This window comes from Promicromonospora sp. NPDC052451 (assembly GCF_044547525.1).
In the GTDB taxonomy this organism is placed as follows: Bacteria; Actinomycetota; Actinomycetes; order Actinomycetales; family Cellulomonadaceae; genus Promicromonospora.
The window spans coordinates 283228-339750 of sequence record NZ_JBIUAP010000007.1 but is presented as its reverse complement, the minus strand read 5'-3'; the positions used below and the strand labels follow the sequence as shown (position 1 = coordinate 339750).

The 56523-nt window shown below is 73.1% G+C and carries 50 protein-coding genes (1 of these 50 only partly in view); 27 read left to right on the top strand and 23 right to left on the bottom strand.

Going from position 1 to position 56523, the window contains the following annotated elements:
- The first annotated feature begins 37 nt into the window (after positions 1 to 37).
- Positions 38 to 340, top strand: a complete 303-nt coding sequence (locus tag ACIG47_RS15140; RefSeq protein ID WP_397431753.1) for a hypothetical protein — start codon at positions 38 to 40, stop codon at positions 338 to 340.
- 53 nt (positions 341 to 393) lie between these two features.
- On the opposite strand, the gene ACIG47_RS15135 is transcribed toward ACIG47_RS15140, so the two are convergent.
- Positions 394 to 876 (bottom strand): glutathione peroxidase, encoded by a 483-nt coding sequence (locus ACIG47_RS15135; protein ID WP_397410329.1) that lies wholly within the window; start codon positions 874 to 876, stop codon positions 394 to 396.
- A gap of 79 nt (positions 877 to 955) precedes the next feature.
- Here ACIG47_RS15135 and ACIG47_RS15130 point away from each other — a divergent pair, with 79 nt between their 5' ends.
- From ACIG47_RS15130 to ACIG47_RS15105, 6 genes are all read left to right on the top strand, one after another.
- A complete protein-coding gene (locus ACIG47_RS15130; protein ID WP_397431752.1) occupies positions 956 to 1978 on the top strand; it encodes a pseudouridine synthase in 1023 nt (340 codons plus the stop codon).
- A gap of 47 nt (positions 1979 to 2025) precedes the next feature.
- The gene (alr, locus tag ACIG47_RS15125; RefSeq protein ID WP_397410333.1) at positions 2026 to 3267 is read left to right on the top strand and encodes an alanine racemase; all 1242 of its coding nucleotides are present in this window, start codon (positions 2026 to 2028) and stop codon (positions 3265 to 3267) included.
- Positions 3260 to 3808, top strand: a complete 549-nt coding sequence (gene tsaE / locus ACIG47_RS15120) for a tRNA (adenosine(37)-N6)-threonylcarbamoyltransferase complex ATPase subunit type 1 TsaE (RefSeq protein ID WP_397410335.1) — start codon at positions 3260 to 3262, stop codon at positions 3806 to 3808. Before alr ends, tsaE begins: the two co-directional genes overlap by 8 nt.
- A gap of 122 nt (positions 3809 to 3930) precedes the next feature.
- A complete protein-coding gene (gene tsaB / locus ACIG47_RS15115; protein ID WP_397410337.1) occupies positions 3931 to 4683 on the top strand; it encodes a tRNA (adenosine(37)-N6)-threonylcarbamoyltransferase complex dimerization subunit type 1 TsaB in 753 nt (250 codons plus the stop codon).
- Entirely contained in the window at positions 4680 to 5231 is a 552-nt protein-coding gene (gene rimI, locus ACIG47_RS15110) for a ribosomal protein S18-alanine N-acetyltransferase (protein WP_397431750.1), read from the top strand. Before tsaB ends, rimI begins: the two co-directional genes overlap by 4 nt.
- Entirely contained in the window at positions 5228 to 6145 is a 918-nt protein-coding gene (locus ACIG47_RS15105; protein WP_397431749.1) for a sulfurtransferase, read from the top strand. The genes rimI and ACIG47_RS15105 overlap by 4 nt, the downstream gene beginning before the upstream one ends.
- Before the next feature lie 19 nt (positions 6146 to 6164).
- On the opposite strand, the gene ACIG47_RS15100 is transcribed toward ACIG47_RS15105, so the two are convergent.
- Positions 6165 to 6887 carry a hypothetical protein gene (locus ACIG47_RS15100; RefSeq protein WP_397431748.1) on the bottom strand — a complete coding sequence of 241 codons (723 nt, stop codon included), beginning with the start codon at positions 6885 to 6887 and terminating at the stop codon, positions 6165 to 6167.
- A 45-nt stretch (positions 6888 to 6932) separates the two neighbouring features.
- Complete coding sequence (gene tsaD, locus ACIG47_RS15095) at positions 6933 to 7976, bottom strand: tRNA (adenosine(37)-N6)-threonylcarbamoyltransferase complex transferase subunit TsaD (RefSeq protein WP_397410344.1); 1044 nt, start codon at positions 7974 to 7976, stop codon at positions 6933 to 6935.
- Between the two features lie 111 nt (positions 7977 to 8087).
- Here tsaD and ACIG47_RS15090 point away from each other — a divergent pair, with 111 nt between their 5' ends.
- A complete protein-coding gene (locus ACIG47_RS15090) occupies positions 8088 to 8702 on the top strand; it encodes a malonic semialdehyde reductase (protein WP_397410346.1) in 615 nt (204 codons plus the stop codon).
- Here the strand turns inward: ACIG47_RS15090 and ACIG47_RS15085 are convergent.
- On the bottom strand, positions 8695 to 9873 hold the full coding sequence (locus ACIG47_RS15085) for a glutamate--cysteine ligase (RefSeq protein WP_397431746.1): 1179 nt from the start codon (positions 9871 to 9873) through the stop codon (positions 8695 to 8697). The genes ACIG47_RS15090 and ACIG47_RS15085 overlap by 8 nt on opposite strands.
- Entirely contained in the window at positions 9870 to 11135 is a 1266-nt protein-coding gene (locus ACIG47_RS15080; RefSeq protein ID WP_397431745.1) for an SAM-dependent methyltransferase, read from the bottom strand. The genes ACIG47_RS15085 and ACIG47_RS15080 overlap by 4 nt, the downstream gene beginning before the upstream one ends.
- Before the next feature lie 333 nt (positions 11136 to 11468).
- On the opposite strand from ACIG47_RS15080, the gene groES reads away from it, so the two are divergent.
- On the top strand, positions 11469 to 11765 hold the full coding sequence (gene groES, locus ACIG47_RS15075; protein WP_397431743.1) for a co-chaperone GroES: 297 nt from the start codon (positions 11469 to 11471) through the stop codon (positions 11763 to 11765).
- Positions 11766 to 11943: 178 nt separating this feature from the next.
- On the opposite strand, the gene ACIG47_RS15070 is transcribed toward groES, so the two are convergent.
- On the bottom strand, positions 11944 to 12231 hold the full coding sequence (locus ACIG47_RS15070; protein ID WP_020016179.1) for a WhiB family transcriptional regulator: 288 nt from the start codon (positions 12229 to 12231) through the stop codon (positions 11944 to 11946).
- A gap of 191 nt (positions 12232 to 12422) precedes the next feature.
- Between ACIG47_RS15070 and ACIG47_RS15065 the strand changes: the two genes are divergently transcribed.
- Together ACIG47_RS15065 and guaB are read left to right on the top strand one after the other, a co-directional pair.
- Positions 12423 to 13661 carry a MerR family transcriptional regulator gene (locus tag ACIG47_RS15065; RefSeq protein WP_397431741.1) on the top strand — a complete coding sequence of 413 codons (1239 nt, stop codon included), beginning with the start codon at positions 12423 to 12425 and terminating at the stop codon, positions 13659 to 13661.
- 67 nt (positions 13662 to 13728) lie between these two features.
- Positions 13729 to 15243, top strand: a complete 1515-nt coding sequence (gene guaB / locus ACIG47_RS15060) for an IMP dehydrogenase (protein ID WP_397410354.1) — start codon at positions 13729 to 13731, stop codon at positions 15241 to 15243.
- 466 nt (positions 15244 to 15709) lie between these two features.
- On the opposite strand, the gene ACIG47_RS15055 is transcribed toward guaB, so the two are convergent.
- Positions 15710 to 17323, bottom strand: a complete 1614-nt coding sequence (locus ACIG47_RS15055) for an FAD-dependent oxidoreductase (protein ID WP_397431739.1) — start codon at positions 17321 to 17323, stop codon at positions 15710 to 15712.
- A 351-nt stretch (positions 17324 to 17674) separates the two neighbouring features.
- Here ACIG47_RS15055 and ACIG47_RS15050 point away from each other — a divergent pair, with 351 nt between their 5' ends.
- Complete coding sequence (locus ACIG47_RS15050; RefSeq protein ID WP_397410357.1) at positions 17675 to 18313, top strand: Rid family hydrolase; 639 nt, start codon at positions 17675 to 17677, stop codon at positions 18311 to 18313.
- Between the two features lie 31 nt (positions 18314 to 18344).
- Here the strand turns inward: ACIG47_RS15050 and ACIG47_RS15045 are convergent, their stop codons facing one another.
- Positions 18345 to 19067, bottom strand: coding sequence for an exonuclease domain-containing protein (locus ACIG47_RS15045; protein ID WP_397410359.1), 723 nt, complete (start codon positions 19065 to 19067; stop codon positions 18345 to 18347).
- Between the two features lie 173 nt (positions 19068 to 19240).
- Between ACIG47_RS15045 and ACIG47_RS15040 the strand changes: the two genes are divergently transcribed.
- The 4 genes from ACIG47_RS15040 to ACIG47_RS15025 all read left to right on the top strand — a co-directional run bounded on the left by ACIG47_RS15040 (position 19241) and on the right by ACIG47_RS15025 (position 23103).
- Positions 19241 to 20365: a GuaB3 family IMP dehydrogenase-related protein gene (locus ACIG47_RS15040; RefSeq protein WP_397410361.1), complete on the top strand. Its 1125-nt coding sequence runs from the start codon at positions 19241 to 19243 to the stop codon at positions 20363 to 20365.
- A complete protein-coding gene (locus tag ACIG47_RS15035; RefSeq protein ID WP_397410363.1) occupies positions 20362 to 20841 on the top strand; it encodes a GNAT family acetyltransferase in 480 nt (159 codons plus the stop codon). The genes ACIG47_RS15040 and ACIG47_RS15035 overlap by 4 nt, the downstream gene beginning before the upstream one ends.
- Positions 20842 to 20954: 113 nt before the next feature.
- Positions 20955 to 22589, top strand: coding sequence for a succinic semialdehyde dehydrogenase (locus ACIG47_RS15030; protein ID WP_397431737.1), 1635 nt, complete (start codon positions 20955 to 20957; stop codon positions 22587 to 22589).
- A 31-nt stretch (positions 22590 to 22620) separates the two neighbouring features.
- A complete protein-coding gene (locus tag ACIG47_RS15025; RefSeq protein WP_397431735.1) occupies positions 22621 to 23103 on the top strand; it encodes a hotdog fold domain-containing protein in 483 nt (160 codons plus the stop codon).
- Between the two features lie 4 nt (positions 23104 to 23107).
- Here ACIG47_RS15025 and ACIG47_RS15020 read toward each other — a convergent pair whose 3' ends face one another.
- The 5 genes from ACIG47_RS15020 to ACIG47_RS15000 all read right to left on the bottom strand — a co-directional run bounded on the left by ACIG47_RS15020 (position 23108) and on the right by ACIG47_RS15000 (position 30723).
- Positions 23108 to 23731 (bottom strand): vancomycin high temperature exclusion protein, encoded by a 624-nt coding sequence (locus tag ACIG47_RS15020; RefSeq protein ID WP_397431734.1) that lies wholly within the window; start codon positions 23729 to 23731, stop codon positions 23108 to 23110.
- A gap of 118 nt (positions 23732 to 23849) precedes the next feature.
- Positions 23850 to 24821, bottom strand: coding sequence for a DUF4031 domain-containing protein (locus tag ACIG47_RS15015; protein ID WP_397431732.1), 972 nt, complete (start codon positions 24819 to 24821; stop codon positions 23850 to 23852).
- Between the two features lie 46 nt (positions 24822 to 24867).
- Positions 24868 to 26106 (bottom strand): acetate/propionate family kinase, encoded by a 1239-nt coding sequence (locus ACIG47_RS15010; protein WP_397431731.1) that lies wholly within the window; start codon positions 26104 to 26106, stop codon positions 24868 to 24870.
- Positions 26103 to 28202 carry a phosphate acetyltransferase gene (pta, locus tag ACIG47_RS15005; protein WP_397431729.1) on the bottom strand — a complete coding sequence of 700 codons (2100 nt, stop codon included), beginning with the start codon at positions 28200 to 28202 and terminating at the stop codon, positions 26103 to 26105. Before pta ends, ACIG47_RS15010 begins: the two co-directional genes overlap by 4 nt.
- Before the next feature lie 34 nt (positions 28203 to 28236).
- Entirely contained in the window at positions 28237 to 30723 is a 2487-nt protein-coding gene (locus ACIG47_RS15000) for a phosphoketolase (protein WP_397431727.1), read from the bottom strand.
- A 186-nt stretch (positions 30724 to 30909) separates the two neighbouring features.
- On the opposite strand from ACIG47_RS15000, the gene ACIG47_RS14995 reads away from it, so the two are divergent.
- Positions 30910 to 31812: an SURF1 family protein gene (locus ACIG47_RS14995; protein WP_397431726.1), complete on the top strand. Its 903-nt coding sequence runs from the start codon at positions 30910 to 30912 to the stop codon at positions 31810 to 31812.
- Between the two features lie 12 nt (positions 31813 to 31824).
- Here the strand turns inward: ACIG47_RS14995 and ACIG47_RS14990 are convergent, their stop codons facing one another.
- Positions 31825 to 32991 carry a MalY/PatB family protein gene (locus tag ACIG47_RS14990; RefSeq protein ID WP_397431724.1) on the bottom strand — a complete coding sequence of 389 codons (1167 nt, stop codon included), beginning with the start codon at positions 32989 to 32991 and terminating at the stop codon, positions 31825 to 31827.
- A 49-nt stretch (positions 32992 to 33040) separates the two neighbouring features.
- Positions 33041 to 33448, bottom strand: coding sequence for a DUF3817 domain-containing protein (locus ACIG47_RS14985; protein WP_397410382.1), 408 nt, complete (start codon positions 33446 to 33448; stop codon positions 33041 to 33043).
- A 93-nt stretch (positions 33449 to 33541) separates the two neighbouring features.
- Here ACIG47_RS14985 and ACIG47_RS14980 point away from each other — a divergent pair, with 93 nt between their 5' ends.
- Positions 33542 to 35395, top strand: coding sequence for an ABC transporter ATP-binding protein (locus tag ACIG47_RS14980; protein ID WP_397431722.1), 1854 nt, complete (start codon positions 33542 to 33544; stop codon positions 35393 to 35395).
- A complete protein-coding gene (locus ACIG47_RS14975; protein WP_397431720.1) occupies positions 35392 to 37137 on the top strand; it encodes an ABC transporter ATP-binding protein in 1746 nt (581 codons plus the stop codon). The genes ACIG47_RS14980 and ACIG47_RS14975 overlap by 4 nt, the downstream gene beginning before the upstream one ends.
- A gap of 59 nt (positions 37138 to 37196) precedes the next feature.
- Here ACIG47_RS14975 and ACIG47_RS14970 read toward each other — a convergent pair whose 3' ends face one another.
- The gene (locus ACIG47_RS14970) at positions 37197 to 38093 is read right to left on the bottom strand and encodes an IclR family transcriptional regulator (RefSeq protein ID WP_397431718.1); all 897 of its coding nucleotides are present in this window, start codon (positions 38091 to 38093) and stop codon (positions 37197 to 37199) included.
- A gap of 68 nt (positions 38094 to 38161) precedes the next feature.
- Here ACIG47_RS14970 and ACIG47_RS14965 point away from each other — a divergent pair, with 68 nt between their 5' ends.
- The 4 genes from ACIG47_RS14965 (at position 38162) to guaA (ending at position 42755) form a co-directional block, all read left to right on the top strand.
- A complete protein-coding gene (locus ACIG47_RS14965; RefSeq protein WP_397431716.1) occupies positions 38162 to 39250 on the top strand; it encodes a 2-dehydro-3-deoxygalactonokinase in 1089 nt (362 codons plus the stop codon).
- Positions 39247 to 39858: a 2-dehydro-3-deoxy-6-phosphogalactonate aldolase gene (locus ACIG47_RS14960; RefSeq protein WP_397431715.1), complete on the top strand. Its 612-nt coding sequence runs from the start codon at positions 39247 to 39249 to the stop codon at positions 39856 to 39858. The genes ACIG47_RS14965 and ACIG47_RS14960 overlap by 4 nt, the downstream gene beginning before the upstream one ends.
- Before the next feature lie 76 nt (positions 39859 to 39934).
- Positions 39935 to 41083 carry a galactonate dehydratase gene (gene dgoD / locus ACIG47_RS14955; protein WP_397431713.1) on the top strand — a complete coding sequence of 383 codons (1149 nt, stop codon included), beginning with the start codon at positions 39935 to 39937 and terminating at the stop codon, positions 41081 to 41083.
- A gap of 73 nt (positions 41084 to 41156) precedes the next feature.
- Complete coding sequence (gene guaA / locus ACIG47_RS14950) at positions 41157 to 42755, top strand: glutamine-hydrolyzing GMP synthase (protein ID WP_397410396.1); 1599 nt, start codon at positions 41157 to 41159, stop codon at positions 42753 to 42755.
- Between the two features lie 67 nt (positions 42756 to 42822).
- On the opposite strand, the gene ACIG47_RS14945 is transcribed toward guaA, so the two are convergent.
- The 4 genes from ACIG47_RS14945 to ACIG47_RS14930 all read right to left on the bottom strand — a co-directional run bounded on the left by ACIG47_RS14945 (position 42823) and on the right by ACIG47_RS14930 (position 47402).
- Positions 42823 to 43449, bottom strand: a complete 627-nt coding sequence (locus tag ACIG47_RS14945) for a prepilin peptidase (RefSeq protein WP_397431712.1) — start codon at positions 43447 to 43449, stop codon at positions 42823 to 42825.
- A 253-nt stretch (positions 43450 to 43702) separates the two neighbouring features.
- Positions 43703 to 44857: a glycosyltransferase family 4 protein gene (locus ACIG47_RS14940; protein ID WP_397431709.1), complete on the bottom strand. Its 1155-nt coding sequence runs from the start codon at positions 44855 to 44857 to the stop codon at positions 43703 to 43705.
- A 41-nt stretch (positions 44858 to 44898) separates the two neighbouring features.
- Entirely contained in the window at positions 44899 to 45735 is an 837-nt protein-coding gene (locus ACIG47_RS14935) for a hypothetical protein (protein WP_397431708.1), read from the bottom strand.
- The gene (locus tag ACIG47_RS14930; protein WP_397431706.1) at positions 45732 to 47402 is read right to left on the bottom strand and encodes a PspC domain-containing protein; all 1671 of its coding nucleotides are present in this window, start codon (positions 47400 to 47402) and stop codon (positions 45732 to 45734) included. The genes ACIG47_RS14935 and ACIG47_RS14930 overlap by 4 nt, the downstream gene beginning before the upstream one ends.
- A gap of 137 nt (positions 47403 to 47539) precedes the next feature.
- Between ACIG47_RS14930 and ACIG47_RS14925 the strand changes: the two genes are divergently transcribed.
- The 3 genes from ACIG47_RS14925 (at position 47540) to ACIG47_RS14915 (ending at position 50870) form a co-directional block, all read left to right on the top strand.
- Entirely contained in the window at positions 47540 to 48952 is a 1413-nt protein-coding gene (locus ACIG47_RS14925; RefSeq protein ID WP_397431705.1) for a PspC domain-containing protein, read from the top strand.
- Entirely contained in the window at positions 48949 to 49650 is a 702-nt protein-coding gene (locus ACIG47_RS14920) for a LuxR C-terminal-related transcriptional regulator (protein ID WP_397410408.1), read from the top strand. The genes ACIG47_RS14925 and ACIG47_RS14920 overlap by 4 nt, the downstream gene beginning before the upstream one ends.
- A 290-nt stretch (positions 49651 to 49940) precedes the next feature.
- Entirely contained in the window at positions 49941 to 50870 is a 930-nt protein-coding gene (locus ACIG47_RS14915) for a hypothetical protein (protein ID WP_397431704.1), read from the top strand.
- Positions 50871 to 50922: 52 nt separating this feature from the next.
- Here ACIG47_RS14915 and cobA read toward each other — a convergent pair whose 3' ends face one another.
- The 3 genes from cobA to ACIG47_RS14900 are packed head-to-tail and all read right to left on the bottom strand — an operon-like array spanning position 50923 to position 54852.
- Positions 50923 to 52278: a uroporphyrinogen-III C-methyltransferase gene (cobA, locus tag ACIG47_RS14910; RefSeq protein ID WP_397431702.1), complete on the bottom strand. Its 1356-nt coding sequence runs from the start codon at positions 52276 to 52278 to the stop codon at positions 50923 to 50925.
- A complete protein-coding gene (locus ACIG47_RS14905; RefSeq protein WP_397431701.1) occupies positions 52271 to 53137 on the bottom strand; it encodes a phosphoadenylyl-sulfate reductase in 867 nt (288 codons plus the stop codon). The genes cobA and ACIG47_RS14905 overlap by 8 nt, the downstream gene beginning before the upstream one ends.
- A complete protein-coding gene (locus ACIG47_RS14900; RefSeq protein WP_397431699.1) occupies positions 53134 to 54852 on the bottom strand; it encodes a nitrite/sulfite reductase in 1719 nt (572 codons plus the stop codon). The genes ACIG47_RS14905 and ACIG47_RS14900 overlap by 4 nt, the downstream gene beginning before the upstream one ends.
- 707 nt (positions 54853 to 55559) lie before the next feature.
- On the opposite strand from ACIG47_RS14900, the gene ACIG47_RS14895 reads away from it, so the two are divergent.
- A protein-coding gene (locus ACIG47_RS14895) for a LamG domain-containing protein (protein WP_397431698.1) crosses the window boundary here: on the top strand, positions 55560 to 56523 show its beginning. The gene runs 2747 nt beyond the window's last position; the window shows 964 of its 3711 coding nt (coding positions 1-964); the start codon lies at positions 55560 to 55562; its stop codon lies off the right edge, out of view.

The window sequence follows — 56523 nt, the reverse complement described above, 5'->3', positions numbered from 1 at the left end:
TGCTGTGACCTGTGGCCGCCTCGAGCGTCAAGGCTGCATGACAGAGACAGCATTCAGCGCGGTGATGTCCCGCCTGTCGGCGCTCGACACGCTCTCGCTCAGGGTGAGTCAGGACTGGCTCGCGTTCGGCCTGGACCGGGTCGACGTGCTGGTCATCGACGTTCTCACGGTCAGCCAGCGCACGTCAGAACAGCTCGTGCGCAGGTACCGGCTGGCCGCCCAGGAGGCCGACCCGGGCCAGGGGCTGGGCCTGACCAGGGTGTGGGTCGGCTGGCTCGGCGACGCGTCCGACGTGGCGCCCGTCGCGCTGCGGCTCACGCTCGCACGGGGCGACGGCTGAGCACGCAGCCCGCCGGGGCACGAGGGCCGTCGCCGGGGCGACGGCCCCGGGCCTCAGCGCGGCAGGTGCGCCTCGATCTCGCTGATGATCGCCGGGTCGTCCGGCAGGGTCCTCGGCGCGTACCGGCGCACGTCCCCACCGGGCAGGACGAGGAACTTCTCGAAGTTCCAGCGGATCTTGCCCGAGTGCCCGGTCGCGTCCTCGGTCTTCTTCAGCTCGACGTAGAGCGGGTGCGCGTTGCGCCCGTTCAGCCGGATCTTGTCGAGCACGGGGAACGTGACGCCGTAGGTCATGGAGCAGAACTCGGCGATCTTCTCGTTGGAGCTCAGCTCCTGCAGGAACTGGTTGCTGGGGAAGCCGAGCACGGTGAAGCCACGGTCCTGGTACGTCTTCTGCAGCTTCTCGAGGGTCTCGTACTGCGGTGCCAGGCCGCACCGCGAGGCCACGTTCACCACCAGCACGACGTCGTCCCGGTGGTCTGCCAGAGAGATCTCGGTACCGTCCATCGTGCGGAACGGGATGTCGTAGAGGGTCACCCGCTCATCCTCCCCCCGTCGCGCGGCCCGCGGAACCCTCCCGGCACACCCGGCCGCCCACCGGGGTTACCGTGACCGGGTGACCCGCACCCCCGGCCCGGCCCGGCACCGCCCGCCGCTGCCCGTGCGCGACGGGCTGAACCCCACGCGGATCGTGCTGCCGCACGACACCGCGACGGTCGTCCGCTTCCCGTACGCGCTCGACTACCTCCTGGACCGCTTCGCCGACGACGCGGACCGCCTGCGCGAGAAGGTCGCCCTGGGCGAGGTCGTCACGGGCCACGGGGAACCGGTCGGGCCCACCACACCGTACGAGCCGCGGGGATTTCTCTACCTGTACCGCGACCCGCCGGCCCACGAGACGCCGATCCCGTTCGAACCCGAGGTGCTCCACCGCGACGACGACCTGCTGGTCGTCGACAAGCCCCACTTCCTCGCCACCATGCCGCGCGGGCGCTGGGTGCGCGAGACCGTCCTGGTCCGGCTCCGGACCGCGCTCGACCTGCCCGAGCTGTCGCCCGCCCACCGGCTCGACCGCGGTACGGCGGGCGTGCTCGTCCTCACCGTGCGGCCCGAGGTGCGCGGCGCCTACCAGGAGGCGTTCGCCCGCCGTGCGGTGCACAAGGTCTACGAGGCGGTCGCCCCGCTCCCGGCCGGCGGCGACGTGGCTCCCGGCCGGCCCCGCACCGTGCGCAGCCGCATCGTCAAGCGGCGCGGTGTCACCCGTGCCGAGGAGGTCCCCGGCGAGCCCAACGCCGAGTCCGTGGTGACCCTCGTCGCGGCCGACGAGGCTCGTGGCCTGGGTCTCTACCGCCTCGAACCCCACACCGGCAAGACCCACCAGCTCCGGCTGCACATGGCGTCGCTCGGCCTGCCCATCCTGCACGACCCGTTCTGGCCCGAGCTGCGCGCCACCGACCCCGACGACTTCGACCGGCCCCTGCAGCTCCTCGCCCGGTCCCTGGAGCTCACCGACCCGCTGACCGGCCGGGTCCGTCGCTTCGAGTCCCGCAGGACCCTGACCGGATGGACCGGGCGGACTCCGCCGACGGGCCGGAACGTGCCACACCCGTCGGACGACCAGGTCACCCGGGCGACCTGAGAGCCTGACACGGACAGGGGGATCTGACAGGTGCGAGAATCGTCGGGATGAGCACCACCCCCACCTACCCCGCCCGCGCGGTCGTCGACCTGGACGCGATCCGCGACAACGTGCGCGCCCTGCGGGCGACCGCCTCGGCCGCGCAGGTCATGGCCGTCGTCAAGGCCGACGCATACGGGCACGGGCTCCCCGCCGCCGCCCGCGCGGCGGTCGCGGGCGGTGCGACCTGGCTGGGTGCGGCGCAGAGCCGCGAGGCGCTCGCGGCCCGTGCCGCCGTCGGTCCCGGCCCCCGGGTGCTGACCTGGCTCTACGCCCCGGGCGCCCCCTTCGCCGACCTGGTGCGTCACGACGTCGACGTCGCCGTCGCCGCCGCGTGGGCCCTCGACGAGGTGGCCGACGGCGCCCGCGCCGCCGGCCGGAGCGCCCGCGTGCACCTCAAGGTGGACACGGGCCTGGGCCGCAACGGCATCATGCCCGGCGACCTGCCCGACGTGCTCGACCGGGCCGCCGCGCTGCAGGCCGAGGGCGCGCTCACCGTGGTGGGCGTCATGTCGCACTTCGCGCTCGCGGACGAACCCGACGACCCGTCGGTCAAGCAGCAGGCCAACGCGTTCGACGACGCGGTCCGTGCCGTCGAGGCGGCCGGGATGCCGCTGGAGGTACGGCACATCGCCAACTCCGCCGCGACGCTCACCAACCCCGCGTCGCACTACGACCTGGTGCGCCCCGGGATCGCCGTCTACGGGCTCTCGCCCGTACCGCACCTGGGCTCGCCGGGCGACTACGGCCTGCGTCCGGCGATGACGCTGGAGGCGCGGCTCGCGACCGTGAAACGCGTCCCCGCGGGCCACGGCGTCTCCTACGGCCACTTCTACACCACCACGCAGGACACGGTGCTCGGCGTGATCCCGCTCGGGTACGGTGACGGCATACCGCGCCACGCGTCGGGTGGCTCGCTCGGCCCGGGCGGCCCGGTGCTGGTGGGCGGCGGCGTGGACGACGTCGCCGCGCCCGACGCCGGCCTCGGTACCGTGCGGGTGCTGCGCGTCGCGGGCCGGGTGTGCATGGACCAGATCGTGCTCGACCTCGGCCCCTACGCGCCCGAGCAGGCCGGCGACGTCGTCACCCTGTTCGGGGCGTCGGACGGCCTCACCCGCGCGGGCGCACCCAACGCCGAGGACTGGGCGCAGGCCGCCGGCACCATCAGCTACGAGATCGTCACGCGCCTCGGGGCGCGCGTCCCCCGCGTGTACGCGGGAACCGCAGGAAAGGAGACCACCGGTGAGTGAACCGGGCAGCACCACGACGTCGGAGGCGGTCACGCTGGAGCTGCCCGACGCCGCCACCACCCGCGCGCTCGGCACGGCCCTCGCCGGGCTGCTGCGCGCGGGTGACCTCGTGATCCTCACGGGCGACCTCGGCGCCGGGAAGACGACCCTCACCCAGGGCATCGGGGCCGCGCTGAACGTGCGGGGCCAGGTGGCCTCGCCCACGTTCATCGTGGCCCGGGAGCATCCGCCGCTGCCGCGCGCGGACGGCACGCGCGGGCCCGGGCTCGTGCACGTGGACGCCTACCGGCTCGGCGGGCTCGGTGAGCTCGACGCGCTCGACCTCGACTCGTCGCTCGACGAGTCCGTGACCGTCGTCGAGTGGGGTCGCGGCCTGGCGGAGGCGCTCGCGGAGGACCGGCTGGAGATCGACCTGGAACGCCCGCGCGGTGCGGCGTCGCCCGGCACGGACGAGGACCCGGAGGCCGGTGTGCGGACGGCGACCCTGCGGGCGGTCGGCCCGCGCTGGGCAGGCGTGGACCTGCGGTCGCTGCACGCGTGATCGGTATCCCGTCAGGTGACCGGCGACCCGCGCCGCCGGACGCCGTGCGGGCCGCCGGCCGGTCCGGCGCGGACCGGCCCGGCCGCCGCGGTGCCGGCCGGTCGGCGTAATACCCTGGTGACGTGGCCGTTCTCGCTCTCGATACCTCCGCTGCCGTCGCCGTCTCGCTCGTCGACGAGGACGGCACGCGCCTCGCGTCCCGTGCCTCGGACGAGCGCCGCCGGCACGCCGAGTCGCTCGCGCCCCTGATCACCGAGGTCCTGGCGGACGCGGGGATCGAGCGCGCCGACCTGACCGCCGTCGTCGCGGGCACGGGACCCGCGCCCTACACGGGCCTGCGGGTCGGCCTGGTGACCGCCCGGACGCTCGCGCTCACCCTCGGCATTCCCGTGCTGGGGGTGCCCAGCCTCGACGCGCTGGCCGTGCAGGCGGTCAGCGACCTGGGCCTGCGGCCGGGCACCGAGGTCCTCGCGACGTCCGACGCGCGGCGCAAGGAGGTCTACTGGGCCCGCTACCGGGTGATCGCGCACGAGGGACCGCACGGCGTCCCGGTGGTGGAGCGGCTCGCGGGTCCCGACGTCGACCGGGCCGGGTTCGTGGCGCAGGCCCAGCTCGCCCCGTCGGACGGCGAGCAGTCCGAGCCGCCCGTGGTGGTCGGCGAGGGCGCCATGCTCTACCCCGAGTTCCTGCCGGTGGCGGACGACGCGCCCCTGACGCCCGACGCGACCGTGCTGGCCCGGCTGGCACTCGTGCGGCGGGCCGCGGGCGAGGAGCAGCCGTCGGAACCCCTCTACCTGCGCCGCCCGGACGTGCACGAGCCGACCGGCCGCACGGCGCCCGCGCTCGGGCAGGCCACCCAGGGAGGTGCCGCGTGATCACCGAGGTGCGGCTGCGGCCGCTGCGCAACACCGACTTCGACCGCGTGCTGGAGCTGGAACGGCAGCTCTTCGGCCGGGGTGCCTGGACCTACGGGATGCTCGCCGACGAGCTCGCCGGGCTCGGCCGCTGGTACATCGTGGCGGAGCCCGAGCGCCTCGACCGTGCCGGCGACCAGCCCGTGGTCGGCTACGCCGGTCTCTGGTTCGACGGCGACGTCACCCAGATCATGACCATCGGCGTGGACCCGGCGGTGCAGCGGCACGGCGTGGGCCGCCAGCTCATGACAGCGCTCATCGAGCGGTCCCGGCGGCTGAAGGCCGGCGCGGTCCTGCTAGAGGTGCGGGTCGACAACGCGGCGGCCATCGAGATGTACCGCAGCTTCGGGTTCGAGATCCTCGGCGTCCGCAAGCGCTACTACCAGCCCGAGGACAAGGACGCGTACACGATGCGCCTCGACCTGTCGGCCGCCGGGTCCGCACCGGTGGACGCCCCGGTCGACCACCGCACCGACGGCCCGCACGACCAGGCGGGGGACGCGGCGTGAGGGAACGAGTCCTGGTCGACGCCGCCACGCTCGCGGCCGACCTCCAGGTCGGTGCGGGCGCGGACCCCGTCGAGGGACGGCCCGTCCTCCTCGACGTGCGCTGGGCGCTCGGCATGACCGACGGGCACGACCAGTACCGCGCCGGGCACGTCCCGGGCGCGGTGTACGTGGACCTGGAGACCGAGCTGGCCGCCCACGGGTCGCCCGCCGAGGGCCGGCACCCGCTCCCGTCGGTGTCCGCGTTCCAGCAGGCCGCACGCCGGTGGGGTGTCTCGGCGGGCACGCGCGTCGTCGTCTACGACTCCGTCGGCGGCACGTCGGCGGCCCGGGCCTGGTGGCTGCTGCGGTACTTCGGCGTCCCGGACGTGCGCATCCTCGACGGCGGGCTCGCGGCGTGGACCGGGCAGGGCCTCGCCCTCGAACCGGGTGACGTGACCCCCGAGCCGGGCGACGTCGTGGTGCGGCCCGGAGGGATGCCGGTGCTGGACGCGGACGAGGCAGCCGCCCTGGCCGATGGCGACGGCCTGCTCCTGGACGCGCGCGCGGGCGAGCGGTACCGGGGCGAGGTGGAGCCCGTGGACCCGCGGGCCGGGCACGTCCCGGGTGCGGTCAGCGCGCCGACCACCGAGAACCTGCGTGCCGACGGGCGGTTCCTGTCGACCGCCGACCTGCGGCGGCGGTTCGGGGCGCTGGGCGTCCCGGCGTCGACGGGCACCGTCGGGGACGGGGACACCGACGGTGCGACGGACGGCGTCGTCGCCGGACCCGCCGTGGGCGTGTACTGCGGGTCGGGCGTGACGGCGGCGCACGAGGTCGCGGCGCTCGCCGTGGCTGGTGTGGACGCCGCGCTGTACCCGGGCTCGTGGTCGCAGTGGTCGAACGACCCGGCGCGCGAGGTGGCCACCGGGGCGTGAGGCCGGGCGCCGTCGGGCGTCAGGTGGCCGAGCGCTCCTCGCCGAGCACGAAGATCTTCTGCCACACCTTGCGCGACATGCCCATGGTGAGCGTCTCGATGGTCGACACGGTGTTGAGCACGACGTCGTCCTGCGACTCCTCGGCGCACAGCGCCGCTGCCTTGCTCACGATGGACAGCAGCTCGGTGCAGTACTCCAGGTAGTACTCGACCTGCTCGGGCGTGAGGTCCGCGTCGGAGTCCTCACGGCCGCCCGCGAACGCGTCCCGGAGGCTCTCGGGCTCCTTGGTGAGCTGGTGCATGTCGATGATGTGCGCCAGGGAGCGCAGCCGGTGCAGCTTGGCCAGGAGGTCCGTGCGCTGGACCCGCTCGGGGAGCGAGTGCAGCACGACGACGGCGATCGCGACGAACACGATGTCGTTCACGGCGCTCTCGATGAGGGGGAGCCAGTCCAGGCCGTTGTCGGGTGCCTCCGTGAACGCGGACTCCACCGCGAAGCCGAACGCGACCAGCGCCACCAGCACCACGACGACGATCGTGCCGCGGGACCCGGCCCGGACGAGGCGGCTGCGCCGGCGGGAACCGGCGGAGGCGTCGGCCACCTGTTCGGTCAGGGCGGCGAGCTCCTGCGCCACCCGGTGGATGCCGCGGTCGGGGAACCGCGCGCCGATGCGCTCGCACAGCCGGCGCGCCGTCTCGATGACGGGGACGGGCTCCAGCTTCTCCAGCGTTCTGACGGACACGGGAGGCAGCGTAGAGCCTCCGGCGGGCCGCCCCGGACGGGGATCCTAGACGGTGATCGTCGTGAGCGGCATCGACGAGTCGACCGGGATGTCCAGGTCGCTCGGCGCCACCCCGGCACGCACGACGGCGGAGCCCAGCGCCGCGATCATGGCGCCGTTGTCCGTGCAGTAGCGGATCGGCGGGATGCGCAGGTCGATGCCCGCCTCGGCGCAGCGCTTGGCCGCCATCTCCCGGAGCTGGCTGTTGGCGGAGAACCCGCCGCCGATCACGAGCGTGTCGACACCGTGCCGGTGGCAGGCGGCGATGGTCTTGGCGGTCAGCACGTCGGCCACGGCCTCGGCGAACGACGCCGCGACGTCGTGCACCGGGATCTCCTGACCGGCGTCGGTGCGGGCCTCGACCCAGCGGGCGACTGCCGTCTTGAGTCCCGAGAACGAGAAGTCGTAGGCGTGCTTGGCCTGGTCCTTCGCGGCCGTGAGACCACGGGGGAAGCGGATGGCGGTGGGATCGCCCTCACGGGCCAGGCGGTCGATGTGCGGGCCGCCCGGGTAGGGCAGGCCGAGCAGGCGGCCGACCTTGTCGAAGGCCTCACCGGCGGCGTCGTCGAGCGTGGAGCCGAGCTCGGTCACGTTCGTGGCGATGTCGTCCACCAGCAGCAGCGAGCTGTGGCCGCCGCTGACCACGAGCGCCATGGCACGCTCGGGCAGCGGCCCGTCCACGAGCTGGTCCACGCAGGCGTGCCCGATCACGTGGTTGACGCCGTACAGCGGCTTGTTCAGGCCGATCGACAGGGCCTTGGCGGCCGACGCGCCGATGGTGAGCGGCCCGACGAGGCCCGGTCCGGCGGTCACGGCGACCGCGTCCACCTCGGACAGGTCGACGTCGGCGTCGCCCAGCGCCTTCTGGATCGTGGGGATCATGGCTTCGAGGTGGGCCCGGCTGGCGACCTCGGGGATGATGCCGCCGTAGCGCGCGTGCTCCTCCATCGAGCTGGCGACGACGTCGACCAGCAGCTCGTTTCCGCGGACCAGCGCGACGCCGGTCTCGTCGCAGGAGGTCTCGATGCCGAGGACCAGGGGATCTGCCATGGGCTCCAGCCTAGTTGGTCACCGCGGATCGGCTGGTGTGGTGCCCGCTCTGTGTCGCGGCTCATAGTTGAAGTCGGAACTATCGCCCTGGGCATCATTGTTGTCGTCCGCATGACCGAGACACTTGAGGCCGCCGGCCTCGCCATCGACGACGCCACCGCCGACCGCCTGTTCCGCACCGCGCGCACCGTGACGACGTTCGCGGACACCGAGGTGACGGACGCGCAGCTCGCCGCGGTGTACGACCTCGTCAAGTGGGGTCCGACGATGATGAACACCAGCCCGCTGCGGATGCTCGTCGTCCGGACGCCCGAGGCGCGGCAGCGCCTGGTCGAGCGCATGCCGGAGGGTAACCAGGAGCGCGTGGCCAAGGCCCCCGTCACCCTGGTGCTGGCGTACGACACCGACTTCCACGAGCGGCTCGACGTGCTGGTCCCGCACATGCCCGGCGCGCGCGAGATGTTCGCTGCCGACGCCGACTCCCGCGCGGAGGCGGCACGCACCAGCGCGCTGATCCAGTCCGGCTACCTGGTCGTGGGCCTGCGTGCGGCCGGCCTGGCGGCCGGCCCGATGCACGGGAACTACGACGCGATCGACGCCGAGTTCTTCGCCGGCAGCGGCTGGAAGAGCTTCCTCGTCGTGAACGTCAGCGCGGCCGAGGGCGCCGACACCACCCGCGCCCGCGCCCCGCGCCTGACCTTCGAGGACGCCGCCCAGGTCATCTGACCTCGGTGAGCGGCCGGCCGGCCCGCATCTCCCGGAGCATGGCCCCCACGACGGCGGTGAGATCGCCGTCGTGGGCGGCCGCCACCGCCTGCTGACGCTGGTAGGAGGCACCGGTGCGCAGGATGTCGCGCACGCCGGCCAGCTCCGTGGCGCAGCCGAGGCGCTGTGCCACCGGCTCCAGCTCGACCAGGAGCTTGGCGATCGCGTCCGTGACCGGTCCCTGGTCTCCCTCGGCGTCCAGGATCACCGTGGCGTCGAGCCCGTAGCGTGCGGACCGGAACTTGTTCTCCGCGACGAACCACGGGGGCAGCACCGGCAGGGGGCGGCCCTGGTCCAGCAGCGTGGACAGGTGCTCCACGAGGCAGTGCACGAGCGCGCCCAGCTGGAGCGCCTCGGTGAGGTTGGTGGGACCGTCGCAGACCCGCACCTCGAGCGTGCCGAGCCCGGGCGACGGGCGGACGTCCCAGTGGACCTCGTGGAAGCCCTCGACCGCGCCGACGTGCTGCAGGTCGCCCGCGTACGCCTCGAGCTCCTCCCAGCGCTCGAACGCGACCGGCAGGCCGGAGCTCGGGATCTGCTGGAACAGCAGCGACCGGTTGGAGGCGTACCCGGTGTGCCGGCCCGCCCAGTAGGGCGACCCGGCCGAGAGCGCCTGCAGGTGCGGGAAGTACGTGAGCATCGCCCGCATGAGGGGCAGCGCCTTGTCCCGGTGCTCGACGCCCACGTGCACGTGCAGTCCCCAGATGATCAGCTGCGCGCCCCAGATCCCGGTGCGGTCCATGATCCGGGCGTACCGTTCCTTGTCCCCGACCTGCTGGTCGGCCGCCCGCGCGAACGGGTGGGTGCCGCCGCCCATGAGCTCCAGGCCCAGGGAGTCGGTGACGGTCCGCACACGGCCGAGCAGGTGCTCCAGGTCGGCTCCCGCCTGCCCGACGGTGCGGCAGACGCCGCTGACCAGCTCGACCGTGTTCCTCATGAACTCCCCGGTCACCTGCGGGGCGAACCCCGTCCCGGCGGGCTGCGGCTCGCCGGCGCGGGCCAGCGCCTCCAGCACCTGCGGCGCGGACTGCGCCAGGTCCGCGGTGCCGGGCTCGACGAGCCCGATCTCCCACTCGAGGCCCACGGTGGACCGCGGGGATTCGCCGAAGCCGAGCCGGGCCGGCGAGCTCATACGGCTCCCAGGGGATCGACGACGAGCACCTGTTGGTTGCCTGCCACACGCGTGAGCACGATCGTCGCCTCCTCGGTACCGGTGAGCACGAGCTGCTTGCGAAGCTGTTCGGGCACCACGGCGGTGCCCCGTTTCTTGATCGTGAGCCGCCCGACGTTCCGGTCCCGCAGGTACGACTTGAGCCGCTTCAGACCGAACGGCATGGTGTCGAGCACGCGGTACCCGGTGGCGATCGGTGCGGGTGCCCCGGCCGGCTCCGTGGGCCGGGCCGACGGAAGGTCGGCGGGGTCGTCGGTGGTGACGTACGCGATGGTGGGGTCGACGAGCCGCCCGCCGAGCTCGGCGGCGGCCCGGGCGACCAGGCCCGCTCGGATCACGGCGCCGTCGGGTTCGTAGAGGTACTGACCGACGGCGCCGACGTCCGGCTCGTCGTCGTCGCCCCGGACGGTGCGGCTGAGCGTGTGCTCCTTGCCGTCGTCGTCCGTGAACGTGCGCAGCACGAGCGCCGAGCGGCCGGGGCCGTCGGGCGCGAGCGGGCCGAACCAGAGACCCGCCTCGACCACGTCGCCGTCGACGGAGACCCACTGCGTCTCCGCGTCCTGGGGCAGTCCCTCGTGCGCGATGCCCGGCCCGACCTTCACGCCGACGGCAGGCACGGTCTCGCGCAGCGCCCAGACCGCGTCGAGCGGAGGTTCGTAGGCGCGGGGGTCGAAGATGCGACGGCTGCGCCCGCCCGGGCCGCCGACCCGGCGCGCCGGGTCGGCGTACACGCCCTCGATGCCCTCCGCACGCAGGTCGAGGCCCAGCCCGTCCGCGTGCCGGACGTCCGCCTCGGGGAAGTGGCGCAGGTTCCAGCGGGCGATGGCCGCGGTGCACTCGTCCAGGTCGGTCGCGACCACGCGCAGGCCAGTCCCGGCGAAGGCGAGGGAGTCCGCCCCGATGCCACAGGTCAGGTCGGCGAGCGCGGTGAGCCCGGCGTCGAGGTACCGTCGGGCGTGCAGCGCGGCGACGAGGAGCCGCGTGGCCTGCTCCAGGCCGTCCGCGGTGAAGAGCATCCCGTCCGCGAAGTCGCCGAACTTGGCCCGTGCCCGGGCGCGCAGCCGGGACTGGGTGACGACCGCGGCCGCGAGGTCGGGCGCCACGCCCTGGGCGCGCAGGGTCGTCACCGTCTTCATCGCCTGCCGCTCGTCGTAGGGCGGCAAGGCGCCAAGCAGGGCCCAGCCGTCGGGGCTGAGGAGTTTGCTCAGAATCGCCGCATCCATGGGAAGATCTTTCCACGTTTGTCCTGGTCGTGGCGAGGGACCGGACGAATCCTTTTCGGAGAGATGGCGTGTTTCCGGGATGCGTGGCGCATGCCGGGGGCCCGGAGGGTGAGCAGGCTCACGCGATTGGCACTCGCCTTGACCGAGTGCTAGCGCCGACCTAGATTTGGGGTTGTTCGCCGCCGCGGAGCCCGGTCCACGGGCCCGTGACGGAGGACCCAGACGTTCGTGCCCGCCGGCACCCGCGACGACGGCGGACCGTCGAACGTTCGAGCCCCTTAAGTCCATCACGATGCAGATCTCTCGATCCGCTCACGAAAGAGGAGGTCCGACGTGTCGGTCCCCATCAAGCCGCTCGAGGACCGGATCGTCGTCAAGGCTCTCGAAGCCGAGACCACGACCGCTTCCGGCCTGGTCATCCCGGACACCGCGAAGGAGAAGCCCCAGGAGGGCGAGGTTCTGGCCGTGGGCCAGGGCCGCATCGACGACAACGGCAACCGTGTGCCGCTGGACGTCGCCGTCGGTGACAAGGTGATCTACTCCAAGTACGGCGGCACCGAGGTCAAGTACGCGGGCGAGGACTACCTGGTCCTCTCGGCCCGTGACATCCTCGCCGTGGTCGTGGGCTGATCTCAGCCCCGCACCCTGCTTGAAGCAGAGGGCCCCGCACCGGATCGGTGCGGGGCCCTCTGTCGTTGCGTCGTGCTCTGCTTCGTCGTCAGTGCGCGCCGGACAGCTGTCTGTGGTCAGGCGGAGACCAGGTCAGGAGTGGGTCAGGGGTGGTGCGAGAACTGGTGCGGGAACCTGGTCAGGCCGAGACGGACTTGCCGGCGAGGATCGCGGAGCGCTCGTCCTCGCTGAGGCCGCCCCACACGCCGTACGGCTCGCGCACGCGGAGCGACTGCTCGCGGCACTGCATCATCACGGGGCAGGAGCGGCAGATCGCCTTGGCCGCCTCCGCGCGGCGCCGCCGGGTCGAACCCCGCTCGCCCTCGGGGTGGAAGAACAGGGTGTCGTCCGCGTCGCGGCACGCTCCCTGGTACTGCCATTCCCACAGCTCCATCACCGGACCGGGAAGCCTCGAGATCTCCGTCATGGCGAACAACCTACAAGTTGTGCAGAAGTTGTTCAAGGGGCAATTCCTCTTCATGTGGTTCGAATCGAGTCGGGTGGAACCGCGCCACGGCTGACCGGGTTTGTTCGGATGTGAACCGAATTCGACCGAGATCGGCGGCACGCCGGATTTCGCAGTGGCGCGGAGGGGCCCGGGTGGGCAGAATCGAGTCCATGACTTCTTCGCGGCCTGCCCAGAACCCGGGCGGGTCACGTACATCCAGCCCCGGGCTGGCCGTCGCGGCGGTGGCCCGGCGCCTCGGGGTCGCTCCCGCCACCCTGCGCACGTGGGACCGCCGTTACGGGCTCGGCCCGTCGGGCCGCACCGCGGGGTCGCACCGTCGCTACACACCGGACGACGTCGCCCGGCTGCTGGTGATGCGACGGCTCACGCTGGAGGGCGTCGCGCCCGTCGACGCCGCGCGCGCCGCGGTCGAGGCCGGCGACGCCGAGCTGGAGGTCGCCACCCGGACCGCCCCGGCGCTGCCCGCCGTGCAGGTCGAGGGCGCCGGCGACGACATCGAGGACGGCGACGAGCCCGAGTTCGCGGAGACCTTCGTCGGCACGGTGGAAGCACCGGACGAGGAGGACGACCCCGACGGCGGCGCCGGTCCGGCGTCGTCGGAGGACGTGGCGCAGGAACCGCGGCGCGCCCGGCTGCGGGCCCTGCCCGGCGGGGCGACGGGGGAGCCCGCCGGCCGCCAGGCGGGCGGCGGGCCGGCGCTCGGCCCGCGGTCGGCCACTGCGCCGGCACCGACCTCCGGACGGGTGTCCGCCCTGGTCGACGCGGCCCTGGCCTACAGCCGTACCGCCTGCGACAACCTCCTCGTGCTCGGTCCGGACGGCGACCCCGCCACGTGGTGGACCGACCTCGTGGAACCGGCGTGGCTGCGGCTGTCCGAGCGCACGGTGCTCGCCGGCCCCGGTGAGATGCCGGAGGTGGTGCTCGCGACCTCCGCCCTGCGGGCGCTGCGCAACTACACGGAGGAGTTCGAGCGCGCGATGGTGGAGGCGGGCGGCCCGCCGGCCAACCACCCGAGCCGGATGCGCAAGATCGTCCTGGTGTTCGCCGCCCCCGACGAGGTGGTGCCGCTGTCGGCGCACGCGCTCGCCGCGGCGCTGGCCGCGCAGGGCTCGATGGCGCGCATCGTCACGGGCCCCGCCAGCACGCACCGCTCGGTCGAGCTGGTCACGATGGTCCGCCCGACGGCGGTCGTGCTGGCCACGACGCAGAACAAGCCGGACCTCGACGTGGTGCACGCCGTCAACGAGAGCTACCCCGACCTGCCGATCTTCGTGGGCCTGCGGGCGGACGCCGCCGCGACGGACCTGCCGTTCGGCCCCACGGTGCAGCGCGTGCGCTCGTTCACCGGCCTGCTGCACGAGGTGCTCGCCGTCATCAAGGCGAGGTGACGCACGCCTCGGGTGGCCATCACCACCCGGCCGGGTTCCACGGGCGCACCCGCCGTAGACTTGCTGCATGACGGACCAGACCTCGCCGGGCGACCCGTTCGGTTTCCTCGGGCTCACCTATGACGACGTCCTGCTGCTGCCGGGTTACTCCGACCTGGCGCCGTCGGACATCGACACGACGTCTCGCCTCACGCGCGAGATCTCGCTCAAGATCCCGCTGCTCTCCGCGGCGATGGACACGGTCACCGAGTCGGCCATGGCGATCGCCATGGCGCGTCAGGGCGGCCTGGGGGTGCTGCACCGCAACCTCTCCATCGAGGACCAGGCCTACCAGGTCGACCTCGTGAAGCGGACGCAGACCGGCATCATCACCAACCCGGTCACCATCGGCCCGGACGCCACGCTCGAGGAGCTCGATACCCTCGCGGGCCAGTTCCGGATCTCCGGCTTCCCGGTGGTGGACTCCGACAACAAGCTCATCGGCATGGTCACCAACCGTGACCTGCGCTTCACGCCCGTCGCCGAGTGGGCCACCACCAAGGTGGACGAGGTGATGACCCCGCAGCCGCTGATCACGGGCCCGGCCGGCATCTCGCGGGACGACGCCACGCTGCTGCTGCGCAAGCACAAGCTGGAGCGGCTCCCGCTGATCGACCCCGACGGCCGCATCACGGGGCTCATCACCGTCAAGGACTTCGTCAAGTCGGAGCAGTTCCCGGACTCGTCCAAGGACGGCCAGGGCCGCCTGATGGTCGGCGCCGCGATCGGCTACTTCGGCGACGCGTGGCAGCGCGCCACCGCCCTGATCGAGGCGGGCGTGGACGTGCTCGTGGCCGACACCGCGCACGGCAACGTCCGCATGCTGATCGACATGGTCAAGCGCCTCAAGACCGACCCGGCCACCAAGGACGTCCAGGTGATCGGCGGCAACGTCGCCACCCGCCAGGGCGCGCAGGCATTCGTCGACGCCGGGGCCGACGCCGTGAAGGTCGGCGTCGGGCCGGGCTCCATCTGCACCACCCGCGTCGTGACCGGCGTGGGCGTCCCGCAGATCACCGCGGTCTACGAGGCGTCGCTCGCGGCCAAGCCCGCGGGTGTCCCCGTGATCGCCGACGGCGGCCTCAAGCACTCCGGCGAGATCGGCAAGGCCCTCGTGGCCGGCGCCGACAGCGTGATGCTCGGCTCGCTGTTCGCGGGCTGCGAGGAGACGCCGGGTGACCTGGTGCTCGTCAACGGCAAGCAGTTCAAGACCTATCGCGGCATGGGTTCGATGGGCGCCATGTCGTCGCGCGGCAAGAAGTCGTACTCGAAGGACCGGTACTTCCAGGCCGAGGTCACCAGCGACGACAAGATCGTGCCCGAGGGCATCGAGGGCCAGGTCGCCTACAAGGGCCCGCTGGCCACCGTGGCGCACCAGCTCATCGGCGGTCTGCACCAGACGATGTTCTACACCGGCGCGCGGACGGTGCCCGAGCTGCAGGCCAACGGCCGGTTCGTGCGCATCACGTCGGCGTCGCTCAAGGAGAGCCACCCGCACGACGTGCAGATGACGGTCGAGGCGCCGAACTACTCGGGCTTCTAGCGGGCGGGTGCGGGCGGAGCGGTGGTCGCGGGAGCGGCTGGCCGGGCTTGGCTGCACCTAGCCGTGTCGAGTCGAGGCTCGTCGCGCCGAGTCCAGGTGCGTCGCGCCGAGGCGAAGCGGGGCGAGGCAGGGCGGGGCGAGCCGGCCGGGCCGAGCCGTAGCGAGTCGGGCCGAGCCGTAGCGAGCCGGGTCGCCCCGCTTTGCGTCGCACAGCGGGGCGCCGCACAGCGCCGCGCTAAGAAGTGCGCTTCTACCCAGTCATCAGGCCCAGATTTCGAGCTGGATCTGGGCCTGATGACTGGGTAGAAGCGCACTTTCGTGCCTGTGCCTGTGCCTGTGCCTGTGCCTGTGCCTGTGCCGGTCCGTATCCGTGCCGGTCCGTGCCCGTGCTTGCCCGTGCCGGTCCGTGCCTGTGTCAGGGGCCGTGTCCGGGGCCGACGTCTGAGTTCGGCGGCCCCCGTCCGGGTCAGCTCGACATGACGCGGGCGTGCAGGGTCTGCACCGCGTAGCGGGCGGACCAGAACGCGCCGTGCTGCCACGCCGAGATCTCGGACATCCAGTCGCCCGCGAAGTACACGTTGCCCGCTCCCTGCTGCAGCAGGCGGAAGCCGGCCGACGTGGTGTTCGGGAACGCCCAGGCCCCTTCGATGTAGGGCACCTTGTGCCAGGCGATCGAGAAGGAGGTGTCCAGCTCGGTGCGGTACTTCTCCCCGTGGATCTTCACGCCCTGCTCGACGGCTCGCAGCTCGCGCTGACGCGGGGTCATGTCGGCGTAGGTGCGGGCGTTCGCGCCGGTGTTGTAGTAGCCGACGATCAGCCCCTTGCGCTCGCCGTACCCGTAGGACGGGTACCAGAGGTGGGCGAGGTCCATGTCCGTCTCGGTGATCCCGCCGAAGATCTGGTGGTCGTCCTCCCAGAACCGGGACCGGTACTGCAGGCCGATCTTGCCGGCCGGGGAGCCCACGGCGAACTCGCCGAGCGCCGCGTCGACCTCCGGACCCCAGTTGGTGGTCCAGCGTCGCATCAGGCCGGCCGGTGCCGCGGCGACCACGAAGTCCGCCTCGATCTGGCGCTCCCGGCCGTTCGGTGCGGTGTAGGTGACCCGGGCTCCGCGGCTGGTGTTCTCGACACCCGTGACAGGGGAGCGGAACCGCACGTTGTGCTCGCCGATCGCCCGGACGAAGTACCGGTAGATCGTGTCCATGCCGCCCTTCGGCTGGAACATGAGCATCGACTGCTCCCAGTTGATCTCGAACGGGAAGTACTGGCCCACCTTCGAGGCCAGCACCTCGGCGACGGTCCCGGGGCCCGGCAGCGGTGTGCCGTGCTCGTTCCACGCCGACGGGTAGACCTCGAAGCCACGGTTGCTCCCGCCGGCGTAGGTGCCGTCCGAACCGAGCGAACCCCAGCTGCGCAGGAAGGTGCGCAGGTTCTCCTTGTCCTCCTCGGTCAGGCGCTGGTCCAGGGCGCCCTGGTCGGTGGCGTGGTGCAGCAGCTCGGAGGTGTAGCCGAAGACGTCGGCCTTGGCGGTGCGGTAGCGGACCGGGTTGCCGGGCGTCGCGCCGGAGCGTTCGTTGTAGATGTAGGCGTCGGCGTTCGCGTTGGTGAAGACCTCGTACGGCACGCCCAGCTCGCGCAGGTAGTCCATCGTGACCATCCACTGCGCGATGCGGGCCGCGCCGGCGTTGAGGTAGATGCCGTCGGCGAACCGGGCGGTCTGCGTGACACCGTTCAGGTCGGTCTCGGAGTCGCCACCGCGGATGGTGAGGGTGCGCCCGCCCGGCCGGTGCCGGGCCTCCAGCACCGTGACCTGGTAGCCGGCCTTCTGCAGCTCGTACGCCGTGGTGAGGCCCGCGGGTCCGGCGCCGACGACGACCACCTTCTTCGCGGAGCGCCCGGTGAGCGTGAAGTCGCTGCCCTGCGGGGGAGTCCAGGACTGCGCCCTCGGCTGGGCGGCAGCGGTCGGGGCCAGGCCCATGGCGCCCATCGTCGCGAACATGACGCCGGCGCTGGACCCCGCGCCGACGGCCTGGAGGAAGTTGCGGCGGGAGACTCCTGGGGTGCTCTTCTCGGTGACCACGGTCCCTACCTCTCGTGTCGACAGGCCTGACGCGCTGCGGAACTCGGCCGGGAAGCCGGGAGCCGCCGTCAGCACCGTGCCGGACGCTAGAGAGCGTCGGTCACCGCCGGGAGTCGCCACCGTTTCTGTGCAGTTGCACGGCGTAACCATGTGGTTTCGGGGTCCCGCCGCAGGTCAGCGTCTGTGCAGGAACGAATCGGGCGCGGCGTCCGAGCCTTTCCCGAGCCGACCCAGGACGGTCATTCGTCGGTAACGCCCGATGGCTAGCGTCACGCGCCACCCGGCGCCGGACGCCGGGTGGCTGTACCGGACGCCGTCCTGGCGCCCGGCCGGAAAGCTGGAGGAGCGTCCATGAGGAACCGCACGAAGCTCGCCGTTGCCGTCGCCGTGACTGCGGCGGTCGCCGTGCCCGGCACCGCCTTCGCCGCCGCGCACGTCTTCCGGCCCGATCCGCACCGGGCCCACTCGTTCGTCACCGGGGACACCCCGCTCATCGCCGACGGCGTGGCCATCGGCAAGAACGTCTCCTGGTACAAGTCCTCGGGGCTCGGGCCCGCCGCGCGCAACACGGCGCCGGGCGCCTCGCCGGAGGAGCGCTACATCCCGACCGACGTCTTCCCGGGCGGCGAGCTGCCTGACGGCGTGACCCTCACCGAGGCCCAGGGCATCAACGCGCTCACCCGCATCGGCGAGAACCTCGAGCGGGCGGGGCTCGGGTACGACGACGTCGTCTCCATGCGGGTGTTCCTGCAGAACCCCGACGGTGAGGAGCAGATGGACTTCGCCGGCTGGAACCGGGCCTACCGGCAGTTCTTCGCCAACACCAACCTGGCCACCGGCGAGGTGCTCGACGTCCAGCTCGGCTCGGCGACGACCGAGCCGATGGTGGTCAACGACGCCCGTCCGTCCCGCTTCGCGCTGGAGGTCGAGAACCTTCCGGTGGACGGATGGCTGGTCGAGGTGGAGGTCGACGCCGTCTACCAGCGCTGAACCCTGTCCCCGGCGCGTCCGGGCCGGCCGGTCAGACGCCCGAGGCGTGCTGCACCGGCCATGCCCCGGACGCGCCAGGGCCCTCCAGCCCCTGCTCACGGCGCCACTCGTTGAAGCTCACGGCCCACTGCCGGTGCGCGCCGATCTGCTGCCGGTGCAGGTCGGCCAGTGACATGCGGCCCAGCTGGGGGAACCGGCGTGCCAGCGCCTCCAGGACGTCCAGCGTCGCGAGCACGTCGACCTCGGCGGTGTGCAGGTCGCCGTCGGAGACCACGCCGTACCACTGCGACAGGTCGCCCAGGCGGCGCTTGCCCGGGCGGTAACGGTCCAGCCACCGGTCGATGACCAGCGGGTCCACGACCGGTTCCACCGGGTGTCCCAGGCGCTGGGGGAGGGTCTTGAGCCCGTGGCGCACGAGTTCCGCGTCGAGCAGCGACAGGTCGAACGCCGCGTTGTAGGCCACGACGGGCACGCCGTCGGCCAGGTGCTCGGCGAGCTGGGCGGCGATCTCCTCCAGCGCCTCCAGCGGCCGGACGCCGTGGGCCCGGGCATGCTCCGTCGAGATGCCGTGGATGGCAGCGGCCTCCTGCGGGATCTCGACACCCGGATCGATCAGCCAGGTGCGGACGTCGGTGCCCACCCCGGGCCTGCGCAGCACGAGAGCCGCGGTGACGATCCGGTCGCCCGTGACGTCCACGCCCGTGGTCTCGGTGTCGAAGCCCAGCAGCGGCCTGTCGATCCAGGTCTCGTTCATGGTGTCCTCCCTGCTCGTCCCGGGTTTCCGGGCCACACTCGTCCAGCCGCGCCCGCATCCCTGGTGCGTCCACGGAGAACCTTGCCACCGCTCACTGACACCGCGGCTCACGACACCCGCGCACATCACGGACCACTGCGCGCCGTGTCACCGGCGATAGGTAGGCTTGGCGGGTGAGCAACGAGATCGAGATCGGACGCGGCAAGCGCGGGCGGCGCGCCTATTCCTTCGACGACATCGCGGTGGTGCCGTCCCGGCGCACGCGCGACCCGAAGGACGTCTCGGTCGGCTGGCAGATCGACGCCTACCACTTCGACCTGCCGATCGTGGCGGCGCCGATGGACTCCGTGATGACCCCGGACAGCGCCGTCGCGCTGGGCCGGTTCGGCGGTCTCGGCGTGCTCGACCTGGAGGGTCTGTGGACCCGGTACGAGTCGCCCGAGCCGCTGCTGGCCGAGATCGCCGCCCTGCCGGCCGGCGAGGCGACGCACCGGATGCAGGAGATCTACGCCGAGCCCATCAAGCCCGAGCTGATCACGCAGCGGCTCAAGGAGATCCGGTCCGCCGGCGTCACCGTCGCCGGCGCGCTCACCCCGCAGCGCACGCAGGAGTTCTACAAGACGGTGGTCGACGCCGGCGTCGACCTGTTCGTCATCCGCGGCACCACGGTCTCGGCCGAGCACGTGTCGGGCAACGCCGAGCCGCTCAACCTGAAGCGGTTCATCTACGAGCTGGACGTGCCCGTCGTCGTCGGCGGTGCGTCGACCTACACGGCCGCCCTGCACCTGATGCGCACCGGCGCGGCCGGCGTGCTCGTCGGGTTCGGCGGTGGCGCCGCGCACACGACGCGCGTCAGCCTCGGCATCCACGCGCCCATGGCCACGTCGGTGGCCGACGTGGCCGCGGCGCGCCGCGACTACCTCGACGAGTCGGGCGGCCGGTACGTGCACGTCATCGCCGACGGCGGGGTGGGCCACTCGGGCGACATCGTCAAGGCCGTGGCCTGCGGTGCGGACGCCGTCATGCTCGGTGCCGCGCTCGCCCGCGCCGCGGAGGCGCCGGGCAAGGGCTTCCACTGGGGTCCCGAGGCGCACCACCCGCAGCTCCCGCGCGGCGAGCGCGTCGAGGTGGGCACGGTCGGCACGCTGGAGGAGATCCTCTTCGGGCCGGGCAAGCAGGCCGACGGCACCCTGAACCTGGTCGGCGCCCTGCGCCGGGCCATGGCCACGACCGGCTACTCCGACCTCAAGGAGTTCCAGCGGGTCGAGGTCGTCGTGTCGCCCTACCAGCCACGATGAGCACCGTGTCCGACGGCGAGCGGCTCGCCCCCGTCCTCGCCGCGGCTCCCGCGGCCGACGGCGAGTTCGTCGAGATCACCGATGCCGACGTCGACCAGGTCGTCGAGCTGTGGCAGGCCTGCGGGCTGACCCGGCCCTGGAACGACCCGCACGTCGACATCGCGGAGGCCCGGGCCGGTGCCGCGTCCACCGTCCTGGTCGCACGGGCGGGCGGCCGCGTGGTCGCCTCCGCGATGGCGGGGCACGACGGTCACCGGGGCTGGCTGTACTACGTGGCGGTGGCTCCCGACCTGCAGGGATCGGGTCTGGGTCGGGCGGCCGTGGTGGCCGCCGAGGCGTGGCTGGTCGCACGAGGGGCACGCAAGATCCAGCTCATGGTGCGGACCACCAACACCGGTGTGCTGGGCTTCTACGAGCGCCTGGGCTACGCCGACCAGGAGTGCACGGTGCTGGGCCGATGGGTCGAACCCCGCTGATTTCGCAGTGCGGATCGGCGCGCGGTTGCACTCACCGGGATCAACCGCTCTGAAAGTCAGTTTCACACACCTATCAATACGTGGTGCAGGGTTTTGCGCGTAGGGTGGCCGCCATGATCGACGACGCAGCAGCCGAAGCAGCGGCTAGTGGTGCGGTCGGCGGCGTGCTCGACCCGGAGCACCCGCAGGGGACCTTCGTCCTCGAGCCCGGGGTGATGGCCCCCCTCGTGGCTCGGATCGCCACCTCCGAGGGATCCGGCACGCACCGGTCCATGTGCCCGTTCACGGGCGCGCCGCTCGTGACGTTCCCGGTCTCCTCGGCCGAGGACGTCGCGGCGTCCGTCGTCCGGGCGCGCGTCGCGCAGCGGGGCTGGGCGCGCCGCCCGGTCCGCGAGCGTGCCGGGGTGCTCCAGCGGCTCGGACGGATCGTCCTGGAGCGGCAGTCCGAGGCGCTCGACCTCGTCCAGCTCGAGACGGGCAAGGCCCGCCGCGCTGCCTTCGAGGAGGTCGCGGACGTCGCCCAGGTCGCCCGGCACTACGCCGTGCGCGGCGAGCGGTACCTGGCCGCACGGCGCGCCGGCGGCATGATCCCCCTGCTCGCGGGCGCCCGCGTGCACCGGAGGCCCGTCGGCGTGGTCGGCGCGATCGCGCCGTGGAACTACCCGCTGGTGCTCGCGCTCGCGGAGGCGCTGCCCGCGCTCCTGGCCGGCAACGCGGTGGTGCTCAAGCCGGATCCGCAGGCCACGCTCACCGCGCTCTGGGCGGCGGAGGCGCTGGACGACGCCGGGCTGCCCGCGGGTCTGTTCCAGGTGGTCGCGGGCGGTCGCGAGGTCGGCGAGGAGCTGATCGAGCACGTCGACCACATCGCGTTCACGGGCTCGACGGCCACGGGGCGCAAGGTCGCGGCGCGGGCGGGCGAGCGCCTCATCGGCGCCACGCTGGAGCTGGGTGGCAAGAACGCCCTGTACGTGGCCGACGACGTCGACATCGACACCGTGGTGCCGGGCATTGTGCGGGCCTGCTTCTCGAACGCGGGTCAGCTGTGCGTGTCCGTCGAACGCCTCGTGGTGCACGAGGCGATCGCCGACGAGTTCGTCGCGAAGTTCGTGCGTGCGGTGCGGAACCTGCGGCTCGGACCGGCCCTCGACTACACCGCGGACGTCGGCTCGCTGACGTCGGCCGCGCAGCTCGACAAGGTGACCGCCCACGTCGACGACGCGCTGGCCCGCGGAGCGCGGGTGCTCGCCGGCGGGGTGCACCGCGCCGACGTCGGCCCCTACTTCTACGCCCCGACCGTGCTCGACGACGTTCCCGCGCAGGCGACGGTCGCGCGGGAGGAGACGTTCGGGCCCGTCGTCACGATCACGCGTGTCGACTGCGACGAGGACGCGGTCACGGTCATGAACGACACCGAGTACGGCCTGCACGCGGCCGTGTGGTCCCGCGACGTCGGCCGGGCGCGTCGTCTGGCGGAGCGCATCGAGTGCGGGTCGGTGGCGGTCAACGACGGGTACACGATGACGTGGGGTTCCGTGGCGGCGCCGATCGGTGGCTGGAAGGCGTCCGGGCTGGGCGGCCGGCACGGGGCGGCGTCGATCGACGGGCTCACGCGGCAGCAGACCGTGGTGACGGCGCGCGGCGTCCGGTTCGGTGCGACGCTCGACGCCTTGTACGGGCTGGGCGGGGACACGCCGAGCCGGGTGCTCACGACGGCCCTGACCGCGATGCGCAAGCTGCGCATGGGGTGAGTGAACGGCCTTCACCGGTACGCTCGTCCGCATGACGACGCAGCTGGCCGCCTTCTGGAAGACCGCGAACTCGCTGCCGCTGGTCGGCGGGCTCCTCGGCAAGCGGATCTTCAGCCTGGCCTACGGTCTCAAGGCCCCGTACTTCGGCACCATCGCCCCGCGCATGGTGGACATGCGGCCGAACTACGGCGAGGTGGTGGTCCCGAACCGGTGGCGCAACCGCAACCACATCGGCACGGTGCACGCGATCGCGGTCTGCAACGGGCTGGAGATGGCGATGGGCTCCCTCGCCGAGGCCACGGTGCCCGACGACAAGCGGTGGCTGCCCAAGGGCATGGAGGTCTCCTACCTCGCCAAGTCGACCGGCGACGTCACGTGCATCGCCGAGACCGACCAGGCGCAGTGGGACGGCGACGACAAGGACCTGCCGGTGCGGGTACGCGGCGTGCTCGCGGACGGGACGGTCGTGGTCGAGGGCACCATCCACCTGTGGGTCACGCCGAAGAAGCGCTGACCTGTCAGCGGGGGCGGCGTCGGCCCAGGGAGCGGACCGCGGCCTTCCAGCTCGCGGGCAGCTCACGCACGTGCCACCAGGCCCACTGCGCCGGCTGCACGCTCGCGGCGCTCACGCCCACCCCGACGGCGTCCAGCCCGGCCTCGACGCAGGAGTAGAGGGTGCGGCGCAGGTGGTAGTCCTGGGTGACGACGACGGCGGTGCGCACCCCGAACAGGTCGTGCGCCCGTCGGCACGTCGCCGTCGTGTTGAAGCCCTCGCGGTCCAGCACGATCGCGTCGTCGGGCACGCCGAGGTCGTTGTCCAGGAGCCAGGCGCGCATCGAACCGGGCTCGTCGTACCGGGTGCCGTCCGGGTTGTCGTGCGCGTCGCCGCTCAGGATCACGGTGGGTGCCACGCCCGCGCGGTAGAGCTCGGCCCCGCCCTCGACACGACGCCGCAGGTAGGTGGACGGCGTGCCGTCGGAGCGGAGGCCGGCGCCGAGCACGATGACGGCGTCCGCCTTCTCGATCTCGCTCGCGTCGCTGCGCACCCGGGCGTGGCCGGTGGCCTGAACTGCGACGACGGGGACGGTGAAGGCGACGGCCAGCACCCCGGCGACCAGGCCGGCGACCTTGAGTGGACTCACGCCGCGAACGCTACCGCGTCCGGAGCGGGCCCAGAGCGCGCGCCCTGCGGCCGGTCGGCACGATGTCAGGTGATCGGCCGCCCGAGGTGCCGATCACCTGACATCGTGCCGACCACCCTCAGGCGGCCAGCAGGGCCAGCTCGCTGCGCAGGTTGGCCGCGGCGGCGTCCTCCCAGCGGGCGGCGCCCGCGGCGGTGCGGAAGAGGCGGCCGTCCGCCAGGAGGGTGCTGAGCACCTGGGACCGGCCGGCGCGGAACAGCGGGTCGGGTACGTCGCAGTACTCCGCGCGGACCTGGTGGGTGTAGCGCGCGTAGACCGCGGGGCTGCCGCCCAGCACGGCCAGGTCGGCGTCGCTGACCAGGCCTCCGACGGCGTCGTCGGGCGCCGGGTCGTGGTCCGCCGTGACCATGACGAGCCGGGCGACCTCGTCGACGTCGTCGGCCGAGACACCGGTGCCCGCGAGCGGGCCGAGCAGCTCGGCCACCAGGTCCGCGGACCGTTCCTCGTCCTGCCGGGCGATTCCGCCCGCACCCCGTGAGGTGTCCTCGCTGCGCTGCGGTACCTCGCGGGGGCCCCGGCCTCCGTCGTGCACCGCGTCGTGGAACCACAGGGCGAGGCGGGCGCGCCAGAGGTCGCGCTCGGCGACGCCGTGGGCGGGCGCGATCTGGTCCAGGGCGTCGAGCGCCACGGCCAGGTGCAGGGTCGAGTGGTAGACACGGTGCGGCTCGCGCCAGCGGTCCACCAGGTTCTCGCCCGCCGCGCGGGCCAGGCTCGGGTCGGCCCACAGCCTGTCCCACCGGGTCAGGAGTGCCGCCCGCTTGGCGCGACCGCGCTCGGCGCCCGAGACCCGCAGGCCCGAGGATGCCAGCCGCCGGGCCAGGTCGCCGCCCTCGACGGGCACCGCACCGGCAGCGACCAGGTCGTCGTACCGCGCCGCCGGGACGTCGTAGTGGTCGAGGTCGAGGGCACGGTCCGGTACCTCGGCCGCCCGCGCGAAGAGGCGGAGCTCACGCAGCGACCCGTCCGAGACCAGGTGGGAGAACAGGGTCCCGTGGGCGGGCCAGGCGGGCGGGTCGATGTAGAGGGTCACGGGGCGAGGCTAACGCTGTTCGTCGCCCAGCCGATCAGCCGGGGCGTCAGTCCTCGACCAGCGCCGCCGCGAACCGCGCGATCGCCAGCTCCTCGTTGGTCGGCACCACCATCACCAGCGGCGCCTCCGCACCCGGTCCGGCCGAGATCACCCGCGCCTCGTCCGACGCCGACTCGTTGGCCGCGGGGTCGATCGTCAGCCCCAGGAACTTCAGGTCCCGCACCACCCCCGACCGGACGGTGTGGTCGTTCTCGCCCACGCCGGCGGTGAACGTGAGCACGTCGATCCCGCCGAGCACCGCCGCGTAGGCCCCCACGTACTTGCGCAGCCGGTGCAGGTAGACGTCGCGTGCCAGCCGCGCATCGAGGTCGCCGGCCGCCACGAGCCGGCGCAGCTCACGCATGTCGCTCACGCCGGACAGCCCGAGCACGCCCGACTTCTTGTTGAGCAGGGTGTCCACGTCGTCCCCGGACATGCCGCCACGTACGAGGTGGAAGACGACGCCCGGGTCGATGTCGCCCGAGCGGGTGCCCATGACCAGCCCTTCGAGCGGCGTGAGGCCCATCGAGGTGTCGAGCGGCCGGCCGCCCAGGATGGCCGACGCCGACGCTCCGTTGCCCAGGTGCAGCACCACCTGCCGCAGCGTCTCGGGTCCGCGCCCCTCGGCCGCCAGCTTGGCCGTCACCGCAGGGTGCGACGCCACCGCCGCCGACACGAACTGGTGCGACGTGCCGTGGAAGCCGTACCGCCGCACGCCGTGCTCGGCCGCGACCTTGCGGTCCAGCGCGTACGTCGAGGCGGCGGCCGGGAGCGACGCGAAGAACGCCGTGTCGAACACCGCGACGTGCGGCACGTGCAACAGCTCGCGCGCCACCTCGATCCCGGTCACGTTCGCGGGGTTGTGCAGCGGCGCCAGGGGGATCAGGTCGCGGATGCCGGCCACGACGTCGTCGTCCACCAGGGTGGGGGCGGAGAAGATCTCGCCGCCGTGCACCACCCGGTGGCCCACGGCGATGATCCCCGCGTCGGCCAGTGCTGGCCCCACCTCGTCGAACATGCCGGCGACCACCCGCAGTGCCTCGCCGTGGTCCGGCACCGCCAGGTCGCGCACGACCTTCTCGCCGCCCGTCTCGTGCTTGACCGTGCCCGACGACTGGCCGATCCGGTCCACGATGCCGCCTGCCACGGCCTCGCCCGAGTCGGGGTCGACGAGCTGGTACTTGAGCGACGAGGACCCGGAGTTGAGCACCAGGACGGTGCGCCGGTCGGGTGCGGAACTGCTCATGCGGTGGGCTCCTCGGACTGGGCCTGGATGGCGGTGATCGCCACGGTGTTCACGATGTCCTGCACCAGCGCCCCGCGCGACAGGTCGTTGACCGGCTTGTTCAGGCCCTGCAGCACCGGGCCGACGGCGACGGCGCCCGCCGAGCGCTGCACCGCCTTGTACGTGTTGTTGCCGGTGTTCAGGTCGGGGAAGACGAACACGGTGGCACGCCCGGCGACGTCGGACCCGGGCAGCTTGGACGCGGCGACCGATGCGTCCACGGCGGCGTCGTACTGGATGGGGCCCTCGACCTCCAGCTCGGGCGTGCGCTCGCGCACCAGGCCCGTGGCGGTGCGGACCTTGTCCACGTCGGCGCCCGTGCCCGACTCGCCCGTGGAGTAGGACAGCATCGCGATCCGCGGGTCCACGCCGAACTGGCGGGCGGTGGCCGCCGAGGAGATGGCGATGTCGGCGAGCTCCTGCGACGTCGGGTCCGGGATGACGGCGCAGTCGCCGTACACGAGCACGCGGTCCTCCAGGCACATGAAGAACACCGAGGAGACCGACGACGTACCCGGCCTGGTCTTGATGATCTCGAACGACGGCCGGATCGTGTGCGCCGTCGAGTGGGCCGCGCCGGAGACCATGCCGTCGGCGAGCCCGAGGTGCACCATCATCGTGCCGAAGTAGGAGACGTCGGTGACGATCTCGCGCGCCCGCTCGACCGTCATGCCCTTGTGGGCGCGCAGCCGGGCGTACTCCGCGGAGAACTTCTCGACGTGCTCGGGGTCGTGCGGCGACAGCACCCGCGCGGCCTCGATGTCCAGGCCGAGCTCGGCGGCGCGCGCCCGGATCGGCTCCTCGTCGCCGAGGATCGTCAGGTCCGCGATCTGCCGCGCCAGCACCGTGGAGGCCGCGCGCAGGATGCGGTCGTCGGAGCCCTCCGGGAGCACGATGTGCCGCCGGTCGGCACGGGCCCGCTCGATGAGCTGGTACTCGAACATGAGCGGCGTGACCACCTGCGGCCGCGGCAGGTCGAGGCGGGCGGCCAGCGCGGTGGAGTCGACGTTCCGCTCGAACAGCGCCCGGGCGGTCTCCACCTTGCGCACCGACTCCTTGTCCACCCTGCCGCGCGTCGTCGCGGCGGCCCGGGCCGTCCGGTAGGTCCCCAGGTCGGTGGTGATGATCGGCAGCTTGGGACGCATCGCCTCCAGGAGCTGCGCCGGGCGGCCCTCCGGGTAGAACCCGCCGTTCAGCACGATCCCCGCCAGGGACGGGAACGACGGCGTCATGTGCGTCGCGAGCAGTCCGATCAGCAGGTCCGTGCGGTCGCCCGGCGTGATGACGACCGCGCCGTCGATCAGCCGCTCCAGCAGGTGCTCGAAGCTCATGGCCCCCACCTGCACGTCGAGCGCCTCGCGGCCCAGCAGCTCCGGGTCGCCCAGGACGAGCTTGCCGTCCACCGCCTCCAGGAGCTGGCCCACCGTCGGGGCCTGCAGGAACGGCTCCTCGGGGATGGTCCACACCGGAAGGTCCGGCTGCGCCTCGGCGAGCACGGCCCGCACCTCCCGCGCGCTGTGCGTGTCCGCGCGGTTGACCACCAGGCCGACCGCCTGGGCATGGTGCGCGGCCAGCTCGGCCAGGCTCACGTCCACCAGCGCCCGCACGCCGTCCGGGGTGCGCTCGCGGCCCGCGACGACCAGCAGCACCGGGGCACCCAGGTTCGCGGCGATGCGCGCGTTGAACGACAGCTCGGTGGGCCCGGCGACGTCGGTGTAGTCGGTGCCGAGCACCACCACCGAGTCGCAGCGCGCCGCCAGGTCGTGGTACCGGGACACGATGCGGCTCAGCGCCGCCTCGGGGTCGGTGTGCAGGTCGGCGTAGGTCACGCCGACGGCGTCGTCGTAGGGGATGTCGACGCCGTCGTGCTCCAGGAGGAGCTCCAGGACGTGGTCCCGCTCGTCCTCCCGGTCGGAGGTCGCGCGCGAGACGGGCCGGTAGACCCCGACCCGCTGGCCCTTGCGGACCAGCAGGTCGAGCACGCCCAGTGCGACCGTCGACTTTCCGCTCTCGCCCTCCGGGCTCGCGATGACGATGCTGCGGGTTGCGCCGGTCACGTGCTGCTCCGTGTTCACTTCGTGGGATTTTCTGCTACTCGTTGTCTCCACCGGTGCCGAGCGTAGCGTCTACCTGCCCGTTGTCGGACTGGTCCTGCGCGTCCGGCCACACCCAGTCGCGCACCTCCGGGATGTCGTCGCCGTGCTCGCGGGTCCACGCACGCGCACGAAGCCGCGCGTCCTGCATGCGCTGGCGCAGACCGGCGTGGGCGCTGCCGAGCGACGGCACACGGTCGATGACATCGATCACCAGGTGGTACCGGTCCAGGTCGTTGAGCATGACCATGTCGAACGGCGTGGTCGTGGTGCCCTCCTCCTTGTAGCCGCGCACGTGGATGTTGGGGTGGCCCGTGCGGCGGTACGTGAGGCGGTGGATGAGCCACGGATAGCCGTGGTACGCGAAGATGATCGGCCGGTCGGTGGTGAACAGGCCGTCGAACTCCGAGTCGGTCAGCCCGTGCGGGTGCTCCTTGGCGTCCTGCAGCCGCATGAGGTCCACGACGTTGACCACGCGCACCTTGAGGTCCGGCAGCTCGCGGCGCAGGATGTCGGCCGCGGCGAGCACCTCCAGCGTGGGCACGTCGCCCGCGCAGCCGAGGACGACGTCGGGCTTCTCGCCCTCGACCTCGCTGCCCGCCCACTCCCAGATGCCGAGCCCGCGCGTGCAGTGCTCGATCGCGGTGGGCATGTCCAGGAAGTTGGGCGCGGGCTGCTTGCCCGCCACCACCACGTTGACGTACTGCCGGCTGCGCAGGCAGTGGTCGTAGGTGGACAGCAGCGTGTTGGCGTCCGGCGGGAGATAGACCCGCACGATCTCCGCCTTCTTGTTCACGACGTGGTCGATGAACCCGGGGTCCTGGTGGCTGAACCCGTTGTGGTCCTGCCGCCACACGTGGCTCGACAGCAGGTAGTTCAGCGAGGCGACGGGCCGCCGCCACGGGATGTCGTTGGTGACCTTGAGCCACTTGGCGTGCTGGTTGAACATCGAGTCGACGATGTGGATGAACGCCTCGTAGCTGGTCAGCAGCCCGTGCCGGCCGGTCAGCAGGTAGCCCTCCAGCCAGCCCTGCACCTGGTGCTCGCTCAGCATCTCCATGACGCGGCCCGCGCGGGCCATGTGCTCGTCCACCTCGGGGCCGATGTACTCGGCGTTCCACTGCTTGTCCGTCACGTCGTACACGGCCTGGAGCCGGTTCGACGCCGTCTCGTCCGGGCCGAAGATCCGGAAGTTGTCCGGGTTGAGCCGGATGACGTCGGTGAGCCACTGGCCCAGCACGCGCGGCGCCTCGGCCTTCGACCCGCCGGGCGTCGGCACGTCCACGGCGTAGTCGCGGAAGTCCGGCAGCCGGAGGTCCTTGAGCAGCAGGCCGCCGTTCGCGTGCGGGTTGGCGCTCATCCGCAGGATGCCCTCGGGCGCCAGCGCACCGATCTCGGGCAGCACGCGGCCGTCGTCGTCGAACAGCTCCTCGGGCCGGTAGGACCGCAGCCAGGTCTCCAGCACCTGGAGGTGCTCCGGGGTGTCCCGGGCGTTCGCGAGCGGCACCTGGTGCGCGCGCCAGGAGCCCGTCGTCTTCTTGCCGTCGATCTCCGCCGGGCCGCTCCAGCCCTTGGGGGTGCGGAACACGATCATCGGCCAGGTGGGGCGGCTGACGTCGCCCTGCCGCGCGCGTTCCTTGATCGCGGCGATCTCGTCGAGCACCTCGTCGAGCAGGGTCGCGAACCGGCGGTGCACGTCGAGCGGCGACTCCTCCTGGTCGTAACCGCCGTCGAAGAAGTAGGGCTTGTGCCCGTAGCCGACCATGAGGTCGTGCAGCTCCTCCTGCGGGATGCGCGCCAGGACCGTCGGGTTGGCGATCTTGTAGCCGTTGAGGTGCAGGATCGGCAGCACGACGCCGTCCTGCGCGGGGTTGAGGAACTTGTTCGAGTGCCAGGAGGTGGCCAGCGGGCCCGTCTCGGCCTCGCCGTCGCCCACCACCGCCGCGACCAGGAGGTCCGGGTTGTCGAAGGCCGCACCGTACGCGTGGCTCAGGGCGTAGCCGAGCTCGCCGCCCTCGTGGATCGACCCCGGCGTCTCGGGCGCGACGTGGCTGGGGATGCCGCCCGGGAACGAGAACTGCCGGAACAGGCGTCGGACGCCCTCCGTGTCCTGCGTGATGTCGCTGTAGACCTCGGAGTAGGTGCCGTCCAGGTAGGCCGAGGCCACCAGGCCCGGTCCGCCGTGCCCGGGACCCGTGACGTAGACGGTCTGCTGCTGCCGCTCCTTGATGGCGCGGTTCAGGTGCGCGTACAGGAAGTTCAGGCCCGGCGTGGTGCCCCAGTGGCCGAGCAGGCGCGGCTTGACGTGGTCCGCCGTCAGGGGTTCGCGCAGCAGTGGGTTGTCGAGAAGGTAGATCTGGCCGACCGAGAGATAGTTCGCCGCCCGCCACCAGGCGTCGAGGCGGTTCAGCTCGGCGGGCTCCAGCTCGTGGACACCGGTGGCGCGCCATCCGGTGGCCGTGTCGGGGGCTGCGGTGGTCGTCATCGCTCACGCTCCTACCTACGAGGTGCCTGGGATCTGTACCAGGTGGCTGCCTGTTCAGCGCCTGCCTGTTCATTCGAACGCAGAATGGGCCCACATGCGAGAGGGGCGCCGTGTGACGCTTCAGACGGAGAGGTCAGGGGGCCGATCTGTACCTGGTACGTGCCGGCGGCGGTTACCGTTGAGGGTATGCCTGTCAGTGCCCCCAGCACACCCGAGCCGAGGGTGATCGACGCCGACGTGGTCGCCGAGCGCCGCACCTTCCTCCAGGTGGCCCGGCAGCCCCGCATGATCGGGCTGCTGCTCGTCTTCGTGCTGGCCGCGCTGGTCTGCGGACGGCTGGGTGCCTGGCAGCTCGACCGCGCGTACGAGCGTGCCGAGCTCGCCGCGCAGCAGGAGGCGGCCGAGGCCGTCGCCGCCGGGCCGGCCTGGCTCGGCGACGTGCTGGCCCCCCAGGAGAGCTTCTCGGGCGAGCTCGTGGGACGCGAGGTGCGGGTGGCGGGCGAGTTCGAACCGGACGGTTCGCTGCTGGTTCCCGGCCGCGCCCTGGAGGGCCGCACGGGCTACCTCGTGCTGACCCCGTTCCGGGTGACCGACGACGGGACCGGCGGAGCGTCCTGGGCCGACCTGTCCGGCGCCCCGGTGCTCGCCGTGGTCCAGGGCTGGGTCGAGACGCCCGCCGACGCCGCGGCCCTCGTCCTGCCCGAGGGCGAGACCACGCTGACGGGCTGGCTGCAGATGGGCGAGTCGACGGCGGGCAGCGCCGCCGTGGTGGACGGCCGGACCGAGCACATCGCCCTCAGCGCGCTCGTCAACGAGTGGGGCGGGCCCATCTACACGGGCTACCTCGTCGCGACCGAGGGCCCCGGCTCGCCGCAGGACGGGGGCGTCGCCGCGCTCCCGCGCCCGACCATCGACGGCGGCTCGGGCGCGAACCTGCAGAACATCTTCTACGCCCTGCAGTGGTGGCTGTTCGGCGGGTTCGCCGTGCTGCTGTGGATCCGGCTGGTGCGCGACGAGATGGCGGGCGGACGCCGCGGCGGCGAGCCCACCGACGCCGGCACGGGCATCGCGGGGCTGCCGGCGGCGTGACCGCCCGGAGCGTCAGCGGTCCAGCACCGCCCGCATGCGGGTGGCGGCCTCCTCGAGGAGCGGTCGCGGGAGCCCGGCGTTGAACCGCACGAAGCCGCGGCCCGCCGCGCCGCAGTCCGCGCCGTCGACCAGCGTGACGCCGGCCTGCTCCCGGAAGAACGTCGCGGCGCTGCCCGGCCCGCCCGGCAGGTCGAGGTCGCGGCAGTCCAGCCAGGCCAGGTAGGTGCCCTCGGGCGCCCGGTAGCCGATCCCCGACCCCTCGAGCAGCTCGCCCAGCCGGGTCACGTTGCCCTGCACGTAGGCGACCACGTCGTCCAGCCAGTCGCGGCCCTCGGTGTAGGCGACCTGGTTGGCCAGCATGCCCAGCGTGGACGCGCCCTCCTCGATGCGCTCGCCCACCTCGTCCCACAGCTTCACGTCCGCGTCGTTCGACAGCACGACCTGGGCGCACTTGAGGCCGGGCAGGTTCCACGCCTTGGACGCGGAGGTGGCCGTGAGGGTGTGGCCCGCCGTCGTCTCGTCGAGCGACGCGTACGGCACGTGCCGGCGGCCCGGACGGACCAGCGGGGCGTGGATCTCGTCGGAGAACACCCGGCCGCCGTGGCGGTCGACGACCTCGGCGACGGCCAGCATCTCCGCGGGCTCCAGGACCCGGCCGATCGGGTTGTGCGGGTTGCACAGGATCAGCAGGTGCCCGCCCGCGGCGAACGCCGCGTCCAGCGCGTCCAGGTCGTAGGTGTAGCGGCCCGCGGCGTCGCGCGCCATCGGCACCTGGATGATCTCCCGGCCCAGCTCGCGCGGCAGGGTGTGGAACGGCATGTACGACGGCGTCGGCACGATGACCGGCGACCCCGGCCGCGAGAAGTGCCGGATGGTGTGCTCCAGCGCCGTCAGCACGTCGGACGCGGGGTGCACCCGGGCCGGGTCCACCACCCACGAGTAACGGTCGGCCGCGAAGGACGCGTACGCCTCGCGCACGCCGGTGACGAGGGCCGGGGGGAGATAGCCCAGCAGGCCGCGGTCCACGGCGTCGTGCAGCGCGGCGCTGATCGGGGGAGCGACCGGGAAGTCCGCCTCGGCGACCCAGGCCCCGATGGTGCCGGGAAAGGCGGTCCACTTGAGGCTGCCGTTCTCGCGGAGCCGGTCTGCGGTGATGGAGTCGAAGGCGTGCGCGTTCACGCTCGCATTGAACCAGGGGACCGCGGCGCGCCGCGGGGGTGCCCGGCCCTCAGGACAGGTAGCGCGCCTCGAGCGCGGCGAGCTTCGCCTCGGCCTCGCCGTGGATCTTCTTCTCCAGCACGAACGACATCACGGGGACGACGCCGGCGATCACCATCGTCACCAGGCGACCGAAGCCCCAGCGCATCTTCGACCACAGGTCGGCGACCGTGACCAGGTACACCACGTAGATCCAGCCGTGCGCGAAGGGCACCCAGGCGATGAACGGCATGACGCCGTCGACGTCGGTCACCGCGCCCAGGCCGTACTTGATGCCCAGCTCGACGCAGAGGATCAGGAGCATGACACCGGTGACCAGCGCCATGAAGCGGTAGCGGGACATGGCGCCGCGGGCCTTGCGGATCGCGGTGGCGGCCGCCTCGGCGGAGATCTCGGGAGCGGTCTGCGGGGTACTCACAGCAATCGAGGATATGCCTTTTCCGGAGCGGTCCGGGACCGTCCCCGGCCGTTCCCGGACCGCGCGGCAGGGCTGTGGATAAAGCGTGGATCAATGTCAGTGGTCGTCCGTACGGTGTTGGTCGTGCGCTCCCTCCCCTTTGCTGATCCCGGCACCCCGCCGCTGCGCGGGCCGATCACCCTGCTCCTGTGGCTCGCGCGCAAGCAGGCGCGGGTGCTGCTCGTCGCTGTGTTCTTCGGCGTGCTCTCGTTCACGTGCAGCGCGTTCCAGCCGTTCCTGCTGGGCCGGATCATCGACAGCGCCACCGGCTCGGGGCTGAGCCGGACCACCTGGACGTGGGCGGCCGTCATGCTCGGCGTCGGTCTCGTCTGGATCGCGTCCAACGCCATCGGGCACCGGTGGGACATCACGGCCTGGATGCACGCCGCCTTCCGCACGTCACAGCTCGTGACCCGCACCGTCGCACGGTCGGGCCACAACATCACCAAGGAGCTGCCGACCGGTGAGGTGGTCTCGTCGGTCGCCAACGACACCATGCGGATCGGCGAGGTGTTCGCCATCGCCGCCCAGACCCTGGGCAGCCTCGCCACCTACGGCATCGTGGTGGTGCTGATGCTCACCCAGTCGCTCACGCTGGGCCTCGTCATCGCGCTCGGCCTGCCGGTGGTCGCGGCCATCCTTGCGCTGCTGGTCAAGCCGCTGCAGAAGCACCAGAAGAACCAGCGCGACGCCCAGGGGCGGCTCACCACGCTCGGCGCGGACACCGTCTCCGGCCTGCGCATCCTGCGCGGCATCGGGGGCGAGAAGGTGTTCACCGGCCGGTACCGCGTGCAGTCGCAGAAGGTCCGGCAGGCGGGCGTCGACGTCGCGGGCACGCAGTCGATCCTCGACGCCCTCCAGATCCTGCTGCCGGGGCTCTTCATCGCCCTCGTGGTGTACCTCGGAGCGGCCGAGGCCATCGCGGGGCGGATCACCACGGGCCAGCTCGTCGCGTTCTACGGGTACGCGTCGTTCCTGTCCTGGCCGGTGCACCTGCTCGTGCAGTCCGTCAACGTCGTCACCAAGGCGCACGTCGCGGCGGGCAAGGTGGTCAAGGTGCTGCAGGTGGTCCCGGCCACCGGTGCCGCCGGCCCGACGGCCGACATGCCGCCGGCCGGGGTCCCCCTGGTGGACGACACGACCGGTGTGACCCTCGAACCGGGCCGGGTCGTGGCGCTCGTCAGCGCCGACCCGGACGAGTCCGCGCGGGTCGCCGTCCGGATGGGCCGGTTCGACGACGAGGCGGAGGCCGAGACCCCCGTGACGCTCGGCGGGGTCCGGCTGGGCGACCTCGACAAGCACGCGCTGCGGGAACGGATCGTGGTGGCGGACGCGACCCCGGCGCTGTTCTCCGGCCGCCTCGCGGGTGAGCTCGACGTGCGCGACGGCGCCGACCGGGAGTCGCTGCTGCGCGCCCTGCACATCGCCGATGCGCACGACGTGCTGGACTCGCTGCCCGACGGCATCGAGGGCGAGATCCCGGAGAAGGGGCGCTCGCTGTCGGGCGGCCAGCGGCAACGGGTGGCCCTGGCGCGGGCGTTGCTCACCGACCCGGAGATCCTGGTGCTCGTCGAGCCCACCTCCGCGGTCGACGCCCACACCGAGGCGCGCATCGCCCAGCGCCTCACCGGCTGGCGCCGCGGCCGCACCACGCTGATCGTCACGGCCAGCCCGCTCGTGCTCGATCACGTGGACGAGGTGATCTTCCTCGACGCCGGCCGCGTCGCCACGCGCGGGACGCACCGCGAGCTGCTCGACCTGCCGACGAACGCTCCCGGTGGACGCGAGGCCGCCCGCTACCGGCGGGTGGTGGGCCGCTCGCTGGCGGAGGACGACGAGGGCACGGCTCTGGACCAGGAGCTCGACGAGCTGCTGGGCGTGAACGCACAGGAAGGAGGCACGGCATGAGCACGGGAAAGATCCTGCCGATCGCCGACGCCACCGAGACCTGGCAGTACACGCGCCAGCTCCTCGGCCGGCACAAGGGACCGCTGGTGATCATCACCGTGGCGAACACGGTGGCCGCCATGGCCGGGCTGGTCGGCCCGTTCGTGCTGGGCAAGCTCGTCGACGCCGTGACCAGGGGTGCCACGCTCGAGGTGGCGCGGAACCTGGTGCTGGTCGCGGTCGGCGCGATCGTGGTGCAGGCCCTGATCACCCGGTTCGCGCAGCGCCGGGCCATGGTGTTCGGCGAGACCGTGTTCGCCGACATGCGCGAGGAGTTCGTCGAGACGGTCACCTCCCTGCCGCTGTCCACGGTGGAGACGGCAGGCACCGGCGACCTCATCGCCCGCACCACCCGCGACGTCAGCCGGATCCAGAACGCGGTGCGCTTCGGCGTGCCCCGCCTGGTGATCGCCGTGGTCACGCTCGTGCTGACGTCCGTGGTCAGCCTGTTCGTGTCGCCGCTGGTGGCGCTGGGCATGTTCGTCGGCGTGCCGGTGCTCGTCGCCGTCGCCCGCTGGTACCTGAAGCGGGCCACGCCCGCCTACCAGCGGGAGTCCGCGGCCTACGCCCGGCTCGACGGCACCGTCACCGAGTCCGTCGAGGGGGCGCGCACCATCGACGCGCTGCGCATCGGCCGGCGACGCACGGCACGTGGCGACGACGACCTCCACGAGGCGTTCCAGGCCGAGCGCGGCACGCTCAACCTGCGCACGGTCCTGTTCCCCGGTGTGGACTTCGCGTTCATGATCGCGCCCGTCTCGGTCCTCGTGTGGGGCGGGTTCCTCGCGTCCGAGGGCACGGTGACCATCGGCATGGTCGCGACCATCGTGATGTACACCTACCAGCTCCAGGGGCCGGTCTGGGAGCTCATCTTCTGGCTGGACGAGATCCAGGTGGCGGCCACGTCGCTGTCCCGCATCATCGGGGTGCGGCTCGTGCCGACGGACCGCAGCGCCGGGACCGCGGTGCCCGTCGACGAGCAGGTCCGCGGCCAGGGTGTGCGCTACGCGTACCGCGAGGGCACCGACGTGCTGCACGGCATCGACCTCGACCTGCGGGTGGGGGAGCGGCTGGCGGTCGTCGGACCGTCGGGTTCCGGCAAGTCCACCCTGGGCCGCATGCTGGCCGGCATCCACCCGCCCACCGGCGGCACGGTGCGGGTCGGCGGCGTCCCGCTCGTGGACCTGCCCCTGGAGGACCTGCGCAAGCACGTGGCGCTCGTGACCCAGGAGCACCACGTGTTCGTGGGGTCGCTGGCGGAGAACCTGCGCCTGGCCAAGATCGACGCCGACGACGAGGAGCTGATGGACGCGCTGCGCGCCGTCGACGCGCACGGCTGGGTGGAGGCGCTCGACGAGGGTCTCGCCACCGAGGTCGGGTCGGGCGGCCACAAGCTCACCCCGGCACAGGCGCAGCAGATCGCCCTCGCCCGGCTCGTGCTGCTCGACCCGCACACGCTCGTGCTCGACGAGGCGACGTCGCTGCTCGACCCGCGCGCGGCCCGGCACCTGGAGCGCTCGCTCAACGCGGTGCTCGAGGGGCGCACCGTCGTGGCCATCGCGCACCGGCTCCACACGGCGCACGACGCCGACCGCGTCGCGGTGCTCGACGGGGGCCGGATCACCGAGATCGGCCCGCACGACGAGCTGGTCGCGGCGGGCGGCGACTACGCGAGCCTCTGGCACAGCTGGCAGCACGAGTAGCCCGTTGAGTGCGGGATGTTCGCCCTCTTGAACGCTTGAGGAGGGCGAACATCCCGCACTCAACGCGGTTGCTCGGGGTGCCGGCCCAGGGCCGACGAGATGCGGGACGCCGCGTCGCGCACGATCGGGGCCAGGGTCTCCAGGCGTTCCGGCGGCATGTAGGGGCGGGTCGCCGCCACGCTGATCGCGGCGACGATCGAGCCGGAGATGTCCCGCACAGGTGCCGCGACGCAGAGGATGCCCGGCTCGTTCTCCTCCAGGTCGAACGCGACCCCTCGGGCCGCCGAAGCCTCCATGACCTGCACGAATGCCTCGGGAGTCAGGACGTCGCGCGCCGGTTCGTCCCCCGCGCCGGCCGGCCGCTCGGCGACGAACTGGTCGTGCCAGCGCGCGGGGCCGTCCAGGAGCAGGGCCTTGCCGATGCCTGTTCGGGTCAACGGCATCCGGTGCCCGATCTGCGAACGCATCACCGCGCCGCGCGTGCCCGGGATCTTGTCGAGGTACAGCACCTGCCCGCGGTCCTCGATGGCGAGGTGGACGGTGTCGTGCACCCGCTCGGCCAGGGTGCGCAGCACCGGCGCGGCCACCTCCGTGACGGGGTTCTCCTGGAGCGCCTGGTAGCCCAGCTCGATGAGGGCCGGACCGAGCGCGTACGCGCCGTCGTCGTGCTGGCGGAGGTAGCCGGTGGCCAGCAGGAGCTGGAGCAGGCGGTGCGTGGTGCTCCGCCCGACCCCGGTGGCCTCGGCGATGTCGCGCAGCCGGCTGCGGCCCCGCGCCACGGCGTTCACGACGGCGATACCTCGGGCGAGCGTCTGCGTGCCCGGGGGAGGCACGACGTCGTCGGCGCGCCCCGGGACGGCGGTGCCTGCGGGAACGGTGCCGCGCCCGGCAGTCCCGGCGGTCCCGGCGGCCCCGGCGTCTCCGGGCGGCTCGTGGCGCTGTGGCGTCGCGGTCATGCGGCACACCGTATCCCGATAATAGGGAAACGGTTCCATCAATCGGTCCACCCGCTTACCGTCCAGGCATGGCTGACGACGCAGGGGAGCCCGACGCCGCGCTCATCGCCCTCGACTGGGGCACCACCACGTTCCGTGCGTGGCTCCTGGACAGTGCGGGCACGGTCCTCGACCGCGTCCGGTCCGACGACGGTGTGCTGACCGTCTCGGAGCGCGCGGGTACCGCGGCGGCCCGGGCGGTCGCGTTCGCCGACGTCTTCGGCAGGCAGTGCCGTCCCTGGCTCGCGGGGCACCCGGGTGTGCCGGTGCTGTGCGCGGGGATGGCGGGCTCGAACCACGGCTGGGCAGAGGCCGGATACCTCGACGTCCCGGCGGAGCTCGGTGAGCTCGCGGGGCTGCTGACGGTGGTACCGGCCGGCGAGTCGGTCGTGCACATCGTCCCCGGGCTGCGGGCGACCGGCGCCGACCCCGACGTCATGCGCGGTGAGGAGGTGCAGCTCGTGGGCGCCCTCAGCGGGCAGGACGGGCCGGCCACCGTGCTGCTGCCCGGCACGCACTCGAAGTGGGTGCGGCTCGACGGCGCCCGCGTCACCGGGTTCACCACCGCGATGACCGGCGAGCTCTACGGGCTGCTGCTGCGGGACAGCATCCTGGCGCGGTTGGCCACCGGCGCGCCGGGGCCAGAGGTGACCGAGGCCTTCCTGCGCGGGCTGGAGACCGAGTCCGCGCTCGGCGACGAGCGCGGACTACCCGCTCTGCTGTTCACGGCCCGCACGCACGTGCTCGCCGGGCTGCTCGAACCCGGGCACGTCGCCGACTACGTCTCCGGCCTGCTCATCGGCACCGAGGTGCGGCACGGGCTGCGCACGACGCCGGACGGCGTGGTCGCCCTGTGCGGGCCGCCGTCGACCACCGACCGTTATCGCGCCGCGCTCGAACGGTGCGGTGCGTCCGTCCGGGTCGTGCCGGAGGGCGCCGCCGTCCGCGGGCTGTGGCGGGTGGCCGCCGACGCGGGGCTGGTGCCCGCCCGGTCCGCGCCGGTCACGTCGCCGCCGGCTGCCCCCTCGCCCGCCGCGCCTTCCGCAGCCGTCCCGCCGGCCACACGTGCGCCGTCGCCCACACCCGCCCCGCCCGCCACCGAGGAGCCCTCCCCATGACCTATCCCTCCGCCGGACTGGTGGCCATCCTGCGCGGCGTGACCCCCGCGGAGGCGGTCGACATCGCCGAGGCGGTGTTCGAGGCCGGGTTCGACGCCGTCGAGGTGCCGTACAACTCGCCGGACCCGCTGGAGTCGATCCGCCGCATCCGTGCCGCCGGGCCGTCCGACCGCCGCGTCGGCGCGGGCACCGTGCTCACGCCGGACGACGTCCGCCGGGCCGCCGACGCCGGGGCGTCCCTGATCGTCTCGCCGAACACACGGGCCGACGTCGTCGCCGAGACGGTGCGGCTCGGCCTGGAGAGCTATCCCGGTGCCGCGACCCCCACCGAGGCGTTCGTCGCGCTCGACGCCGGCGCGCGCGCCGTCAAGCTCTTCCCGGGCTCGACGATCGGCGTGAGCGGGATGCGCGCGTGGGCGAGCGTGCTGCCCCCGGGCACGGGTCTCGTGCCCGTGGGCGGCGTCGACGCGGGGAACCTCGCCGAGTGGGCCCGCGCCGGCGCGGCGGGCGCCGGGATCGGCACGGCTCTCTACCGCCCGGGCGACACCCCGGACACCGTGGCCCACCGCGCCGCGACCCTGACCGCCCTCTGGCCGGGACCCCGGTGACGCCCCGAGATCCGGTGCCGGCGGAGGAGCCCACCGACGGGCGGCCCGGATCGGAATCGTTGAACGGAGCAGCAGCATGAAGATCGTCTCGATGACCACGTACGCCGTCCCGCCCCGGTGGCTCTTCCTCCGGATCGAGACCGACACCGGCATCGTCGGCTGGGGCGAGCCCACGCTCGAAGGGCGCGCCGCCAGCGTCGCTGCCGCCGTCGAGGAGCTGTCCGACTACCTGATCGGCAAGGATCCGCGCCGCATCGAGGAGCACTGGACCGTGCTGTACCGCTCCGGGTTCTACCGCGGCGGCGGCATCCACATGAGCGCCCTGGCCGGGATCGACCAGGCGCTCTGGGACATCACGGGCAAGGCCCTCGGGGCGCCGGTGCACGACCTGCTCGGCGGACGGGTGCGCGACCGCATCAAGGTCTACTCCTGGATCGGCGGCGACCGGCCGGCCGAGACCGCGGCGCAGGCCAAGGAGGCCGTCGACCGGGGGTTCTCCGCCGTGAAGATGAACGGACCCGAGGAGCTGCAGTACCTCGACACGCGGGACAAGGTGGAGCGGGTCGTCGCCAACGTGGCCGCCGTCCGCGAGGCGGTCGGGCCCGACGTCGGCATCGGCGTCGACTTCCACGGCCGCGTGCACCGGCCCATGGCCCGGGTGCTGCTCGACGCGCTGGCGCCCTACCACCTGATGTTCGTGGAGGAGCCGGTGCTGTCGGAGCATGTCGACGGCGTGGCCGACGTGCTGCGCGCCTCGGCCACGCCGATCGCGCTCGGCGAGCGGCTGTACTCCCGGTGGGACTTCAAGGACGTCATCACGTCGGGCGTGGTCGACGTGGTCCAGCCCGACCTCTCGCACGCCGGCGGCATCACCGAGGTCCGCAAGATCGCGGCGATGGCCGAGGCGTACGACATCGCCGTCGCGCCGCACTGCCCGCTCGGCCCGATCGCGCTGGCCTCCTGCCTGCAGCTCGACGCCGTCGCCTACAACGCGGTGATCCAGGAGCAGAGCCTGGGCATCCACTACAACACCTCGAACGACCTGCTCGACTACCTCGCCGACCCCACGGTCTTCGACTACGAGGACGGCTACGTGAGCATCCCCCGGGGCCCCGGCCTCGGCATCGAGGTGAACGAGGACTACGTGCGCGAGCGCGCCGCCGAGGGGCACCGCTGGCGCAACCCGGTGTGGCGGCACGCGGACGGCTCGTTCGCGGAGTGGTGAGCATGCCCGGCAGGTGCGGCACGTTACACGGGTGCGGAGCGCCCGAGGGCCGCGGGGCACTTAGACTTGGCCCGTGACGTCACCCGCCACCGCTCCCGAGGCTCAGCCCCAGACCCCCCGCCCGGTCATCGTCGTCGACTTCGGCGCGCAGTACGCCCAGCTCATCGCGCGCCGCGTGCGCGAGGCCCGGGTGTACTCGGAGATCGTGCCGCACACGTTCACGGTCGAGCAGATGCTCGCCAAGGACCCGGCGGCCATCATCCTGTCCGGCGGCCCGTCCTCCGTGTACGCGGCCGGCGCCCCGTTCGTGGACCCCAAGCTGTTCGAGGCCGGCGTTCCGGTCATGGGCATCTGCTACGGGTTCCAGGCCATGGCGCAGGCGCTCGGCGGCGAGGTGGCGCAGACCGGGCTGAGCGAGTTCGGCGGCACGGAGGTCGAGGTGTGCTCTGCCGGTGTGCTGCTCGCCGACACCCCCGAGCACCAGACCGCGTGGATGAGCCACGGCGACGCCGTGCACAAGGCGCCCGTCGGCTTCGAGGTGCTCGCCACCTCCGAGGGCTCGCCCGTCGCCGCCTTCGAGGACACCCGCCGCCGCCTGTACGGCGTGCAGTGGCACCCCGAGGTGAAGCACTCCGCGCACGGCCAGACGGTGCTGGAGCACTTCCTCTACGAGGGCGCCGGCCTGGCGCCCGACTGGACCCCGGGCAACGTCATCGCCGACCAGGTCGCCGCCATCAAGGCGCAGATCGGCGACGCCCGCGTCATCTGCGCGCTGTCCGGCGGCGTGGACTCCGCGGTCGCGGCCGCGCTCGTGCAGCGCGCCGTGGGCGACCAGCTCACCTGCGTGCACGTCGACCACGGCCTGATGCGGGCCGGCGAGGTCGAGCAGATCGAGAACGACTTCGTCGCCTCCACCGGCGTGAAGCTCGTGGTCCGCGACGAGAAGGAGCGGTTCCTGACGGCGCTGGCCGGCGTCAGCGACCCGGAGACCAAGCGCAAGATCATCGGCCGCGAGTTCATCCGCGTGTTCGAGGACGCGCAGCGGGACATCGTCGCCGAGGCCGGTGCGCACGGCGAGGAAGTCAAGTTCCTCGTGCAGGGCACGCTGTACCCGGACGTCGTCGAGTCCGGCGGCGGCGAGGGCGCGGCCAACATCAAGAGCCACCACAACGTGGGCGGCCTGCCGGACGACCTGAACTTCGAGCTGGTCGAGCCGCTGCGCACCCTGTTCAAGGACGAGGTCCGCGCCGTGGGCCGTGAGCTCGGCGTGCCCGAGGAGATCGTCTCCCGCCAGCCGTTCCCCGGCCCCGGCCTGGGCATCCGGATCGTCGGCGAGATCACGGCCGAGCGCCTGGAGATCCTGCGCCGCGCCGACGCGATCGCCCGCGAGGAGCTGACCAAGGCCGGCCTGGACAACGAGATCTGGCAGTGCCCGGTCGTGCTGCTCGCGGACGTCCGCAGCGTCGGCGTCCAGGGCGACGGCCGCACCTACGGCCACCCGATCGTGCTGCGCCCGGTCTCGTCCGAGGACGCGATGACGGCCGACTGGACGCGCCTGCCCTACGACGTGCTGTCGACCATCTCGACCCGCATCACCAACGAGGTGCGTGAGGTCAACCGCGTGGTGCTCGACGTGACGAGCAAGCCGCCGGGCACCATCGAGTGGGAGTGACGTCCCGCGGCCCCGTACCCGGTCCGGGTGCGGGGCCGCGGTCGTCCCGGCATGCCCCCGGCAGCCGTCACCAGCCCGCGAGGCGGGCCCAGCTCAGCCCGACGACGGTGCCGATCAGCATGTACGGCCCGAACGCGATGCCCGTCTTCCAGCCGGCTCGCCGGCCGAGCAGGAGCACGACCGCCACCACCCCGGCCAGCACGTGGGCGGCGAAGACGCCGACGACGAGCGTCGTCCACGAGTGCCAGGCCAGGACCGCGCCCAGGCTCATGGTGAGCTTGACGTCGCCGTACCCGATCCCGCCGCGCGGGGCCACGAGGTAGAGCACCTGGTACAGGGCGAAGAAGGCCAGTCCGCCGAGCACCGCCCGGCCGAGCGACCCCCAGGCTCCCGTGCCGGCGGCGGCCACGGCGAGCAGCGCCGCCGTCGCCCACGTGAGCGGGAAGACCAGCGCGTTCGGCAGCCGGTGCGTGCGGGCGTCGATCACGCCGAGCGCGGCGCCCACCACGCCGAGCACCAGGTACGCGGGGGTGAGCCAGCCGGGCCCGCTCGCCCAGACGGCCCACGCAACCGCCGGCACGACGGCGACGGCGATGCCCCGCGCGAACGGGGCCACCTCGGCCCGGGCACGTTCGTACTGGCGGACGACGAAGGGCTGGGCGGGGCTCGTCGCTGCCGGGTCGCTGGGGGTCACCCGGGGAGGCTATCGGCGCCCCGGGCCCCGTGCACCACGTTCGTGAGCGTGGAGATCGATCGACCGCGGAAAGGCCCGGTCAGGGAGGATTCCGCCGGCCCGTCTCCGGTCGCCGAGGAAGGTGCCCCGCGCAGGCCTGTTGCTGGCAGTAGACAACGTCTACCCAGAGCAACAGGCCTGCGCGGGGCACCTTCCCCCTGCGCCGCCGGCAGGTCCCGGCAGCGCACACCGGCGGACGGCGCGCGGCCTGCCCTCAGCTCCGGGACGGCAGGAGCGCCGCCGCTTCGGCGTAGGTCCGTTCCGTCGCGGCCAGGACCTCCGGCCAGGTCACGCCCGACGGCGGGGTCGCCGCCCGCGCCAGCAGGCCGTCGAGCAGGCCGGGCTCCGCCGCGAGCCGGACGACCGCCGCCGCCAGCGCCTCGTCGTCGGGTACGACGAGCCCGGTGGCGCCGTCCGTCACACGCTCGGCGACCCCCGAACCCGCGCGGGTGACCACCGCGAGCCCCGCCGCCTGGGCCTCCAGGGCGGCGAGGCCGAAGGCCTCGGCGACGGCGGGCGCGGCGAAGACGTCGGCCCGGGCGTAGAGACGTTTGAGCTCGGTGGCGGTGAGGCGTCCGGGCAGGGCGACGATGTCGCGCAGGTCGTGCTCCGCCACGAACCGCAGAGCGGCCGCGCGGTCCGGGCCGTCACCGGCAAGGGTCACGAAGAGGGAGCCGTCCGGGAGCCGGGACGCGGCGTCGGCGACCGCGGCGAGCAGCGGCAGCATCCGCTTGCGGGACGCGAACCGTGCGGCGGACACCACGTGCACCGCCGGGCCCTCGGGCCGCCGGTCGCGCTCGGTCCGGGGCACCTTCCAGGCGTCCAGGTCGAGGCCGTTGGGCAGGATCGCGACGTCGGTCCCGGTGACGTCCCGCAGCGGCCGGGCCGTCAGCTCGCTGACCGCCGTCCACCGTACCGGCCACCGTGACCATCGGGTCATGGCATCGGCGGTGGCGAAGAGCGGGGCCGCCGCGCCCCACACGCTGTGCACGGTCAGCACCGCGGGCAGGTCGAGGCGGGTCACGGATCGCAGTGCGGCCTGCACGGTCGGGGCCAGCACCCCCATGTGCAGGTGCACGACGTCGGGCCGCTCGCCCCGCGTGATCGAGTCCCGGAGGCGCCCGGTCACGTGGGCGGTGGAACGGGGGTGGACCGGCCAGCCGCCCGGCACCCGGGCAGCGATGCGGTGCACCGTCACGCCGTCCTCGACGGTGGTGCCGACCCCGTGGGCGCCGGGGCGGGCGGGGGTCGTCGTGATGACCTCGACGTGGTGCCCCGCGGCCGCCTGCTGCCCGGCCAGGCGGCTCACCTGCGCCTCGATGCCGCCGAGCAGGGGCAGGTAGGTGTCCGACACGTGGGTGATGCGCACGGCGTCATCCTCGCACCGGAGGGCCTACCTACGCCTGTGGCCTAGCGTCGCCGCACGCTGGACACCACCGAGCCGACCACCAGGATCACGCCCGCCGCACCCAGCAGCACGATCAGGGCGACGCCCAGGTCGAACACCACGCCCGCCGCGACCGCGAGGATCCCCAGGCCGATCGCGATGACGATCAGTCCCCAGACGGCCGTCCCGACGCGCGGACCGCGCCGCACGGCGGGCTGGGCCACGGGCTGACCCGTCTGTGCGGCGCCCGCCTGTGCGGGAGCTGCCTGCCCCGGACCGGCCGGACCAGCGCCTGTCGGTGCGGAGCCCGTCAGGACGGGCTGCCCGCCCACGGGCACGGGACCGGTCTGCGGGCCCGGCCCCTGCGGCGCCGGCTCGCGCAGCGGGGCGAGCGGGTCGGACTCGTCGTGGACCGGGGCGTCCTGGACGGCGTCCGACTCGGCCTGGACCCGGGCCGCGGCGATGCCGTAGGCCGGGTGCACCTCCCCCTCGGGCGCGGTGCCCTCGGGGATCCGGTGGGTCGCCTGCGCGATCTCCTGCGTCGGCGGGGTGGCCGACGCCGGGGTCACCTGGGTCGGTGTCTCGGCCAGGACCGCCGCCGGGGGCAGCACCTCGGTCGGGTCGGCGGAACTCCCGGCGGAACCGGTGGTGCCGCCGGCCGTGGGATTGGTGGTGTCGTGCGTCAGATCGGTCATGATGTCGCTCGCGTCCTGGCCCTCGGGCCGGCCGGTTGTCTGGGACGTGTCGGCCCCGGGTGTCCCCGAGCCTGTCTCGTCGGGGGTCTCGGGAGGCGTCTCGGTCGAGGCCTCGGCCCGGGCCTTGTCGTCGTGTGCGCGGTCGTCGTGCGCGTGCTCGCTCATCGCGTGCTCCTTCCCTCGGTCTCGCTGACGATCACTTCGCCGGCGCCGGCCCGGATGTCGAGGCTGAGCACCGCGCCGTCGTCACCGACCTCGTCGCTCGCGAAGTACGTGTCGGAGCCGACGCCGCTCGCGGCGCGGTCCTGGTCGTCCACGTTCCACCGGACGTTTCCTGCGGCGACGTAGGCGTTCGCCTCGACCGCCACGTCCTGGGGCACCGTCACCACGGTCTGGCCCGCGCCCAGCTCGATCGGCACGACGACGGGGTCGCCCGGCTCGACCCGGGACAGGTCGAGCTCGGACAGGTCGATCTCCGGGTCGCCCCACTGGACGTAGAAGCCGTTCTCGGCCTCGCGCAGGGTCTGCACCACCACGGTGCCCTCGGTGAGGGTGGCCGCATCCGGGTTGGACGGGTTGGTCATGATGTCCTCGACCTCGCGGCCGGTCGAGACCGCCTCGTCGGCCCACTCGTCGGGCGAGCTGCTGTAGAACGCGATGTACGCGAGACCGAACAGCAGGGCGACGATCGCGAAGAACCCGAGCACGCCGCTGGTGCGGCCGCGCAGGGCCGAGACGAGGATCGCCACGCCCAGGATCACCGTCGAGAGGCCCAGCCAGACTGCGCTGAGCCCGGGGCCGTCGTCCAGGAAGCCCACGGCACCCAGCCGGTCCGCGGCCAGCAGCAGGGCCCCGACCAGCAGGATCAGGCCCACGGTGATGCCGACGGCGGCGCTGCCCGGACCACGCCGGACGCGCACCGGGGGCGGCGCCGTGCGGACGAGCGGCGTTGGCGGCGGGGTGGGCCGGTACTGCGGCTGCTGGCGCTGCGGCGCGGGGCCGGCGCCGGTGGCGTACACGAGGCCCTCGGACCGCCGGTAGTCGACCGGCGGGGCCGGGGTGAACGAGGCCTGGCCACCCGGGCCCTGGTCGGAGCCCGGCGCGGTGCCGGACGGGGCACCGGGAACCGGCGCACCGTGCACCGGCGCGCCCGGCGTCGGGACGCCCTGCGTGCCCGGCGTCGGGACGCCCTGCGCACCCGGCGCCGGGACGCCCGGACCGCCCGGTCCCGTGTTCCGGGCGTCGCGGTGCCGCTGCACCCCCTGGACGATCAGGTACGCCGTGACCCCGAGGACGGCCATCCAGAAGAGGAACGCCAGCCACTCCCAGCCGCCGTCGTCCCACCAGCCCAGCGGGCCGCCCCAGGCGAAGCCGATCAGGAACACGGCCACCGAGCCGAGCATCGCGACGTCGAAGTTGCCGCGCGTCGCCTCCTGCAGGTGGATCCGTCCGTCGCGCTCCGGCAGGAGCGCCCAGCCGATGCCGTACAGGATGAGGCCGAGACCACCGAGGAAGAAGCTGATGATCAGCAGACCGCGCACCAGCAGCGGGTCCCAGCCGATCCGCTCCGCGAGACCGCCCGCCACACCGCCCACCCAGCGCTGGTCGGAACGCGGGAACAGGCCGCGGCGGATGGACGCGAAGAAGCCGGTCTCCGGGTAGGGCTGCTGCCCGGGAGCGGCAGGTGCGGCGTCGGCCTGCTGGTCGGACGCCGGTTCGGCGGGGTCGACAGCCGGGCCGGAGTACGTGGTGTCCGGTCCGGCCGACCCCGCGTCGGCCGGGCCACCCGGCCCGCTCGTGGCGTCCTGGGGACGCGTCTCGTCGGTGCTCATGATGTCCATGCTGGTCGACCGGCACCCCTCCCGGCATCGGGGACCGGCCCTGAACCAACCCTGGTTCCCCCGGCCGGGCACCCTGAGATCCCGGCTCAGGCATGTTCAGGGAACCGGCGGCGTGTGACGATCGGGGGGTGAAGCAACGACTTACCCTCCGCAGGCCCGGCCAGGCCGGGCCCGGATACAGCGGCCGCTGGTTGGCCGGTGTCGCCGCCGGCCTGGCGGCGCACACGGGCCTGCCCGTGTGGCTGGTCCGCGTCGCCTTCGTCGTGCTCACCGGCTTCGCGGGGGCCGGGATCGTGGCCTACGTCTTCTGGTGGGTGACCGTGCCGGCCGGCGTGCCCACCCGGCCCGACGACGCCGTGCCCACCGAGCGCCGCCGCCTCGCCCCCCGTCTCACCACCGACGCCGCCGCCGACGCCGGGGCCCAGGAGCGCAGCACGGCGTCGCTCGTCGACCGGGTGCGGCTCTCCGGACCGGTGTCCCGGCTGGCGGCGCGCGACATCTGGGTCGGCGTGGTGCTGCTGTCCAGCGCGGCGCTGCTGGTCGCCTACCGCGCCGGGTGGGACCCGGTCGCATCCTGGGTGCTGCCCGCCCTCATCGGGCTCGGCGGTGTGGCGCTGGCCTGGAGCCAGATCGACGCGACCGAGCGGGACAAGTGGGTGGGCGGCTCCGGGTCGCTCCTGCGCTCGCGGACGGCGCTGCTGCGGCTGGCCGGCGGCGTGGTGCTGACCATGCTCGGCGTGCTGATGCTCGTGGGACAGGACACGCCCGTCAGCGTGCTCATGCAGGCCACCGTGGCGTCGGTGGCGATGGTCGCGGGCCTGGTGCTGGTCTCGGTGCCGTGGTGGATCCGGCTGGTGCGGCAGCTCGGCGACGAGCGCGCCGCCCGCGCCCGGGAGGCCGAGCGCGCCGACATCGCCGCCCACCTGCACGACTCCGTGCTGCAGACCCTCGCCCTGATCCGGGCCCAGGCCAAGGACCCCGAGGCCGTGTCCCGCATGGCGCGCGCCCAGGAGCGCGAGCTGCGCGGCTGGCTGTACGACGACCGCCGTGAGCCGGGCACGTCCGTGTCGGCCGAGCTCAAGGAGCTGGTGGCCGAGATCGAGGACGCCGTGGCACCGCTCACCGTGGAGACCGTGGTGGTGGGCGACTGCCCGCCCACCGAGTCCACGGCGGCGATGCTCCAGGCCACCCGTGAGGCGCTGCTCAACGCCTTCAAGCACGGGTCCCCGCCCGTGTCGGTGTACCTGGAGGTGACGGACGAGGTGGCCGAGGTGTTCGTCCGGGACCGTGGCGACGGGTTCGACCTGGACGAGATCGCGCAGGACCGGTTCGGCGTCCGGGAGTCGATCCTCGGGCGCGTGCGCCGGCGCGGCGGCACCGCCGAGGTCGTGAGCAGGCCAGGATGGGGTACCGAGGTGCGGCTGCGGATGCCGCTGGACAAGCCGGCGAACGGCGAGAAGAAGACCGAGAAGAACGGCAGGGCACGGGCGGCGTCGGCCCCCGGTGCCGTGCCGGCCACTGTGGAAGGTGCGACGAGATGACAACCCCCGCGACGCCGTCGGGCAGCACGCAGAGCTCCGTGACCATCCCGGTGCCCGTGGTGCTCGTGGACGACCACCACCTGTTCCGCACCGGCGTGCGCGCCTCGCTGGACGACCGGGTGACGGTGGTGGGCGAGGCGTTCGACGTCGACTCCGCGGTGGCGCAGGTGCACCAGCACCGCCCGCCCGTGGTGCTGCTCGACGTGCACCTGCCGGGCGGCAACGGGGGCGGCGGCGCCGAGGTGGTGCAGCGGTGCGCCGGGCTGCTGACCGAGGGCGTGCGGTTCCTCGCGCTGTCGGTGTCGGACGCGGCCGAGGACGTCGTCTCGGTCATCCGGGCGGGTGCGCGCGGCTACGTCACGAAGAACATCGCGCCGGCCGACCTGTCGTCGGCGGTGGTGCAGGTGGCCGGGGGCGACGCCGTCTTCTCGCCGCGGCTGGCCGGGTTCGTGCTGGACGCGTTCGGGGCGTCCGCGAACGACATCGCCGTGGCCGACGACGAGCTCGACCGCCTCTCGAAGCGCGAGCAGGAGGTCATGCGGCTCATCGCACGGGGTTACTCCTACCGCGAGGTGGCCAGCGAGCTGTTCATCTCGATCAAGACGGTCGAGACCCACGTGAGCGCGGTGCTGCGCAAGCTCCAGCTCTCGTCGCGGTACGAGCTGACCCGCTGGGCGGTGGCGCGCCGGCTGCTCTGACGCGGCGGGGGTGAAGCACTTTCCTTGCACCCGCTTCACCCCGTGTGTGAGCCTCGCAGGGCGGCCCGACGACGAGCTGAACCCCGACGCACGGGACGCACCGTGCCCGAGCGACAGGTCGCGCTGCCGGAGGGGATGAAGTACACAACCGTGCGTTCACACTGGTCGGAGGCATTGATACGCTGCGGTGCCCCCGTGGGGCAGGTGCCGCACGGGGCTGTCTCCTGCGGCACCGTGCAGGGTTTCCGCGGCTGCTCGCCGCACGTCCGTCGGAGATGAAGCCAGGTCCAGTGCGCACTCGCCGTCTCGTCAGCCTCATGCTCGCGTTCGTCGCGGGCATCATCTGGGTGCTGAGCACGCTCGCGAACATCTCGAACGCGTGGGACCCGCTGAACTTCGTGCTCCGGGTGGCCGCCGGTGTGGTGACGGTGGCCGCGGCCGCGGAGTGGCTCGTGCTGACCGTCCGGGCCGCTCGGCGGCCGGAGGGGCTGCGGGACGACGAGGAGCTGCCGCTCGACGGCCCGCCGATCGTCGAGGATCGTCCGGGGCCGGACGCCTTCTCCGGCCTGGACCCGTACCGAGACTCGTTGGCCGACGAGGGCCTGCGCACCGGGCCGGCGCGTGCCCCGCATGCCGATCCCCGTTCCGACCAGCAGGCCGGGCCGGAGCCGTCTCCCGCCCCCTACCTCGACCACGAGTCGTATCCGGGTCCGTTCACCGAGGCAGAGCCCGTTCCTCCCGCCCACCCCGAACCGCTTCCGGAGTTCCGCCCCGACGCCGGAGCCGACCGCGAGCCCACCGGCGGGGGCAGCGCCGGGCGGGTCAGGCACGGGCCGGCCGTGCCGCGCAGCGCGGGCTCCGCGGTGCTGGGCGGCGTCCTGTCCCGGTTCGGCCGGCGACGCACACCGGACCAGGACCTCGCCGTCGTCGTGGGCGGGGGTGCCGTCCGCGTCGGGGCGTACCTGATGGAGCGGAAGGTGCGCCGGGTGACGCTGCGGGTCGGGCTGGACCCGGAGTCGCTCGACGCCCTGGCGGAGGTGCTGGGCGATGCCCCGCACCGGGTGTTCGGCACGCAGGCTCCGACCCGCGGCCTCTTCGCCCGCGCGGCCTACACGCAGATCGAGGGCGCGTCCGGCTCGGGTGCCTGGAGCATCGCGGTCCGCTCGGAAGACGTGGAGGTGCTCCGGTACGCCCTGTCCCGAGCGGCCGAGTTCCGTTGAGTGCTGGGTATCCGTCGGGTTGATGGCCTTCGCGCCGACGGATACCCAGCACTCAACGAGCTTGGAGGCCCCAGGAGGGGGACAGGCGGACCACCGCACCGACCACGACGACCGCCGGGGGCAGGACGCCTGCCGCCTCCGCGCGGGCGGCGATCGTGGCCAGCGTGCCGGTGGTGACGCGCTGGCGGGGACCGTAGCCGTCCTCGATCACGGCGACCGGGGTGTCGGCGGGACGGTCCCGCGTGACGAGCGCCGCGGCGGTCTCGGCCAGCCGGGTGACACCCATGAGCAGCACCAGCGTGTGGTCGGGGCCGCCGGGCACGTCGGCGGCGCCGTCGTGCCCGGTCAGGACGCTGAAGCCGCGCGCCACGCCGCGGTGCGTGACCGGGATGCCGGCCGCAGCCGGCACCGAGACCGCCGACGTGACGCCCGGCACCACCTCGACCTCCAGGCCCGCCGCGCGGCACGCCGCCAGCTCCTCGCCGCCGCGGCCCAGCACGTACGGGTCGCCGCCCTTGAGCCGCACGACGTCGCGCCCCGCCTGCGCGTGCTGGATCAGCAGCGCGTTGATCTCGTGCTGCGGCACCGGGTGGTTGCCGCTGGTCTTGCCCACGTCGATCACCTCGACCTCGGGGGCCAGCTCGCGCAGCAGCGCGCGCGGGCCGAGCCGGTCGACGACCACGACGTCAGCCTGGGCCAGGACGGCGCGGCCGCGGGCCGTGACGAGGCCGGGATCGCCGGGTCCGCCGCCGACGAGCCACACCCGGCCGGGCTGGACCGCCGGCGCGCCGGAGGCCGGAGCGTTCGCGTCGTCCGACACCGGGCCGGCCTGGACCGCTGCCGTGCCGCCCCGGTGCGGGCCGGTGGCGCGGGGGCGGTGCCGCCGCAGGGGCAGGGTGCCCGACTGGAGCGCCGCCGCCACCGCGTCGCGGATCGCCCGCGAGCGGCGGGGGTCCCGGCCGGCGGTCACCGCGACGGTCACCTCGGCGTCGTCGGTCAGGGTCGTGCGCGCCACCGCCGGGACCCAGGCGGTCCCCGCGGAGGCGTCGCCCGCCGTGACGCAGAAGACCCGCGCGCGCTCGGCGTCGTCGGCCACCTGCTGGTCCACGGACGGCGAACCGGTGGCCGTGTGCACGAGCCACGCGCCGTCGAGGTCGCCGGTGCGGTAGTCGCGCCGCACCCACTCGACGGCGCCGGGCGCCGGGCCGTCCGTCGGCTCGGGAACCTCGGTGGTGGCCTCGGTGGTGGCAAGGCCGGACTCGGGCAGCACGCTGTGCGGTGCGACGACCCGCACCCGGGCGCCGGCCTCGACCAGCGCGCCGACGCGGCGCGCGGCCACGGGCCCGCCGCCGACCACGACGACGAGCCGGCCGGCGACGCGGAGTCCCAGGGGATAGATGTCAGACATGGAGACCGCACTCGTCCTTGTCGCGCCCGGCCCAGCGGCCCGAGCGCGCGTCCTGGCCCGGCAGCGGCCGTGCGGTGCACGGTTCGCAGCCGACCGACGGGTAGCCGTCCGCGAGCAGCGGGTTGACCACGAGGCCGTGCCGCGCGGCGTACTCGGCCACCTCGTCGTCGGTCCACGCGGCGATCGGGTTGATCTTCACCACGCCGTTGCGCTCGTCCCAGCTCACCAGGGGCGCGTTCGCGCGGGCCGCGGTCTCGCTGCGGCGCACGCCCGTGGCCCAGGCCTCGTAACCGGCCAGCGCCTTCTGCATGGGTGCGACCTTACGCATCGCGCAGCACGCCTCGGGGTCGCGGTCGTGCAGCCGGGGGCCGTACCGTGCGTCCTGCTCGGCCACCGTGAGCTCGGGGCGCACGTCGATGACGGTCACGTCGAGCTCGATCTCGACGGCGCCCCGCGTGCCGAGCGTCTCCGCGAAGTGGTAGCCGGTGTCGCCGAACAGCACGTCCACGAACGGGAACTGCTCCGCGACCAGGTGCGACAGCACGGTGTCCTGCATCGAGGACGCCACCGCCATGAACGGACCGAACTCGCGCACCGCCCAGGCGATGACGGCGTGGGCGTCCGCCTCCCGGTTGCCGGACGACGCGTGCAGCTGCGCCTGGCCCCGCTCCACGACGGCTCGCAGTTCCTCGGCGGTCCGGCGACGACGGCGGGACCGGGCGATCGGCCGGGCCGCGCGGATGCTCTCCCGGGCGGCCGCGCGGGCACGGACTCGAGCGAGACGCGGGTTCACGCCCGCCCCGAACGCCGACGCCGGCGCGGCGAGCGCGACGGCGGACGCAGGCTCCGTGGTGGTCATCGCAGGGCCTCCTCGTCGGCGCGGTGCGCCCACTCGGCGAAGGTCTCCTCGCCCTCGTGGTCGGCGTCGTACCGGCGCACGACCCGCTCCACGTAGTCCCCGATCCCGTCGGCGGTCACCTTGAGGCCGCGCACGGTGCGCCCGAGGCCGGCGTCGTCCCGGTCGAGCGACGTGAGGCCGCCGCCGAGGTGCACCTGGAAGCCGGGCACCTGGTTGCCGTCGTCGTCGAGCACGAGCTGGCCCTTGAGGCCGATGTCGGCCGTCTGGATGCGTGCGCACGAGTTGGGGCAGCCGTTGACGTGCAGGCTCAGCGGCTTGAGGTTGGTCAGGTCGCCGAGCCGCTCCTCGAGCTGCGTGATCGCGGCGGCCGACGTCGCCTTGGTCTCGACGATCGCGAGCTTGCAGTACTCGATGCCGGTGCAGGCGATGGTGTTGCGGCGGAAGGGGCTGGGCCGGGCCTGGAGGCCGAGCTCGGCCAGCCCGGCGACCAGCGGCTCGACCTCGTCCTGGGCGACGTCCAGCACCAGGAGCTTCTGCTGCGGGGTCAGGCGGACGCGGCGGCTGCCGTGCGCCTCGGCGAGGTCGGCGAGACGGGCGAGCGTCTCGCCAGAGACGCGGCCCACCGTGGGGGCGGCGCCGATGTAGAAGCGGCCGTCGTGCTGCTCGTGGACGCCCACGTGGTCGCCGCGCTCGTCCAGGCCGAGGGAGGCGGGCGACGGCGGCTCGATGCCGTCGCGGAGCTGGTACCCCAGGTACTCGTCCTCCAGCACCTGGCGGAACTTCTCGACGCCCCAGTCCGCGAGCAGGAACTTCAGGCGGGCCTTGTTGCGCAGCCGCCGGTACCCGTAGTCACGGAAGATGCGGACCACGCCGTGCCAGACGTCGGCGGCCTCCTCCGGGGAGACGAAGGCGTTCAGGCGCTCCGCGAGGCGTGGCGCCGTGGACAGCGCGCCACCCACCCAGACGTCGTAGCCGATCCCGTGCTCGGGGTGGTCGACGGCGACGAACGAGATGTCGTTGATCTGGTGCACCACGTCGAGGCTGGGGTGCCCGGTGATCGCCGACTTGAACTTGCGGGGCAGGTTGGCCAGGGCCGGGTCGCCGATGAAGCGCTCCTGGATCTCCTCGATCACCGGCGTGGGGTCGATGAGCTCGTCCTTCGCGACGCCCGCGACCGGGCTGCCCAGGATGACGCGCGGCACGTCGCCGCAGGCCTCGGTGGTGCTCAGGCCGACCGCCTCCAGCCGGCGCCAGATCTCGGGCACCGACTCGACCTCGACCCAGTGGAGCTGGATGTTCTGCCGGTCGGTGATGTCGGCGGAGTCGCGCCCGAACTCGGTGCTGATGCCCGCGATGGTGCGGAGCTGCTCGGTGGTCAGGGCGCCGCCGTCGATGCGGACGCGGAGCATGAAGTACTTGTCCTCGAGCTCGTGCGGCTCCAGGGTGGCCGTCTTGCCGCCGTCGATCCCGGGCTTGCGCTGCGTGTACAGGCCCCACCAGCGGAACCGGCCGTGCAGGTCGTCACCGGGGATCGAGTCGAAGCCCTCCTGGGCGTAGATCTTCTCGATCCGGTCGCGGACCTCCAGCGGGTCGGACTCCTGCTTGAACTCCTCGTTGTGGTTCAGCGGGGCGGTGCCGTCGACCTTCCACTGGCCGTTGGGGCGGGCGGGGCGCTTGGCGGTGCGGGGCTGTGCGGGCGGGGCGGTGTTCACCATGGGCAGGGTCCTGTTCGTGCGGGGCGCGCGGGCATGAAGCTGGCTGGGGGAGTGGTGCGCGTCGTTACGGGCAGGAGGCCGTTTCCCGGGGATGACCAGGGACTCAGCGCTGCGGGCCGGCGGCGCGCGCTGACCTTGCGGAGGGCGAGGGGCGCGTCAGTGCAGACAGCTGCGACAGCGGTCGCAGGCACAGGTCGGCATGGCGGGCATTCGCATCTCGTGACGGGATGTCACGAGTGCTGTGCGCGCTGCTGCCTTGGTCATGGCGAAGACGTTAACCGGGGGGTTCGGGTGGGGGAAGGGGGCGTCCACATCGTGGATGTCTATCGGGGGTATTGATGGTTCCTATGGGTTTCCCGATCAAATTGGTCGGAAACCCCGAGCGGGTTGCCCTGGCGGCCGGTTGGCGGGTGCTCGAAATGTCTCGATCTGATTACGCCTGACGTTGGGCTCTCGCCTGGAACTTCGGGTCCCGGGGTAGGGCTGTGGCGTGCATTTGCAAGGACTCCTCATCGTGTTGCCTCGTCTGGCCGCTCCGGTGCGGCCGTTCGTCAAGTGCGGCAGGGGTGAAGCTGCGGGTGAAAAAATTCCCAAAGCGCGCAGATCCTTGGTTGACCGTTTTCTCAGCCTTCAGATAGACATCACCCAGATTGCTCCGCTGCGGTAGCGGGCGCCATCAGGGTGACGACTTCTGGGAGACATGCGCCATGTGGGATCTGTTGGGCGGCCGGAGAAACGGGCCGAGCGGCTCGACGATCGGCCAGGCTCTCGCTCCGGGCTCACGGCTTGCGCGGCTGGCTGCGGTGGCAACGGCGCTTGCCGTGCTGGCGCCCCTGGGCGTGGCCGCAGGCACGGACCGTGCGTGGGCGACGGAGTGGGACGCCGCAGCTACGCCTGACGATGTCGCAACCTCGGCAGATGATGAGTTACCGGACGGTGCCGTGCAGACCGGCTATGCCGCACCCGGGACGGCTCCGGACGAGGCAGCCGCCGCGGAGTCCGCAGCTCGGAGGGCCGCGCTCGCCGACGCGGCCGAGAGCGGCCAGCCCGTCGAGGTAGTCGCGGAGCGTGGTGAGTCGCGCGAGGTGTTCGCGAATCCGACGGGCGACATCGAGGTGGTTGAGTTCGTCGTTCCGCGCTGGACACGTGGGGCCGACGGCTGGGTGCGGGTCGATACGACCCTTCAGGAGACGTCCGCTGGCGTCGCCCCTCTGGCATCGACGGCGGACGTCGTGTTCTCCGCCGGGGGCGATGGTCCGCTGGTCACGCTGTCGCGGGACGGCCGCGTGCTGGAATGGACCTGGCCGACGGTGCTGCCCGAACCGTCCCTGCAAGGCGACACCGCGACGTACAGCGAGGTGCTGCCTGGCGTCGATCTGCAGATGACAGCTGCCGAGGACGGGTTTGCCTCCTTCGTTGTGGTCAAGTCGCCCGAGGCCGCCGCTTCACCAGAGCTGGACGCCATCACGTTGGGGATGCGAGCCGAGGGTCTGGACGTCGCGGTCACCGGTGAGGGAGCCCTCGACGTCACTGATCAGGGTTCCGGTGCTGTCGTGTTCACCGCACCGCCGGCGGCGATGTGGTCTGCTGCGCCGACCGTGGACGAAGGCGTCTCCACCGCGGCCGCGACGGCTGACGAGGACGAAGCCGTCGCCATGGGGGCGGGCGAAG

What these genes read in the sequence shown, in the direction of transcription:
- ACIG47_RS15000 (WP_397431727.1), bottom strand. Translation starts at nt 30,723, where the DNA reads ATGACGACCACCGCAGCCCCCGACACGGCCACCGGATGGCGCGCCACC.
- ACIG47_RS15035 (WP_397410363.1), top strand. Translation starts at nt 20,362, where the DNA reads ATGAGCACCGTGTCCGACGGCGAGCGGCTCGCCCCCGTCCTCGCCGCG.
- ACIG47_RS15140 (WP_397431753.1), top strand. Translation starts at nt 38, where the DNA reads ATGACAGAGACAGCATTCAGCGCGGTGATGTCCCGCCTGTCGGCGCTC.
- ACIG47_RS14980 (WP_397431722.1), top strand. Translation starts at nt 33,542, where the DNA reads ATGTCAGTGGTCGTCCGTACGGTGTTGGTCGTGCGCTCCCTCCCCTTT.
- ACIG47_RS15030 (WP_397431737.1), top strand. Translation starts at nt 20,955, where the DNA reads ATGATCGACGACGCAGCAGCCGAAGCAGCGGCTAGTGGTGCGGTCGGC.
- dgoD (WP_397431713.1), top strand. Translation starts at nt 39,935, where the DNA reads ATGAAGATCGTCTCGATGACCACGTACGCCGTCCCGCCCCGGTGGCTC.
- ACIG47_RS15050 (WP_397410357.1), top strand. Translation starts at nt 17,675, where the DNA reads ATGAGGAACCGCACGAAGCTCGCCGTTGCCGTCGCCGTGACTGCGGCG.
- ACIG47_RS14920 (WP_397410408.1), top strand. Translation starts at nt 48,949, where the DNA reads ATGACAACCCCCGCGACGCCGTCGGGCAGCACGCAGAGCTCCGTGACC.
- ACIG47_RS14965 (WP_397431716.1), top strand. Translation starts at nt 38,162, where the DNA reads ATGGCTGACGACGCAGGGGAGCCCGACGCCGCGCTCATCGCCCTCGAC.
- ACIG47_RS15065 (WP_397431741.1), top strand. Translation starts at nt 12,423, where the DNA reads ATGACTTCTTCGCGGCCTGCCCAGAACCCGGGCGGGTCACGTACATCC.
- ACIG47_RS15070 (WP_020016179.1), bottom strand. Translation starts at nt 12,231, where the DNA reads ATGACGGAGATCTCGAGGCTTCCCGGTCCGGTGATGGAGCTGTGGGAA.
- ACIG47_RS15085 (WP_397431746.1), bottom strand. Translation starts at nt 9,873, where the DNA reads ATGAGCTCGCCGGCCCGGCTCGGCTTCGGCGAATCCCCGCGGTCCACC.
- ACIG47_RS15090 (WP_397410346.1), top strand. Translation starts at nt 8,088, where the DNA reads ATGACCGAGACACTTGAGGCCGCCGGCCTCGCCATCGACGACGCCACC.
- ACIG47_RS14995 (WP_397431726.1), top strand. Translation starts at nt 30,910, where the DNA reads ATGCCTGTCAGTGCCCCCAGCACACCCGAGCCGAGGGTGATCGACGCC.
- ACIG47_RS15045 (WP_397410359.1), bottom strand. Translation starts at nt 19,067, where the DNA reads ATGAACGAGACCTGGATCGACAGGCCGCTGCTGGGCTTCGACACCGAG.
- tsaD (WP_397410344.1), bottom strand. Translation starts at nt 7,976, where the DNA reads ATGGCAGATCCCCTGGTCCTCGGCATCGAGACCTCCTGCGACGAGACC.
- guaB (WP_397410354.1), top strand. Translation starts at nt 13,729, where the DNA reads ATGACGGACCAGACCTCGCCGGGCGACCCGTTCGGTTTCCTCGGGCTC.
- ACIG47_RS15010 (WP_397431731.1), bottom strand. Translation starts at nt 26,106, where the DNA reads ATGAGCAGTTCCGCACCCGACCGGCGCACCGTCCTGGTGCTCAACTCC.
- ACIG47_RS14900 (WP_397431699.1), bottom strand. Translation starts at nt 54,852, where the DNA reads ATGGTGAACACCGCCCCGCCCGCACAGCCCCGCACCGCCAAGCGCCCC.
- ACIG47_RS15025 (WP_397431735.1), top strand. Translation starts at nt 22,621, where the DNA reads ATGACGACGCAGCTGGCCGCCTTCTGGAAGACCGCGAACTCGCTGCCG.
- ACIG47_RS15080 (WP_397431745.1), bottom strand. Translation starts at nt 11,135, where the DNA reads ATGGATGCGGCGATTCTGAGCAAACTCCTCAGCCCCGACGGCTGGGCC.
- ACIG47_RS14905 (WP_397431701.1), bottom strand. Translation starts at nt 53,137, where the DNA reads ATGACCACCACGGAGCCTGCGTCCGCCGTCGCGCTCGCCGCGCCGGCG.
- ACIG47_RS14935 (WP_397431708.1), bottom strand. Translation starts at nt 45,735, where the DNA reads ATGAGCGAGCACGCGCACGACGACCGCGCACACGACGACAAGGCCCGG.
- ACIG47_RS14970 (WP_397431718.1), bottom strand. Translation starts at nt 38,093, where the DNA reads ATGACCGCGACGCCACAGCGCCACGAGCCGCCCGGAGACGCCGGGGCC.
- cobA (WP_397431702.1), bottom strand. Translation starts at nt 52,278, where the DNA reads ATGTCTGACATCTATCCCCTGGGACTCCGCGTCGCCGGCCGGCTCGTC.
- ACIG47_RS14930 (WP_397431706.1), bottom strand. Translation starts at nt 47,402, where the DNA reads ATGAGCACCGACGAGACGCGTCCCCAGGACGCCACGAGCGGGCCGGGT.
- alr (WP_397410333.1), top strand. Translation starts at nt 2,026, where the DNA reads ATGAGCACCACCCCCACCTACCCCGCCCGCGCGGTCGTCGACCTGGAC.
- ACIG47_RS14960 (WP_397431715.1), top strand. Translation starts at nt 39,247, where the DNA reads ATGACCTATCCCTCCGCCGGACTGGTGGCCATCCTGCGCGGCGTGACC.
- ACIG47_RS14975 (WP_397431720.1), top strand. Translation starts at nt 35,392, where the DNA reads ATGAGCACGGGAAAGATCCTGCCGATCGCCGACGCCACCGAGACCTGG.